Genomic DNA, 55743 nt, shown 5'->3' on the forward strand with positions numbered 1-55743 from the left:
CGGGTCGTCGCACGCGAGATCATCGACAGCCGGGGCAACCCCACGGTCGAGGTCGACGTGGAACTCAGGGACGGCTCACTGGGCCGCGCCGCCGTCCCCTCCGGCGCCTCCACCGGCGCCCGCGAAGCGGTCGAACTGCGCGACGGCGACCCGACCCGCTTCCACGGCAAGGGAGTCCGGCGTGCCGTCGACGCCGTGAACGAGAGCATCGCGGACGCCGTGACCGGACTGGACGCCGAGGACCAGGCGACCGTCGACCGCACGATGATCGAGCTGGACGGCACGGAGACCAAGTCGCGGCTCGGCGCCAACGCCCTGCTCGGCGTCTCCCTGGCCACCGCCAAGGCCGCCGCGGCCGCCCACCGGCAGCCGCTGTACCGCTACGTCGGCGGCGTCGACGCCCGTCTGCTGCCGGTGCCGATGATGAACATCGTCAACGGCGGCGCCCACGCCGACAATCCGCTCGACTTCCAGGAGTTCATGATCGCGCCCATCGGTGCGGCCACCTTCGCCGAGGCCGTCCGCATGGGCTCGGAGGTCTTCCACACCCTGCGCGGCAACCTGCTGGCCGCCGGCCACAGCGTCAACGTCGGCGACGAGGGCGGCTTCGCCCCCGACCTGCGCACCGCCGACGAGGCCCTGGACTTCGTCGTCCGCGCCATCGAGCAGACCGGCTACAAGCCCGGCACCGACATCACGCTCGTCATGGACCCGGCCAGCTCGGAGTTCTTCCACGACGGCGGCTACGACTACACGGGCGAGGGCGTCCGCCGTACCCCCGCCGAACACGCCGACTACCTCGCCGCCCTCGTCGACCGTTACCCCGTCGCCTCCGTCGAGGACCCGATGGCCGAGGACGACCACGCCGGCTGGCGTGACCTGACCGCCCGGCTCGGCGACCGCTGCCAGCTCACCGGCGACGACGTCTTCTGCACCAACGAGACGCTGCTGCGCGCCGGTATCCGCGACGGCATCGCCAACTCCATCCTGGTGAAGGTCAATCAGATCGGCACCCTCACCGAGACGCTGGCCACGGTCGCCACCGCCCACCGCGCCGGGTACACGGTCGTCATGTCCCATCGCTCCGGCGAGACCGAGGACACCACGATCGCCGACCTTGCCGTCGCCACGGGCTGCGGGCAGATCAAGACCGGCTCGCTGTCCCGCTCGGACCGCACCGCCAAGTACAACCAGCTCTTCCGCATCGAGGAGGAACTGGGCACCCAGGCCCGCTACGCGGGTCGAGAGGCACTCGGGCTGCGCCGCTGACCCGGCCGTGACAGGTGGGGGCGTGCCCGCGAGTACCGGTGAGCGAGGACGCCGACCGGTGGGCCACCCGGACGGGCCGTCGCCGTGTCCGAGTGACGAGCCGGGGTGCCGAGGTCAGGAGTGCGCGTCGGGCAGGTGCGGGAAGAGGGACTCCGGGGTGATCTCCCCCTCGCAGTGCCCGCACCCGGACTCCATCCGCAGGGGGTGCCCGCACTCGTGCCGGAAGGCGACGGCAGGGGTGTCCACCGCCCACCTGTCGCCCCACTGCAGCAGGCCGATCATGACGGGGAAGAGCTCCTGACCCGCCCGCGTCAGGTGGTACTCGTGACGGGGAGGGTGCTCGCTGTACAGGCGCCGCTCGATCACGCCCGCCGCTTCGAGCTTGCGCAGCCGGTCGGCGAGGATGTCGCGCGGTGCGCCCGTGAAGCCGGCGATCTTCGCGAAGCGGTGTACGCCGTAGGACATCTCCCGTAGCGCGAGCAGCGACCACCGCTCGCCGACGATCCCCAGTGCGGCGGCGATCGAGCAGGGGCGCACCCCCACCGGCATGCCCGCCATGACCGAGGCCAGCGGCTCGGCGACGGCCCCGGCGCTGCCCGTCTGCGACTCCCCGGCCTGTTGCGGTTGTACGTCCATGAGCCCACGTTACCCCTGGTTGGTTGTGTTTCACGACCCACTCGGGGTAGCGTCGCGACCCGTCGGTAGGAAAATCAAACTCACCTGTGAGGACAACATGGCCGTACCCGAGGGGGCCGCCGCGGCCGCACCTGCCGGGTCAGCGACGACGCAGGAGCCGGTACAGGACGCGGCCGCCCGCCGGCACGCGTTGCGGGTGCTGGCGCTGAGCAGCCTCGGCGCGTTCGTGGTGTTCCTCGACACCACGATCGTCAATGTGGCCTTCGAGACCATCGGCCGCAGCTTCCACGCCACGGCCGGCCATCTGGCGTGGGTGCTCAACGCCTACAGCCTGGTCTTCGCGGCCGTCCTCATCCCGGCCGGCCGGCTCGCCGACCGTTACGGGCGCAAGCGGGTCTTCCTCATCGGCATCACCGGCTTCGCGGCGATGAGCGCCCTGTGCGGGCTGGCGCCGAACGCCGGAATGCTCATCGCGGGACGTGCCCTGCAAGCGGCGTTCGCCGCCCTGGTCACCCCGACGTCGCTGTCCCTGATCCTCCCGGAGTTCCCGGCGGCCAAGCGGCCCGTCGCGATAGGCACCTGGGGCTCCATGGGCGCGGCGGCCGCCGCACTCGGCCCCACCCTGGGCGCCCTGCTGACCCAGTACGCCTCCTGGCGCTGGATCTTCCTGGTCAACGTACCGATCTGCGCGGTGATCGCCTTCTTCGGGCTGCGGCTGCTGCGCGAGGCCCGCGACCCGCACGCCCACGGCCTGCCCGACCCGCTCGGCGTCCTGCTGATCGCCGCGATGCCCGCCGCGCTGAGCCTCGCCATCATCGAGGGCCCGAACTGGGGCTGGTCGGACCCACGGGTGATCGGCGCCTTCGTGCTCGCCGCGCTGCTGCTCCCGGCCTTCGTCCTGCGCGACCGTGCCACCGCACAGCCCGTGATGGACTTCGCGCTCTTCCGGGTCCGGCAGTTCCGGCTGGTCAACGCGTCGACTCTGGTGTTCGCCGCCGCCTTCTACGGCATGCTGCTCAGCAACATCATCTTCCTGCAGACGGTGTGGCACTACTCGGTGCTGCGCGCCGCCCTCGCCACCGCGCCGACCCCGCTGGTGGTCACCGCCGTGGCCCGCACCGCCAGCCGCCTCTCCCACACCCACGGGGCACGCCGGGTGCTGACCTTCGGCGCCCTCTTCTGGACGGCCGGCCTCGCCCTCATCGCGGTCTTCGCGGGCGCCACCCCGCACTGGACCACCCACTGGCTGCCCGCGGCGCTGCTCACCGGGCTCGGTGTCGGGCTCACCCTGCCCGTCCAGTCCGGAGCCGCCGTCCAGGCGCTGCCGCCGGGGCGGTTCGCGCTCGGCTCGGCGATCAACGCGAGCCTCCGCCAGCTCGGCGCGGTCCTCGGCATCAGCCTCTTCGTCGCCGTCCTCGGCACGCCCACCGCGGCCACCGCCGTCGACTCCTTCCACCGGGTCTGGTGGCTCCTCGCCGCCCTCGGCCTGGCCTCCGGCGCCCTCCTGTGGACACCGGGCCGCCGGGCCGGCACGGACACCGGAACAGCCGAACAGAAGCCGGCGTCCGGGCGCCCGCCTCCGGTCGTGAGCGGCCTCCCCGCGACGCGCGGATCCGGACGGCGACCGGATCGAGGGGGCGGCACGGCTCGCCGCCGGGGGCGTGCCACCATCGGCTGACCCCGCATGTGACCACCGGCCGAGGAGAAAGCACGATGTCCGCCCGCCCGAGCCTGCTGTACGTGACCGACCTCGCCTACCCGGCCCGCGGGCGTCGGTACGGCGACGAGGACGTCTTCCTGACCGCCCGGCTCCGCGCGGACTTCGACATCGCCCTGTGCCATCCGCTCGACGCCGCGGCCCTGATGGACCGCTTCGACGCGGTCGTGGTCCGCAACAGCGGTCCGGTACTCCACTACCAGCGGGAGTACGACGCTTTCCGCGACCGGGCCAGGCAGGACGGCATCCGGGTCTACAACCCGCTGAACGGCCGGGCCGACATGGCCGGCAAGGGGTACCTGCCCGACCTGACCGCGGCCGGATACCCGGTCATCCCCACCATCGACCGGCCCCAGCATCTGGACCGCCTGCCCGAGAGCGACCAGTACGCGGTCAAGCCCAAGGCGGGAGCGGACTCCATAGGCCTGACCTTCGTGGCCCGGGACCGGCTGGCCGACCTCACCTACGGCGACATCCTGGTCCAGCCACGCGTCGACATCCGCTACGAGGTGTCCTTCTACTTCGTCGACGACGCCTTCCAGTACGCGCTGCACGCCCCCGACCCCGGCCGCCGCTGGGTCCTCGAACCGTACGAGCCCTCTGCGGACGATCTCGTCTTCGCCCGGCGTTTCATCGACTGGAACACGCTCGGCCACGGCATCCAGCGCGTGGACGCCTGCCGGACCTGGGAGGGCGGCCTTCTCCTGGTCGAGCTGGAGGACCTGAACCCGTATCTGTCCCTCGACCTCGTCACCGACCGGACCCGCGACGCCTTCGTCACCCGGATGACCGCCTCCCTCCACGACTTCCTGGCAGCCGGTTCGCGCATCTGAGTCACGGCGGCGGGGGCGGGGCTGTCATCTCCCGTCGGCCGGAAGCGCGTACAGACCAGGGAGGTTGACGACGATCGCCTCCTGGGTGCTGCGCGCGATGACGACCACCGCCTCGTCGGCGGGATCCGGGTGGCTCCGGTCGAGGGGCTGGCGCTGGACTTCACCGAATCGGCCGCCGCCGACCTGGACGCGCTGGCCGCCGTCGGCGGGCTGCCCGGCAAGCGCCTGGTCGCCGGTGTCGTCAACGGCCGCAACATCTGGGTCAACGACCTCGCCGGGTCCCTGTCCACGCTCGGCACCCTGCTGGGCCTGGCCGACCGGGTCGACGTCGCCGCCTCCTGCTCCCTCCTCCATGTGCCGCTCGACGCGGCGGCCGAGCGGGACCTCGAGCCGCAGATCCTGCGCTGGCTGGCCTTCGCGAAGCAGAAGACCGCCGAGATCGTCACCCTCGCCAAGGGTCTCGCCCAGGGCACCGACACCATCGCCGCCGAATTCTCGGCCAACCGGGCCGACCTCGCCTCCCGCGCGAACTCCCCCATCACCCGGGACCCGGCGGTCCGCGCCCGTACCGCCGCGATCACCGACGCCTACGGCCGCCGCTCCCAGCCGTACACCGCGCGGGCCACCGCCCAGCGCGCCCACCTCGGGCTGCCGCTGCTGCCGACCACGACCATCGGCTCCTTCCCGCAGACCGGCGAACTGCGCACCGCGCGCGCCGACCTGCGCACAGGCCGGATCGACACGGCCGGCTACGAGGAGCGGATCAGGGCCGAGATCCAGGAGGTCGTCTCCTTCCAGGAGAAGGCCGGGATCGACGTCCTGGTGCACGGCGAGCCCGAACGCAACGACATGGTCCAGTACTTCGCCGAACAGCTGACGGGGTATCTGGCCACGCAGCACGGCTGGGTGCAGTCGTACGGCACCCGGTACGTCCGGCCGCCGGTCCTGGCCGGCGACATCTCCCGCCCCGAGCCGATGACGGTGCGCTGGACGACGTACGCCCAGTCCCTGACCGGCCGCCCCGTCAAGGGCATGCTGACCGGTCCGGTCACCATGCTGGCCTGGTCGTTCGTCCGCGACGACCAGCCGCTCGGCGACACCGCCCGCCAGGTCGCCCTCGCCCTGCGCGACGAGGTCGACGACCTGGAGGCGGCCGGGACGTCCGTCATCCAGGTGGACGAGCCGGCCCTGCGCGAGACCCTGCCGCTGCGCGCCGCCGACCGCCCGGACTACCTGGCGTGGGCGACGGAGTCGTTCCGGCTGACCACCGCGGGGGTGCGCCCGGAGACCCAGATCCACACGCAGATGTGCTACGCCGAGTTCGGCGACATCGTCCAGGCCATCGACGACCTGGACGCGGACGTCATCAGCCTGGAGGCGGCCCGCTCGCACATGCAGGTCGCCCGTGAACTCGCCGCACACGGCTACCCGCGTGAGGCCGGACCCGGTGTGTACGACATCCATTCGCCGCGGGTGCCGAGCGCGGCGGAGGCCGCCGAGCTGCTCCGCACCGGTCTGAAGGCGATCCCCGCCGAACGGCTGTGGGTCAACCGTTCCTAGAGACTGAGCGGGAGTGAGTCCTGTTGCCAGGATTCGTGCTCAGCCGGACGCCCCGGACGGTGTTGGGCGTTCTGGTCGACCGCGTTCGCTCCGCGTCCGGGCGGCACGGATCGTGTCCGTGGTCCGGGGATGCGGGGGCGGTGTCCCTCATGTCCTGGGGCAACCGAACTGGCCTGGACGGTCCGATGCCCGCACCCATCGCTCTGGTGGGTGCGGGGCGGTGCCGTCCGACGCCGGATCGGGTGTCCCAGGGCGCGCCTTCCGATCGCCACGGCGGCTGCGTCGTGGCGGGTGGTGTTCCTGGTGTTGCTGGTGAGGGGTTTCTGCCAGTGCTGGGCGCCCCATTTGCTGGTGTAGGCGGGGTCGACGGCGATAACGGGGATGCCGAGTTCGGCCGCCATGGACACGAGCCGGGCCCGCAGCCGGGAGGTGGGCATGCCGGAGATGAGGTTGCGGAACCGCTTGCGCACCTGGCCTTCAGATCACGGGAGGCAAGCGATGCGAGGTGGTCACCGACCAGGCACAGAACCTTCTCGTCCTCGCCGGCCAGGCCCTTGAGCCGGGTACGGACCGCGACCCCCGAAGGACCGGGCACCACGAACGGCACCGCCACCTCCCGCAGTCCACCCACCGCCCGCACCCCCGACCCGGTCCCGTCAAAACCCGTCACCCCACCCAACGACCACCGCCAGTGAAGGTCACGCATTCGACACAGGAACTCCCGTTCCCCGCCCAGAGCGAGCCTGCCAGTGCCCGCAAGGCTCACTCATGCGCGCCAGAACGCGTCCAATCGACGCCGATCCCCACCTGTTCACAACCCCGACTGCGGCCTGAAGACCCGCGCCTGGCCCGAGACCCGAACCTCCCTGGAGAACCTGGTCAGCGCGGCCCGCACGGTCCGGGCGGAACTGTCTGCCTCCTGAGGCCGCGGCACCCGCCGGGCCGGGGCCCGTATACGGCTCCCGGCCCGGCGGGTTCTGCAACAGCGACTGCTGGATGCGCCGGTGGCACCCGTTGCCGTTACCCCTGGTGCGGCCTCGGCTGGTGGGCCTTCTTGCCGCACTTCTTCACGTCGATCCGGACGACCTGGGGGTCGTGGTCGCTCGCCTGGTCGGCGAACTCGGAGTTGATGTGGACGACGTCGTAGTCGTAGTGAGTGATGGAGGGGCTGGTCAGGATGTGGTCCAGGGTCTGGCTGTTGCCGTCGTAGACATAGCTGTAACGCTGGGACACCGGAAGGGTGTTGATGAGGTCCGTGAGGTCGTTGCCGTCGTCGGTGAGGGTCTTGACGGCGTCGGAGAACTCGAAGTCGTTCAGGTCGCCGGCGGCCACGATCTGGGCCCGGGGATCGGCGGCGAGCAGCGACTCGACGAAGGCGTTCTCCTCCTCGGCCTGGAGCCCCCGCTGGGTCTCCGAGGAACGGGTCGGCTCCTGGTAGCGGCCGTGGACCGGGTCGTCGCCGCCCTTGGAGATGAAGTGGTTGGCGATGACGAAGACCGTCTGCCCCTGGAACTCGAACTCGCCGACGAGCGGCTTGCGGCTGTCCGTCCAGGCGGCACTGGCCGGGTCGATACGGCCCGGGGAGGCGGACAGATGGGCCTGGCCCCTGCGGTCCTTGACCACGGACACGGCGGTGGTGGAGGCGTCGCCGGAGGCCGCGCGGTCCACGAAGGAGACCCGCTTGGTGTTGAAGAGGAAGACCTGGCGGATGTTGCCGCCGGGCTCGCCGCCGTCCTCGTCGTTGACCGGGTTGACGTACCGCCAGGCGTACTTCGGGCCGCCGGCCGCCACGATCGCGGCGGTGAACTTCTTCAGGGTCGCCTCGGCGGAGACGGTGCCGTCGTCGGTGGCGCCGTTGTCGTCCTGGATCTCCTCCAGGGTGACGATGTCGGGCGAGGAGAGGTTCTCGACGACGCCCTTGGCGAGCCGGGCGAACTTGTCGTCGCTGTCGGTCGGGTCGAGGTTCTCCACGTTGTAGGTGGCGAGCGCCAGCTCGTCGTGCTTCTGCTTGCGCGTCACCTCCTGCTGGAGACCGTTGTCGACGGCCGTGCCGGTGGTGGCGGAGGAGGGGGCGAGCAGGTAGCCGCCGAAGTCGGAGTAGTCGACCGGGCCGGTGGTGGAGCCGGCCAGCTTGTCGCCGACGTTGAGGACGGGGGTCGTACCGTCGGCCGAGACGATCTCGATACGGCCGGTGTTCTGCTGGTCGTAACCGCCGTAGAGGGTGCCGCCGCGCTTGGTGGGGTTCTCCTGCGGCTTGGCCGTCACGAACATCTCGCCGTAGGTGTTCGTCGCGCCGACCACGCGGGCGTCGGAGACCGAGGCGCGCATGCCCTCGATGGACTCGTAGAAGTCCTGGGAGTAGACGGTCGGCTGGAGGGTGAGGCCCTCGATGCTGCCGCCGTTGTCGGTCGGCGTGTACTCGTCCGGGATGGTGGAGGCGTTGAGGGCGACCGCGTCCGGGAGGGCGTTGCCGGTGGAGAGGGTGGTGGAGACCGGGCTGCCCAGCTCGGTGACCGACTGGGCGGCGGAGGCCGGGTAGTACTCCGAGACCTTGCCGCTGACCAGGACCGAGTCGCCGACCGAGACGGTGGGCGTGGCGGAGCCGGTGTAGACGAACAGGCCTTCGCTGGTGGCGGGGTCGGCGTCCGGGGTGGGGTCCTGGATCCAGTAGCCCTTGCTGCCGGTGGTGCGGACGGCGGTGACGATGCCCGGGACGCCCACCACGCTCTGGCCCTTGAGGGACGAGATGCGGGTGGTGCCCTGGATGTCGTGGATGCGGAAGGCGCCGGGCGCGGTCGGGCCGCCGGGGCCGCCGCCGGTGCCGCCGCTCGCGGTGTCGCCCGCGCTGTTGGTCGGGGTGGGCGTACCGGCCGTGAAGTCCGCCGAGTTGTCGTCGGTGTCGGCGAGCGAGGCGGCCCGGGACACGGAGGTGGTGTTGCTCGTCGCCGGCGCGGCGGTGCCCTCGCGGACGACGGCGGTGCCGTAGCCGAGGAGGTCCACGACGTTGGCGTCGCCGGTACAGTCGGCGGCCGTCTTGCAGGTCAGCGCGGTGGTGCCCTTGACCAGGGCCACGGTGCCGGCGGTGGCGGACATCGCGGTGCTGCCGGTCGCGTCGGCGGTCGGCAGGGCGGTCGTGCCGCCGGCGCCCGCGCCCTCGCCGACCAGGTAGGTGCCGCCGGCGGGGAGCGCGCCGGTGAGCGGGGTGACCTGCCACGGCGAGTTCGCGGAGGCGGAGGCCGGGAGGTACTGGACGCTGTAGCCGTCCAGGGAGTAGGCCGCCGTGGAACGGTTGGCCAGCTCCACGAAGTCGTTGGTGAGCGTCGCCCCGGAGTTGCCTCCGCCGCCGTACGCCTCCGAGATGACCGCGCTCGCCGACGGGGTGGCGAACGCGGCGGGCAGCGGCGCCACGATGACGGCCGCCGTGGCCGCCGCGGCCACGAACGCGGCGCCGGCTACCCGCGATGCGCTGGGTCTGTGAATCTGCACGAGGATGACTCCTTCAACGTCCGCCGGAGAAAGGGCACATGACGTGCTTTCGACCGGTGCGATCCATGCGACCGGCTGAGGTTACGCGCGTAGAACTGACGTAACAAGGGGTGTGCGGTTAAATCTGCGGGTCCAGTCGGACTGTGAACATCTGTCACGGGACCGGCCCGTCCGGCGTTCCGTCCTACCGTCCTACCGCAACAGCCCCGCCTCGCCGAACGACCGGGGCAGGAAGCGGTCCGCCATGCGGGCGTAGCCGGCCGGGTTCGGGTGGAGACCGTCGGGGAGGTCGGCGGTGTCCTCGGGGCCGAAGAGCGTGGTGCCGTCGATGAGGTGGAGCCGGTGGTCACCGGCGTTCCGGCGGCGCTCCACATGCTCGGCCAGCAGCTCGCGGACGCGGGTCAGCGTCAGTGAGCCCACCGTCAGTTCGGCGGGACGGTCGAGGGTGCGGACCCGGCCGTCGGCGCCCGGCAGGGTGGGGCCGGGCCGGGTTTCGGCGGCGGGGCAGACGATGGGGCTGATGACGAGGATCGGCGTGTCCGGGTGCCCGTCGCGGACGGTGTCGAGGAAGCCGTGGAACGCCGGGACGAAGGTGCGTTCCCGCATGGTGTCGCCGGCCACGATGTTGATGCCCAGTTCGAGGCTGATCGCGTCGGCGGGCAGGTCGCGGATGGCCCGGGCCATGAAGGGGTCGAGGTGGCACTCGCCGCCGAGGCCGAGGTTGACCAGGGAGCGGCCCGCGCGCCGGGCGACGATCGCCGGCCAGGTGCCGGTCGGGCGGTCCGCCTCCGAGCACTGGCTGATCGAGCTGCCGTGGTGCACCCACACCGGACCGCTCGCCGGAGCCGGTCGCACCGACGCGCCCTCCGGGATCCGTACGTCGACGAGCTGGGTCGCCAGCGCGTTGGACAGCCAGATCTCGACCCGGCGCTCGCGGGATTCGGCGCCCGGTGTGAACCGTACGGTGGCCGGTGGGGCCGGCTCGTCGTCCAGGGCCATGGTGGCCGGGTCGACATGGACGAGGGTCTGGTCGGAGCTGGTGACGGGGGCCCGCAGTTCGCCGTCGACGACCAGGTCGAAGACGGCGTCGGACGGCTCGGATCCCGCCATCACGACCTGGGTGAGCCGGGCGTCCACTTCGATCTCGGTGGCGTCCGTGAGCATCTCCAGCCGTACCCCGGAGGGCATCGTGCTGACGATCTCGTAGCCGGTGTCCGCCAGTTGGGCGCGTCCGGGGCCGGGAGCCCGGTGCAGGGCGACGCCGGCCGGTCCGGGGGTCTTCTCCAGTGCTCCGACGACACAGTCGAGCGCGAGGGCGAGGACGGAACGCACGTGGCGACTCTCCTTGGGGACGGCGTGGCAGGCTACTCCTTCCCCGGATACCGGCCGATGGTCATCATTCCGCCGCCGACCTGCTCCGGAGCACGATGATCATGCCCGTCCCGGGCATACACGGCCCGCTGCCGACGCCCGTACACCACCCTGCTGGCAGGATGACGGCATGGAACGTGTGCTTGGAATCGGTGGTTACTTCCTGCGGGCCGCGGACCCGGCGGCCCTGACCGCGTGGTACCGCGACTGCCTGGGCCTGGACATCGACAACCACGGGCTGTGGCACCAGCAGGCCGGGCCCACGGTCTTCGCGGCCTTCGAGTCCGGGACCGACTACTTCGGCTCCCGTACCCAGCAGACCATGCTCAACTTCCGGGTCCGTGACCTGGACGCCATGCTCGCGCAGCTCCGCGCCGCGGGAGCGGACGTGGCCGAGGAGACGCAGGACATGGAAGGTGTCGGCCGGTTCGGCTGGGTCATCGACCCCGAGGGCAACCGGATCGAACTGTGGCAGCCCGCCTGACCGTGCCGGCGCCGTGACGTGGACCCGGCCGGTGTCAGTGGTGGTGGCCGTGCCGGCCGAGGGTCTCCACGGGGGTCGCGCCGGGGCGGGTCCACTGCGGCACGGGCCGGCTGGTCGGGCCCCAGGTGGCGTTCCCGTCCGCGTCCGAGCGCCAGGACCAGCAGGCGCTGTCGCCCTTGGGCCAGCCCTCGGGGTTGTCCTCCCATGCCTCGCCGCGGCCGTAGGGCGTCATGTCGAGCAGGCCGAGGGAGCCGTTGACCCGCTCGTTGCCACGGCCCGTCGTGGAGTAGGTGAGGAACACGCGGTCGCCGTCGCGCAGATAACTGGTGAGGTAACCCATGGGCCCGCCGGCCGGTCCCGCCACGTCGCGCACCGAGTACCACGGCTGGGTGTAGCCCATGAACTCGACGTAGGGGGCCACCTCGTCCCACCGGCCGGTGGTCAGGACGGCGTACGACACTCCGCGGGCGTTGAGGTAGGAGGCGTCCTGGAGGTGCCAGGCCGTGGTGGTGCAGCCCTCGCACTGCCCCTGGTGCGGCGCGCCGTCGTGCCACATGTGCTTGTAGACCACGAGCTCGTCGCGGCCCTGGAACAGGTCCAGGAACGGGACCGGGCCGTCGGGTCCGACGACCTCGGCCGTCCCGTCGAACTCCACCATCGGCAGCCGGCGGCGGGCCGCGGCGATCGCGTCGCCCTCACGGGTGTGGGCCTTCTCGCGGACCAGCAGCTCGTCACGGGCGGCCTGCCAGGCGGCCAGGTCGACCACGGGCGGGCGGCCGGGCAGCGCGGTGGTCGGTTCGTCGGGCGTGGGCGTCATGGTGTCCTCCGTGGTGTCCGGTTCCGGGCAGCGTCGTACGACGTGTGACCGACGTCCTGAGACGGTCACCGGAACAGACTCCCGCCCCGGCCGGAACTCATCGCTGCGGGACACTCCGGCACACCGTGGACGGGGTCGTGGGAGCGGGTGGTCTGTCGGAGCGCGGACGGGGCATGCGTACGGTGAGCGCCGATCGGCGCGCTTCGGGCCGTGGACATCCTGGCACGGTGTTCCGGCGCGGGCGGCCGGACGGCGTCACGATCCCGTTGCCGGACGAGGAGGTCTGCCTATGGCCGAGTATTCCCACATCCCTGCCGCGCCGCCGGCCGACGAGCCCGAGGAACAGCGGGCCCTGGACGAGCGCAACAGGCGGCTGGCGCGTGCCGGTGTGGCCCGCGCCGAAACGCTGCTGCTGACGTACTACCAGCTCTCCTCGCGCGAGGAGTCGTTCGAGCTGCTGCGCGACGCGTCCCAGCGGTTCAACCTCAAACTGCACACCCTCGCCGCTGCCGTCGTCCGGCTTCCGGCCCCTGCGGCGACGGCCCCGCGATGGGTCGCGGGCCGTCCGAACGGGGGCCCTCCCCCGCTGCCCGCCCTGGACCTGGACGGAACCCCGCAGGGGCAGGGCGCGGTCCTCGATGCCGCGCTGCGGCGCACACTGCGCATCACGGGAACCCGTATGGGCAACGTGCAGCTGGTGGAGAACCGGCTGCTGCGCATGGTGCGGCACACCGGGCTGAACCGGCGGTTCACCGACTACTTCACCTTCGTCGACAGCGGAACCACCTCGTGCGCGCAGGCGGCCGAGGAGGCGCGGCAGGTCACCGTGAAGGACGTCGGCTCCTGCGACACCTTCGACGAGCGCTCCCGGCAGGTGATCCTGCAGGCCGGCAGCCGCGCCTGCCACAGCGTCCCCCTGGTCAGCCCGAGAGGGGCCGTGGTCGGCATGATCTCCACCCACCACGAACACCCGCTGCACGAGCTGGCGCCGGCCCAGCTGGCCGCGCTGGAGCAGCTCGGCGGCGAGGTGGGCCGCTGGCTGCTCTGGCATCACAACACCGTGGTGGTGGACGCCCTGAACCATCTCCATGTCCGGGCCACCCGCCGACACTGAGCCCAGCTGCTGCCCGCCCCGGCCACCGAGGAGTGAGAGCATCCGTCCCATGGATGATGCGGGCGGTCGTACGGCTCGGTGGTGGGGGGCGCTGCGCCGGACCCCGGTGGCCGTCTGGAACGACGACGTCACGGACTGGGCCGCCGCGCTGACGTACTACGCGGTCCTGGCCCTGTTCCCCGTACTGCTGGTCATCCTCTCGGTCCTGGGTCTGACCATCCCCACGGCCAAGCCGGAGGTCATCGACCGCATCACGCAGGCGGCCCCGCTCGAGTCCCGTGTCCTGCTGCGCGGCACCCTGCGGCAGATGGCCGGTCAGTCGTCGGCGGCCTGGGCGCTGATCTTCCTGGGCGGGGCGGCAGCGCTGTGGTCGGGATCCAGCTACCTGGGCGTCTTCCGTCGGGCGTTGCACGCCATGCACCGGACCAGCTCGCATCGGCCGGTCTGGCGGACCGCGCCCCGCATCATCACCACGGCCCTGGTCCTGATCCTGCTGCTTCTCACCTCCGTTCTGGCGTTGTTCCTCACCGGCAGCCTGGTCGCGTTCCTGGGCCGGGCGCTGGATCTCGGTACCGGGCCGCAGGCCGCCTGGCACGCGCTCCGGTGGCCCGTGGTGGTCGCGGTCACCGTCGTCACGGTGCTCGTCCTGTACCACTCGGGCCCCGAGTCCTCCCGCCCCGTCGGGAAGATGGCGCCGGGCGGTGTGCTGGCCGTGGTCCTCCTGCTGGCCGTCTCGCTGGGCTGTAGCCTCTACACCTCCCATGTCGGCAGCTACCACCGGCTGTACGGCTCGCTGGGCGGCGTCGTGATCTTCCTGGTCTGGCTGTGGCTGTCCAACCTGGCGCTGCTGACCGGCGCCCAGTTCAACGCGGAACTGGCGAAGACCCCTCAGGAGGAGTGAGCCGGGCCGCCGGACGCGCCCGTGTTCCAGTCCAGGCGCAGGACGGCGAGGTCGTCGGTGTGGCGGTCCGCGTTGAGGGCGCGGTGCGGGCGATGAGCCGGTCCAGGTGGGTGCCGGGATCGGGCGTGTGCAGCGTGTCGATGATGCGCAGCAGGCCGTCCACTCCGAGCCGGTCGCCGGAACCGTCCGCGAAGCCCTCGATGAGTCCGTCGGTGTAGGCGATGAGCGCTCCGTCGGCGGGCAGCGCCAGCGTGGTGGCGGGCCAGTCGCCCAGTCCTGGTGCGATGCCGAGCGCGATGCCGTGGGCGGCGGTGACCTGCCGGGTGCCGTCGGGGGGGGACGAACAGGGGTTCGTGATGGCCGGCCAGGTGCAGGGTGAGGGTGGCGGCCCGCGGGTCCAGGGTGATGAGGGAGCAGGTGGTGAACAGGTCACTGCCCGCGCGTTCGGCGATGTGTATCTGTTCCAGCAGGTGCAGCAGGTGCTGGGCGCGGTGGCCGCCGAGGGTGAGCGCGCGCCAGGCGATGCGCAGGCAGACCCCGAGCGCGGCGGCGTCCGGGCCGTGGCCGCTGACGTCTCCGATGATCGCGTGGACCTGCCCGTCGTCGGTCTGGACGACGTCGAGGAAGTCACCGCCCAGCAGGGCCTGGGCGCGTCCGGGGTAGTAGCGGCTGGAGGCGGTGACGGCGGTCGAGGACAGCAGTGGTTCGGGCAGCAGCCCGCGTTCCAGGCGGGCGTTCTCCTCGGCGCGCAGCCGCCCGAGCTGGAGGGCGGCGTTGGCGAGTTCGGCCTGCTTGCGCTGGACGGCGTAGCGGACGGCGCGCTGCATCAGGTCGGGTTCGACCTTGCCCTTGACGAGATAGTCCTGGGCGCCGGCGGCGAGGGACTCGACTCCGGCGCGGGGTTCGTCCAGGCCGGTCAGGACGATGGCTTCACTCGCCGTGGTGAAGGAGGACGCGGAGCTGCGGACCATCCCGGTCGTCGTACTGACCACGTCCGTCGCTCCCGACGACGTGACCGGCGCGTACCACCACCACGCCAACGCCTACGTCACCAAGCCCGTCAACCTGGCGGAGTTCGAGACGGCGGTGCGCAGCATCGACGCCTTCTTCCTCGACATCGCCGTCAAGCCCCCCAAGGCGTAGGGGCGCCCGACTTCGTCCGCGCCGGCTTCCACGCCTCCCAGGACGGCGAACGCGTCATCTCGTCGACTGCGCGCGGAGGAGGCGTGAGACGGCCGGCTCCGGTGCCACCTCTTACGGAGTCGTGACGTGCGGGCGCGGTCGCGTGGTCCGGTGCCGGGGCGGGCCTAGCGTGGCCGTATGCGTGTACTGGTCACCGGCGGTGCCGGGTTCATCGGGTCCCATGTCGTCGAGGCGCTGGCGGCGCGCGGGCACGAGGCGGTCGTGTTCGACGTGCGCGACGATCCGGGCGCCGACGTACGCAATCCGGCGGCGGTCGGGCGGGCGCTCGCGGGCATGGACGCGGTCTGCCATCAGGCCGCGATGGTCGGGCTGGGGGTGGGGTTCGGGGACGCGGCGGAGTACGTCTCCCGCAATGATCTCGGTACGGCCGTGCTGCTCGCCGCGATGGCCGAGGCGGGGGTACGGCACCTCGTGCTGGCCGGGTCGATGGTCGTGTACGGGGAGGGCCGGTACGAGTGTCCGCGCCACGGTGTCGTACGGCCGGGGCCGCGCGCGGTCGCCGATCTGGAGGCCGGGCGGTTCGAACCGCACTGCCCGGTGTGCGGTGCCCGGCTGGCGCCCGGGCTGGTCGCCGAGGACGCGCCGGTCGATCCGCGCAACGTGTACGCCACCACCAAGCTGGCCCAGGAGCATCTGGCCGCCGCCTGGGCCCGGTCGACGGGCGGCTCGGCGGTGTCGCTGCGCTACCACAACGTGTACGGGCCCCGGATGCCCCGTGACACCCCCTACGCGGGCGTGGCCTCCTTCTTCCGTTCGGCGCTCGCCCGGGGTGCGGCGCCCCGGGTGTTCGAGGACGGGCGGCAGCGCCGGGACTTCGTGCACGTCCGGGACGTGGCCGCCGCCAACGCGGTCGCCCTGGAGGCACGGCCGGAGCCGGGTGCGCTGACCGTCTACAACACCGGCAGCGGCGAGCCGCACACCGTCGGCGAGATGGCCCGCGCGCTGGCCGAGGCCCATGGCGGGCCGAGGCCGGTGGTCACCGGGGAGTTCCGGCTCGGGGACGTACGGCACATCACCGCCGACTCCTCGCGGCTGCGGGCCGAGCTGGGCTGGAAGGCCGAGGTCGGGTTCGCGGAGGGGATGCGGGAGTTCGCGAGGGGCGCATAGCCCCCGGACGGACCGGTGGTGCTGCCCACGATCACGAAGCGGCGGTGGGCAGCACCACCTCGAAGCGGCAGCCGCCCGGGATGTTGTGTACGGTGGCCCGTCCCTGGTGGGCCTCCACGATCCCGCGCACGATGGCGAGGCCGAGTCCCGCGCCGGCAGGCGGCGTCCGGGCGTGGCTGCCGCGCCAGCCGGTGTCGAAGACGCGCGGCAGATCCTCCTCGGGGATGCCGCCGCAGCCGTCCGTGACGGACAGGACGACACCCTCGGGACCGCGCTCGGCGGCGACCGCGACCGTGCCGTCGGGCGGCGTCCGGCGGATGGCGTTCACCAGCAGGTTGCCCAGCACCCGGCTCATCTCCTTGCCGTCCACCTCGACGGGCAACGGCTCCACCCGGTCGCCGACCAGCCGTACGCCCAGCTCGCGCGCCAGCGGGTCGGCGCCCGCGAGGGCGTCGCCGACGAGGTCGTACAGCGACATCCGGCTCGGGCTCAGCGCGAGCGTCCCGGCGTGGATGCGGGAGAGCTCGAAGAGGTCGCCGACCATGTCGTTGAGGCGTTCGACCTCGGTGCGGATCTGCTTCAGATAGCGGTCCGGGTCGGTGGCGACACCGTCCTCCAGCGCCTCCGACATGGCGCGCAGACCGGCCAGCGGGGTGCGCAGGTCGTGCGAGATCCAGGCGACCAGCTCCCGGCGCGAGGTCTCCAACGCGCGTTCCCGTTCCCGGGACTCGGCGAGCTTCGCGCTGGTGGCCGCCAACTCACGGCTCACCTCGGCGAGTTCGGCGGTGGCCGGGACCGCGGGCACGGCGAAGTCGCCCTCCTCGCCGAACGAGCGGGCCGCCAGGGCGAGTTCACGGCTGCGGGCGCCGACCCAGCGGCCCAGTATCAGCGCGCTGGCGAGCGAGACCGCGGCCGCCATCGCGACCACCGTCGTCACCACCGACAGGTCGTGCGAGGAGAGGAACATCGCCCAGGCGACGGCCAGAGTGCCGGCGAGCATCGCGACCACGCCGACGGCGGCGACCACGGCGATGGACAGGGTGAGCGAGCGGCGCCGGAGCAGGCGCAGCGCGGCCGCTCCGGCGAGCCCGGTGAGGGCGGCACCGGCCAGGGCGTACAGGGCGATCAGCAGGGTGTCGCGCATGTCAGTCCACCTCCTGCTCGTCGGCGTCGGGATCGAAGCGGTAGCCGACGCCCCACACCGTCTGGATCAGCCGCGGCCGGGCCGGGTCGTCCTCGACCTTGGCGCGCAGCCGGCGGACATGGACGGTGACGGTGGACAGGTCACCGAAGTCCCAGCCCCACACCTCGCGCATCAGGTCCTCCCTGCCGAACGCCCGCCCCGGGTGCCGCAGGAAGAAGGCGAGGAGGTCGAACTCGCGCAGCGTGAGGGCGAGTTCGGTGCCGTTCTTGGTGGCACGGCGGGCGTTCGGATCGAGGGTGACCCCGGCGGTGGAGAAGGAGTACGCGGCGGGCGCGGGGCGGGCGCGGCGCAGCACCGACTCCACCCGCAGGACCAGTTCGCGGGGGCTGAAGGGCTTGGTGACGTAGTCGTCGGCGCCGACCTCCAGGCCCAGGATCCGGTCGTCCTCGTCACCGCGCGCGGTGAGCATGATGACCGGGACGGGGGCGTGGCCGCGCAGTCGCCGGCAGACCTCCAGGCCGTCCATGCCGGGCAGCATCAGGTCGAGCACCACCAGGTCCGGCCAGTGGGCGGTGGCGCGGCGCAGTGCGGTGGGGCCGTCGCCGGCGTGGTCGACCAGGTAACCGGCGCGGTCGAGATACCCGGTGACGACCTCGGCGACGGTCGGATCGTCGTCGACGACCAGGACCCGGGCGGCGGCGGGGGCGGCCCGGTCCTCGGTGAGCTCGTACGGCTGATGCATGCACCCACCCTCGCACCGGGCCGTCGCGGGTGTCGCGCCCGAGGGTGGGCACCGGGTGCGACGTCCGCGTTTCGTAAGAAACCGGGGAGGTGGGCCGCCGGTCCCGACGTCCGCGTTTCGTAAGGAGCCGACGCCCGGTATGTCCGGTTCACGTTCGTAGGGTGACAACCGTGACCACCTCACCAACCTCTCCGACGACGGACGTGGACGTCGTCCTCCCCTGTCTGAACGAGGCCGAGGCCCTGCCCTGGGTACTCGGCCGGATCCCGGCGGGCTGGCGGGCCCTCGTGGTGGACAACGGCTCCACGGACGGCTCGGCGGACATCGCCCGGGCGCTCGGCGCGACCGTCGTCCACGAGGCGCGGCGCGGCTTCGGCGCGGCGTGCCATGCGGGGCTGACCGCCGCGACCGCCGACATCGTCTGCTTCTGCGACTGCGACGCCTCGCTGGATCCGGGGCTCCTCGTGCCGTTCGTGCGGGAAGTCCGCGACGGCGAGACGGACCTGGTGCTCGGCCGACGGCGACCGCAGGGCCGGGGTGCGTGGCCGGCGCATGCCCGGGCCGGGAACCTGGCGCTGGCGCGGATGCTGCGGCGCCGTACCGGGCTGCGGCTGCACGACCTCGGTCCGCTGCGGGCGGCGCGCCGTGAGCCGCTGCTCGCGCTGTCCCTCGACGACCGGCGCAGCGGCTATCCGCTCCAGATGGTGGTGCGGGCGGCGGACGCGGGGTGGCGGATCACCGAACGCGATGTGGCGTACCTGCCGCGCACCGGCACGTCCAAGGTGACGGGGACCTGGCGCGGCACGTGGCAGGCGGTGCGGGACATGAGCCGGGTGCTCAACGAGCCACCCCGGCTGCGGGCCGGTGGGGGCTGGTCGCGCAGTTCCCCGCGCCCCTGACGGGGCGCGCTGCCAGCGCCGGTAAGTGACATCCCCCCGCCCCCACCCACCCGCACCAGCCAAGGAACCCCCACATGACCACCCTTCTCGTCATCGCGAAAGAACCCCGCCCCGGCAGGGTCAAGACGCGGCTCACCCCGCCCTTCACACCCGAGCAGGCCGCCGCGCTCGCCGAGGCGTCCCTCGCCGACACCCTGCGCGCCGTGGCCGGGACCCCCGCCACCCGCCGCGTCCTGGTACTCGACGGAAACCCCGGCCCCTGGCTGCCGCCCGGCTTCGACGTCGTACCGCAGTGCGCGGGCGGCCTCGACGCGCGCCTCGCCGACGCCTTCGCCCACTGCTCCGGCCCGGCCCTGCTCATCGGCATGGACACCCCCCAGGTCACCCCGGCCCTGCTCACCGTGGACTTCGCGGACCGCGACGCGTACTTCGGTCCCGCCGAGGACGGCGGGTTCTGGGCGCTGGGGCTGGCCGACCCGGACCCCGCGCTGCTGCGCGGGGTGCCGATGTCCACGGCGGAGACCGGCGCGGTCCAGCGGCGGCGGCTCGTCGCCGCCGGGCTGCGGGTCGAGGACCTGCCGCGGCTGCGGGACGTGGACACCGCCGCGGACGCCGTCGCCGTCGCCGCCCTCGCCCCGCACGGCCGCTTCGCCGCCCGCCTGGCCCGGTGCACGGCGCACAGCGGGACGGGCCGCCGATGACCACCTCACCGCCGCTCGCCTGGACCGGCGCCGACCCTTACGCCGCCGCCCTGCGCACCGGCCGGGGCCCGCTGTTCCTGCGCCGCACCGACGGGTGGCTGCTGCCGCTGGAGGTCGAGCGCTGGTGTGCCCGGGCCGACCCGGTCGACCGGCAGGTCCTGGACCGCTGCGAGGGCGCCGTCCTCGACGTCGGCTGCGGCCCCGGGCGGCTCGTCGCCGAGCTCGCCGCCCGGGGCCGTACCGTACTCGGCATCGACGTCAGTGCGGCCGCCGTCGACCACACCGTGCGCCTCGGCGGCCAGGCGCTGCGCCGCTCGGTCTTCGAGCCGCTGCCCGGCGAGGGCCGCTGGGGCACCGTCCTGCTGATGGACGGCAACGTCGGGATCGGCGGCGACCCGCGCGACCTGCTGGACCGGGTGGCCGAACTCCTCACTCCCGGCGGCCTGTTGATCGCCGAGACCGCACCGGTGGACGTCGACGAACGCGCCCATGTCCACCTCACCGACGCCCACGAGGCGGTCGGCGCCCCCTTCCTCTGGGCGCGGCTCGGCACCGCGGCCCTGCTGGGGTACGCGTGGGGCTGGGAGCGGGCCGGTCAGTGGGCGGCCGGCGGGCGCCGCTTCGTCGCCCTGCGCAGCCGCCACACCAGCAGCAGCGCCGAACCGCCGAAGAGCACGGCGGTGATCAGCAGCCAGCGGGCCAGGTAACCGTCCGAGGACAGGCCGGTGGCCGTCCGGTAGTGCCCGGCCACCATCCCGCTGATCAGCGGGAACCACACCAGCAGGAGCAGCGCGGAGAGCGCGGCCGGGACGCGGACGTACATCGCCCTCCCCGACGGCCCCGAGGGCGCGGGCGGTACCCCCACCCGGCGCCCGGCGGCGCCCAGCCCGCGTACCGCGGCCCGGTCGGCCAGCGAGTACAGCGGCAGCAGGACGAGGTCGTGCAGCAGGGCCGCCCCCACCACCCACAGCGTCACCCCGAGCCAGTCGCCGGCCAGCAGCCGTACGCCGGCATAGGCGGCGAGCGCGAACGAGCAGGCCAGCAGCAGGATGTGGAGGGGGTTGCCGAGCGGGAGGCGCGGCCGCCGCAGCAGGGCGCCGACGGGCAGGGGCGAGCGCATCACAGGTCTCCGAAGGTCATCCGGGCCACCCACTTGGTGTTGAGCACACCGGGCGCGGCGGGCACGATCACGCGCGCCGGGTAGCCGTGGTCGGGGGACAGGTCCTCGCCGTTCACCTGGAGGGCGAGCAGGGAGCGCGGGTCGGCGACCTGGTTGGCGCGCAGGGCCGCGCGGCGGAAGGCGCCGTGCAGCTGGAGCGACTCGACGAGCACGTCCGGCGGGTCGCCGTCGTAGCCGACGAGTGCCGCGAGGTCGCGCAGCCGCACCCCGCGCCACCACTGGTCGGAGGTCGACCACCCCTCGACGCAGGCGATGGGCAACGCGGCGCTGTGCAGGGGCAGTCGGAGGAGTTCGGTACGGCTGAGCCGGACCGTCCGGCCGTCGCGTCCGGTGACGACCAGCCGCCAGGCCTCGCCGCCGGTCGCCCTGGCGTCGATCCCGGCGTAGGCGGCCGTCTTGTTGATCTGGAAGCCGTCCGGCCCGCTGCCGGGGTCGGCTCCGCCGTGCGGCGCGAGCAGGGCGGTGCGCCGCAGCGCGCCCCCGATGCTCTGCCCGGCCGTGGTGACGAGCAGCAGCAGGGACGCCCCGCCGACGAACCACAGCGCCCCGCGCCGGGAGACGGTGGCCGTGTCCGGCCTTGGTGCCGCCAACTCGGCCTCGTCCCGGCGCCGTTGGCGAACGGCCCGGAGCGCCGTCGGTGTCTTCAGCGCGGCATGCGCGACGAACGCGGCGAAGAACACCCAGGCGCCGTAGAAGTGCAGGGGGTAGAAGGAGCCGGGGAAGACGTAGTCGAGCTGGACGTTGAGGACACCGGTGGTGAACTCGAAGAGGCCGCCGCCGACCAGCAACAGCAGCGAGATCCGCTCCAGCGCGTGGGCGAGGGAGCGGGCCGGGGGCAGTGTGAACAGCTTCGGCACCACCGACCACAGCTTGGCGAGCAGCACGGGGATCAGGGTGACGCCGAGGGTGACGTGCAGGCCCTGGGTGAGCCGGTAGAGCCAGTACGGGTTCGTCGGCCACGAGAACAGGTAGAAGCCGAGGACGCCCTTGTCCGGGGTCTGGTCGTTCACCGGGGCCAGGTTCGGGTTGTAGGCGGCGTACGACACCAGTCCGGTCACGAACAGCACGGTGATGCCGGCGAGCAGCACGAGGCCGAGCACCGAGGTGAACCAGGTGCCGCGCAGCGGGCTGCGCCAGAAACCGGGTGAGGTGGGAAGCCGTGGGTCGTCGTGTCGCATGGTCCGACCGTAGGCCGGGAAAACCCCGGGAACGGGTGCGCGACCCATGACGAAAGTCTGACGTCAGCCGCCTGATCCACTCTTTCGCCCGGTCGCCGACCTAGCGTTCCGGTGTGACCCGCGCTCCCCGCCGTGATCGCCCCGCCGATCTGTACGCCGCCCTCGCCGCCGCCCTGCTCGTGCTCGTCGCCGTCCTGGTCGGCCGGCACCTCCAGAACACCTACCGCGTCCTGTTCGTGCACTGGCCGCCGCTGTTCGCCGACTGGGACCCGCACGTGGGCCCGGGCACTCCGGCCGCCGTACTGGTCGCGGCCGCCGTGGTGGCGTACGGGCCGAACCTGGCGGTGCGGCTGCCCTGGCGCGGGCTGCTCGCCGCCGCCTGGGGCACCTGTCTGGCCTGGACCTGGTCGCTGGCGCTGGTCGACGGCTGGCAGCGGGGGGTGGCCGGCCGGCTCACCAGCCCGAACGAGTACCTCACGGTCATCGGCCGCTTCCACGACATCCCGGCGACCCTGCGCGACTTCACCCACCACATCGTGAGCGGCACTCCCGCCCCCTGGCCGGCCCACATCGCCGGACACCCTCCGGCGGCCACCCTCACCTTCGTCCTCCTGGACCGGGCCGGGCTGCACGGCGGCGGCTGGGCGGGCGCCTGGTGCATCACCGTCGGGTCCACGGCCTGTGTCGCCGTGCTGGTCGCGGTGCGGGCGCTGGCCGGTGAGCGGCTCGCCCGGCGGGCCGCGCCGTTCCTGGCGCTGGCCCCGGCCGCCGTGTGGGTGGGCGCCTCGGCCGACGGGTACTTCGCGGCGGTCGCCGCCTGGGCGGTGGCCCTGCTCGCGCTGGCGGTGACCGGACGGTCCGTGGCGTGGGCGGCGGGCGCGGGACTGCTGTACGGCCTGACCTGCTACCTGTCGTACGGCCTGACGCTCTTCGCGCTCATCGGGGCGGCGGCGCTGGTGCTCGGCCGGCGCCGGGTCCGGGCGCGGCCGGTGATCCTCGCCCTGCTGGTGGCGGGGGCGGCGGTCGTCCCGGTCGTGTTCACGCTCGCCGGGTTCGACTGGTGGGAGGGGTACCGGCTGCTGGTCACCCGCTACTACCAGGGCATCGGCGGCACCCGCCCGTACGGCTACTGGGTGTGGGCCAACCTGGCCTGCACGGTGATCATCACCGGCCTGGCGACGGTGGCGGGGCTGCGACGGGCGGGCGCCACGCTCGTCCACCGCCGTACGGCGGGCTCCGCACCGGTCCGCCTCGCCTTCCTGGTGGCGGTCGCGCTGCTCGCGCTGCTGGTCGCCGACGTGTCCGGGATGAGCAAGGCGGAGACGGAGCGCATCTGGCTGCCGTTCGCGATGTGGCTGCTCCCGGCCTGCGCGTTCCTGCCTCGCCCGCGCGCCTGGCTGACGGCACAGGCGCTGCTCGCGCTGCTGCTGAACCACCTGCTGTTCACCGGCTGGTGACACCTCCGCCGGTGATTGCGCCGCTCGCCCGCTGAAGGCCGTCGTCCGGACATCGCCGTTCACGCCCGGCCGTCCGGGAGGCGGCGGCGCTGTGGCCCGCCGCGGCGATACACGTCCGCGAGGACCGAACAACCCGCGCGCGAGCGTCAGACGGGCCGGGCCGCGCTCGGTGCGTCGGCCGTCCGGGCGTCGGCCGCCGCCGTGAGCCGGGGCAGCAGCCGGGCGAGCGCTCCCCCGTCGGCTGTCTCGGCGAGCAGCCGGGCCTGGTCGGCGCGGACCCGGCGGGCGGCGCGCCGGTGCAGGTCCTCGCCGCGCGGGGTGAGGTGGAGCAGGACGCGGCGGCGGTCGTGCGGATCGGGGCGGCGGTACACCAGGGCGCCGGCGACCATGCGGTCGACGAGCTTGGTCAGGCTGGGCGCCGGCATCAGCGCGTGCTCGGCGATCTCGGACATCGGATGTCCCTGGCCGTCCCCGACGATCGACAGCACACGCCACTCCTCGACCGTGCAGTCCTCCTCGGCCAGTACCGCGGCCAGCCGTTGCACGACGCGTCGCTCGGCGTGGCTGAGGAGGTGGGCGAGGTCCGGCGAGGAGGGTACGGACGGCATTGCCGGTGTCCTTCCGGTAGGTCTACTCTGCGCGCAGAATACGAGCCTCCGCGAGGGCGCCGGGGCCCGGGACCGGAATCCGCTCCCCATGCCCCTCACGGAGGTGGCCTGATGCACAGGGCGCCGCCGAGCGACCCCTCGGGTACACCCCTGGTCGTCGCCCTGGTGGTGCCGTTGCAGGGACCGGCGGGGGTCTTCGGGCCGTCGTGCGAGTCGGCCGCGCGCCTCGCCGTGGAGGAACTCAACGCCACGGGCGGTGTGTTGGGCCGGGAGGTCCGGCTGGTCACGGTGGACGGCGGGGCACCGCCGCGGCGGGTGGCGGCCGAGGTCGGGTCCCTGGTCGCGCCGGGCGCCGTGGACGGGGTGGTGGGCTGGCACACCTCGGCGGTGCGGCAGGCGCTGCTGCCCCGGATCGCGGGCCGGGTGCCGTATGTCTACACCGCCCAGTACGAGGGCGGCGAGCGGACTCCCGGCGTCTTCCTGACCGGTGAGACCGATGCCGCCCAACTGCTGCCCGCGATGCGGCTGCTGGCGGAGGCGGCCGGGGTGCGGCGCTGGTGCACGGTGGGCAACGACTACGTCTGGCCCCGGGTGACCGCCCGTACGGTACGGGCGTATGCGCGGGAGTGCGGGGGCCGGGTGCGGGACGAGGTGTTCGTGCCGCTCGGGACGGAGGAGTTCGGGCCGGTGCTGCGCCGGGTGGAGCGGTGCGAGGCGGACGCGGTGCTGATGCTGCTGGTCGGGGCGGACGCGGCCCGCTTCAACCGGGCGTTCGCCGGCTACGGGCTGCACCAGCGGTGTCTCAGGCTGAGCACCCACATGGACGAGAACATCCTGCTGGCCACGGGTGCGGAGGCCACCGACGGGCTGTGGGCGACGGCCGGTTTCTTCGAGACCCTCGCCACCGCCGAGAGCCTCGACTTCAGCGCCCGCCACGCGGCCAGGTTCGGTGCCCACGCACCCGTGGTGGGCAGCCCGGGCGAGTCGTGCTTCGAAGGGGTACGGCTGCTGGCGGCGCTGGCCGAGCGGGCCCGGTCGCTGGACGTGCGGACGATGTGCGCGGTACGGGACTCGGTGTCGTACGAGGGCCCGCGCGGTGTCGTACGGCTGCACGGCAACCATCTCGCGCAACGGCTGTATCTGGCGCGGGCGGACGCCTTCGACTTCCACATCGTCGCCCAGCTCTGAGCCCAACTCCCCCATCACGTCCAATACTTCCCACGGGAAGTATCAAGCTTTGTCTTTTAAAGCAGGTGAAACGTTCGGGAAACAGCGCGCCGCGACTCTTCCGTGCAAACGACCGGGGACGAGAGAGGGCAGAGTCGTGACGGAGATCGTCGGGAAAGAGGCGCCGCCGGCCGTGGCGGACGGCGGGACGGACGGCAAACGGACCTACAACGACTGGGCGAAGAACGACACGCTGGAGGACTACTCGCTGCGCTACGCGCCGAAGTCCTTCCGCCGCTGGACCCCGTACGTGGTGGCCACCACGGCGCTCGGCGGTATCGCCTATCTCGCGGACTTCGCGATCGGCGGCTCGATCGCCATCTCCAACGGCTTCTCCAGCGCGCTGGTGGCGATCCTGACCGCGGCGGTGGTCATCTTCCTCACCGGCATCCCGATCTCGTACTACTCGGCCAAGTACTCCATCGACATGGACCTGTTGACCCGGGGCGCGGGCTTCGGCTACCTCGGCTCGACGCTCACCTCGGTCATCTACGCCAGCTTCACCTTCATCTTCTTCGCCCTCGAAGGCTCGATCATGGCGCAGGCCCTGGAGCTGGGCCTGCACATCCCGCTCGCCGTCGGCTATCTGATCTGCTCGGTCATCATCCTGCCGCTGGTCATCTACGGCATGACCGCGCTGTCGAAGATGCAGGTGTGGACGCAGCCGGTGTGGCTGGTGCTGATGGTCGCGCCGTTCGTGTCGATCGCGATCCAGGAACCGGGCAAGTTCTCGGAGTTCACGCACTTCGCGGGGAACTCGCCCACCGGGTCGAGCATCAGCATGCTCGGGGTGGGCGCGGGTGCCGGTGTGGCGCTGTCGCTGATCGCGCAGATCGGTGAGCAGGTGGACTACCTGCGGTTCATGCCGGACAAGACGCCGGAGAACGGCAGGAAGTGGTGGGCGGCCGTGCTCTCCGCCGGTCCGGGCTGGGTGGTGCTCGGCGCGGCCAAGCAGATCGGCGGCGCCTTCCTCGCCTTCTACATCGCCGGCAGCGTGGGCCTGGCGAAGGCCAACGAGCCGATCCAGCAGTACGTGTCCGGCTTCAAGACCTTCGCCGCGCCCATCGCGCTGGGCCTGGCCACGTTCTTCGTGATCCTCTCCCAGATAAAGATCAACTCGACGAACGCGTACTCCGGTTCACTGTCCTGGTCGAACTTCTTCTCCCGGCTGACCCACCGTCACCCCGGGCGCGTCGTCTACATCTTCCTCAACGTCGGTATCGCGCTGGCCCTGATGGAGGGCGGCGTCTTCGGCTTCCTGAACACCGTCCTCGGCTTCTACTCCAACGTGGCGATCGCCTGGATCGGCGCGGTCGTCGCCGACCTGGTCATCAACAAGCCGCTGAAGCTGAGCCCGTCGTACATCGAGTTCAAGCGCGCCCATCTGTACAACTTCAACCCGGTCGGCTTCGGTTCGATGCTGATCGCGTCGGCGGTCTCGATCGCCGCCTACTTCCACGCCTTCGGGGAGTACGGCAAGGCGTACTCGCCGTTCATCGCGCTGTTCCTGGCGATGGCGCTCTCGCCGCTGTTCGCGGTGCTGACCAAGGGGAAGTACTACATCGCCCGCGTCGACGACCTGGCGGAGCCGCTGCTGGGCGCGGACGGGCTGCCGTCGGCGGCCGTGCTGACCTGCACGGTGTGCACGACCGAGTTCGAGCGGCCGGACGTGGCCAACTGCCCGTTCCACTCGGGGGCGATCTGCTCGCTGTGCTGCAGTCTGGAGAAGGACTGCCACGACTCCTGCAAGAGCGGGCCGGTCGCGCTCGCCATGCCGGCGGTGCGCTCCGCGGACTGACCGGCCCCGTCTCCCCTCACCGCTCCGGTTCGCGCCCCTCGGCGCGGGCCGGAGCGCCTGCGTGCAGGCCGTCCATGAGGAGCCGGATCTGGCGCTCGGCCTGCCCCTTCCAGTCCCCGTCGACGTCCAGGCGCAGCAGGCCGCCCATGGCCCGCACCACGTCACCGGTCTCCATGTCGGACCGGAGCGTCCCGGCGGCGACGCCCGCCGTGAACAGGGTGCCGATCATGTCGTAGACCTTCGCGTACGACTCCCCGCCGTCGGGTCCGGCGCTGCGCAGCGCCTCGGACATGTGCTGCTTCGTCACCAGCAGGCTCGCCAGCCGGCCCATGAACTCGCACAGCGCCCGGTCCGGCGGCAGCGCCGCGAGCAGTTCGTCCCCCACGGCGCACAGCTGGTCCACCTCGTGCTCGTAGGCGGCGAGGACGAGGGACTCCCGGGTCGGGAAGTGCCGGTAGAGGGTGCCGATGCCGACGCCGGCCGCCCTGGCGATGCTGTCGAGCGGCACGTCCTTGCCGGTGCGCGTGAACTCCTCCAGGGCCGCCGCCACGAGCTTCTCCCGGTTGCGGCGGGCATGGGCGCGCACGGGCCGCGCGGGTCCTTGTCCGTTCATGCGGTACTCCCCTCCAGGCCGGTCACCGTACCCGGCATTCTTCCCACTTGCTTACCGGAGGATCCTCCGTTAGCGTCGTTGCTACCGGAGGATCCTCCGGTATCTGTCATCGTACGCACCGCCGACATCGAACGGAGACATGCCGTGGACACGGTTTCTCTCGGTGGCCTCACCACCTCCGCCCAGGGGCTCGGCTGCATGGGCATGAGCGAGGGGTACGGGCCGACCAGCTGGGACGACGCGATCACCACCGTCCACCGGGCCCTCGACCTGGGCGTCACCCTCATCGACACCGCCGACGCCTACGCCTTCGGACACAACGAGGTGCTGGTGGGCCGGGCCATCGCCGGACGGCGCGACCAGGTCCAGCTCGCCACGAAGACCGGCATCGACCGCACGGGCAGCGACACCTGGGTGCTGCGCGGCGAGGCGGGCTACATCAAGCGCGCCTGCGACGCCTCCCTGCTGCGGTTGGGCGTCGACCACATCGACCTCTACTACCTGCACCGGCCGCCGGGGACCGCCGAGATCGAGGAGTCCGTCGGCGCCATGGCGGAGCTGGTGAAGGAGGGCAAAATCGGGCACATCGGCCTCTCCGAGGTGAACGGCGAACTGCTGCGGCGCGCCAGCGCCGTCCACCCCGTCGCGGCCGTGCAGAGCGAGTACTCGATCTGGTCCCGTGACCTGGAGACCACCGTCGGGGACGCCTTGCGCGAGCTGGGCGTGGCGCTGGTGGCGTACTCGCCGCTCGGCCGGGGCTTCCTGACCGGCACGGTCGACGTCGGTGCCCTGCCGGCCGGTGACGCCCGCCGGCGGCTGCCGCGCTTCCAGACGGCGGACAACCAGGCGATCGCGGACGCCATCCGTGCCCTGGCCCAGGCGCGGGACGTCGCCCCGGCACAGCTGGCGCTGGCCTGGGTGCACGCGCGCGGTGCGCGGCTCGGTGTGCCGGTGGTGCCGATCCCGGGGACGAAGCGCGTGAAGTGGCTGGAGCAGAACGTGGCCGCCGCGGGCATCGAGCTGACCGCGGAGGAGGTCGCCACGCTGGACGGGCTCGCCGCGCAGACGGTGGGCGGCCGCTACTGAGCACCGCCGCGACCGCCCCTGACCGGCGCCCGCGCGCCGGTCAGGGGCCGGGCCACGGTCCATGGCCGGCCGAGGCGACGGGCCACGCACCCGCTCGCGCACGGCGGACGAGTCGGCCTGTGACCGCCCTCACACAACCCGGTTCGAACTTCTCCCGCGCCCCGGCGTCCTGCCGTCGTCACCACGAACCGCCGGACACGGAGAAGCCATGACCACGCCCCTGACCGATCCCCTCACCACCGGAACCCACACCGTCGAGGTCGACGGTCTCCTGCAGCGCTACCACGTGCACGGCGCCGGGCCGGTGTGCGTCGCGCACTCCGGGGGGCCGGGCATCGCCTGGGAGTACCTGCGGATGCCCGAGCTGGAGCGGCATCTCACGGTCGTCTACCCGGAGCCGGTCGGCAGCGGCGGCTCCGACCGCCTGCCCTCCCACCCGCACGGCTACAGCCGGGCCCGCTACAGCCGGTTCCTCGGCGCCCTGATCGAGCACCTCGGCGTCACCGGGGTGCACCTGCTGGGCCACTCGCACGGCGGCTTCGTCGCCCAGTACCACGCCCTGCACCACCCCGAGCGCGTCGCCGGGGTGATCCTCTACGACAGCCTGCCGGTGACCGGCCCCGAGCACGTCGCCGAGACCGTGCGCCAGGTGGAGGCGTTCGCCGCGCGGAACGCCGGCCACCCCGGGCTCCCCGAGGTGCTGGCGGCCTTCCAGGCCATTCCGGCCGTCAGCGGCGACAGCGAGCACACCGCGGTCGCCCGGGGGCTGTTCCCCGCGTACTTCGCCGACTACTGGGGCCGGGAGGCGGAGTTCGCCCCCCTCCGGGCGGCGGTGACGTCCACCCACATCTCCGGTCTGGACGAGGACCTCTCCCCGGTCGTCGTCGACGACCGCGCCGACCTCGGCCGGCTCACCGTGCCCGCCCTCGTGCTGGCCGGCCGCCACGACTTCATCTGCGGAGTGCGCTGGGCCGAGGAACTGCACGGGCTGATCCCCGGCTCGGAACTGCTGATCCTGGACAACAGCGGGCACTTCGGCCACATCGAGGAGCCGGCGGCCTTCGCCCGGGCGGTGACGGGCTTCGTGACCAGCACCCGCTAGGAAACCCGGTCCGTCAGACGATGCGTGCCGCCGCCTCGGCGGCGGCACGCTGCGCGCCCCCGCGGTCGACGCGGACCGTCTCCCCGTCCTCGACCACCGGCTCGCCCGCGACCCAGACGTCCCGGACCCCGCGGGAGCCCGCCGCCCACATGAGGTTGGCGAGCAGCCGGCCGTCCTCGACGTCCAGGCCGGTCGCGAAGTGCGGCCCGTCCACGGAGATGTGGACCATGTCCGCCCAGTTCCCGGGCCGCAGGGCGCCGATGTCCGTGCGGCCCAGGGCGGCGGCGCCCACCGAGGTGGCCATGAGAAAGGCGTCCGCGGCGGTGAGCGCCAGCGGGTCGCCGGTGGCGAGGCGGCTGAACATCATCGCGAGCCGCGCCTCCTCCCACAGGTCGAGGTCGTCGTTGCTCGCGGGCCCGTCGGTGCCCAGGCCCACGGTGACGGACGCGGCGCGCAGGGCGTGCACGGCGGCCGTCCCGGAGGCGAGCTTGGCGTTGGAGCCCGGGCAGTGGGCGACCCCGGCGCCCGATTCGGCGAGCAGCCGGATGTCGGTGCCGGACAGGTGCACGGCGTGGGCCGCGAGCAGCCGCCCGTCCAACAGGCCGGTCTCCCGGAGGAGTTGCGGGACGGAACCGTGCCGGGCGCGCTGTTCGACGTCCTCGGCGAGGGTCTCCGCGACATGGATGTGCACCAGGGCGCCGCGCCGGGCGGACTCCTCGGCCGTGACGTGCAGGGCCTCGGGCGGCAGGGTGTAGGCGGAGTGCGGGCCGTAGCAGAGCTCGATCCGTTCGCCCGGGCCGAAGCGCAGGCCGTCGGCGTCGATCCACTTGCCTGTCCCGTCGACGGCGCTGCGCCAGCCGTCACCGGGCCGGTCGAAGTAGGCGGGCGCGAGGAGCACCCGGCTCCCGGCCTCCAGTGCGGCCTCGGCCACCGCCTCGGCGTGCGCGTACATCTCGGCGCTGGTGGTCACGCCGTAGCGCTGCATCTCGACACAGCCGAGCAGCATGCCCGCGTGGGCGTCCTGCGCCCGCATGCGGGCCTCGGCCGGCCAGACGGCGTCCTGCAGCCAGGACAGCAGCGGCAGGTCGCCGCCGAGTCCCCGAAGCAGGGTCATCGGGGAGTGCGCGTGGGTGTTGACGAGTCCGGGGGCGAGGATGCCGGTCAGCAGGGTGCGCGGGTGGGCGTCCGGGACCGGGGGCGCGGCGGCGGCCGGACCGCAGTAGGTGATACGGCCGTCGGGGCCGACGTCCACCGCCGCGTCCCGGAGCACGGAACAGGACGGGTCGGCGGGCAGGACGACGGGGGCGAGGAAACGTCGTGAAACCGTCACGGGGGGGCTGTGTCCAATGCGTCGCGGGTCGTTCGGTCGGACTTCGGTGAACTCGGACTTCGGTGAACTCGGACTTCGGTGAACATGGACAAGACGCCGGACGGGCCCACGAGTTCGGCCGCCGCGGTGTGAGACCGGTCACGCGGCGGTGCCGGAGCACGCCCCAACGGCCCTCGCCCGGGGCAGCTTACGATGAGGCGTGTACTCCTGGAGCGAAGCCCTCACCCTGACCTCGGCCGGCGACTGGGACGAACTCTTCACCGGCCTGCACGGCGCCAGCCGGATCAGCGTGCCCGACCACGAGGCCCCGTGGAGCGCCCGCCTGGAGTGGCAGCAGTCGACGGCGTACGGCCTCGCCCTGTGTGCCGGCGGCCGGGAGGTGGTGCGGCGGGAGTCCCGGCACATCCGCTCCGACCCCAGGGGAACGTACGAACTCCTGGTCCGCTCGCCGGTACGGCCTGGGTGGAGCAGGGTCCGTCGGCCGCGGAGATCCGGCCCGGCAGCATGGTGCTGTGCGACATCGACCGCCCGATGCGGTTCGCGCACGACGCGGACTTCCTGTCGATCGCGTTCATCATGTCCGGCACGGACGTCGCCGCGCGCAGCCCGTTCGCGGCCGGCGAGCCGCGGATGCTGGGTGCGGACCGTGGACTGGGCCGGATCGTCCGGCAGTTGACCACCACGCTGCACGAGGAGCGCGAGCAGCTCTCCGAGCGCACCTTCGACATCGCCTGCGACCGGCTGCTGGACCTGATGTGCCTGGCCGCGGAGGGCGGCACCGACACGGCGCCCGCCGGGCAGCGGGCGACGGTCGAGGCCGCGATCCGCCGTCATGTCCGGCAGCACGCCTGCGAACCGGACCTGGACGTGATCGCCATCGCCCGGGCGCTCGGCTGGTCGGTTCACTACGTGCAGCAGGTGCTGCGGGAGTCCGGCACGACGGCCCGCGACCTCATCCGCCGGGAACGGCTGCACCTGGCCCGGGCCCGGCTGGCCGGCGGGAGTTGGGCGGCGCACTCGATCGCGCAGATCGCGTACTCCTGCGGCTTCGCCAGCCACGCGTCGTTCGCGACCGCGTTCCGCTCGGAGTTCGGCATGACACCGAGCGCGGCCCGGCGGGGCACCGTCTGAGACACCGGGGCGGGCGGCCGGGCTGCCCCTGAGACGCGGGCGGCCGCCCGTGCCGGTGCGGTGGTCAGCCGCCGGTGGCAGGGGCGACGCAGTTGGTCAGCCGCGGACGGCGGGGGCGGCGCAGTGGTCAACCGCGAGCGACGAAAGCAGCCCAGTGCCCAGCCGCCGGCAGCGAGGGCGGCGTGGTGGTCAGCCGTGTCCGGGGGCCGGGGCGACGTCGCCCTCCTTCACCTCTACGCACGGCTCTTCCGGTTCGGCGTTCAGCAGGCTGACAGGCAGCAGGGAGAGGTGGGCCATGTCGCCGGGCGGGGGCGTCCGCGTCGACCACAGGGGCGCGGGGGTGCCGTCGGCGACCGCGGCGGGGGCGTCGGTGAGGTTCATGCGCTCGCGCAGCCGGCCGTAGAAGTCCATCGGCGCGAGCCGGACCACCCGCAGCCGGGCCGGGGCGGCGTACACACCGATCCAGTCCCCCGGCCCCAGGACACCCCGCACCTGTCCGTCGACGCTGACCGCGGCCTGCCCCGAGCGCTCCAGGACGCGCAGGCCGACGGCCTCGTCCGGGGCGGTGACGACCGACCTGTTGAACATCATGTGCGGGGCGACCGGCGTGAAGACGAGCGCGTCCGCGCACGGCGAGACGACCGGACCGCCGGCCGCGAAGCTGTAGGCGGTCGAGCCGGTCGGCGTCGCCACCAGCAGCGCGTCGGCGGAGTAGGAGGCGAGCAGCCGCCCGGAGACGTACACGCCGACGGACACCTGGCGGTCCCGGGACAGCTTCTCCAGTACGACGTCGTTGACCGCGGTGATGTGCAGGGGCACCCCCCACTCGGTGTCCTCCTCGCAGTCGGTGCGTACCTCGGGCGGCGGCAGCAGCGGCCCGCGGCCGTAGCGCATCAGCTCCTCCATGTCGGACGGCACCTCCAGCCGGCGGGAGGCGCGCATGGTGAGCAGCATCCGGCTGTCGACGGTGAACCGGTCCTCGCGGATCGCGTCCAGCGCCTCCCGCACCGAGCAGGCCGCCACCTCGGTCAGGAAGCCGACCCGGCCCAGGTCGACGCCGAGGACCAGTGCGTCGTGGTGGGCGGCGAGCCGGGCGCCGCGCAGGAAGGTGCCGTCGCCGCCGAGGGTGACGATCAGGTCGGGATCGCCCGCGGCCGCGACCTCCTCCCCGGAGCTGTGCCGTCCGCCGTCGTGCCAGACGTCGATGTCCGTGCACCGCACGCCGTGCTCCGCCGCCCACGCCCGTACGGCACGGGCGGCGTCCACCGCCTCCGCCCGGCCCCCGTGCACCACCAGTCCGAGCCCGTTCACCGTCATCTCCGCCTCCAGGACACCGTGCCCAGCCGTTGTTCCCACGCTGTCACGGCCGGGCGGATCTCACAGGCCAAGAGAGATGGCCAGCCGGGTGAGCTCGGCCGTGGTGTTGATGTCGAGCTTGGCGCGGATCCGGCGGAGGTAGGCGTCGACGGTGTGCCGGGAGAGCCCCATCAGGCGTGCGGCCTGCAGGTATGTGCAGCCCGCGGCGATGTGCTTCAGCGTCTCGCGCTCACGCGGGGCCAGCGCGGCGGCGGTCTCGGTGTGCTGGGTGACAACGGCGAAGCTCATGAGGATTCCCTTGCCGGATTGACCGATAACGGCGATTTGTCCGTTTACAAAACCCTGACAAGCCGACGTCATGACGCTGTCCGCCGTCCGTCACAGGCGTGTCACAGGAACCCCGGACGAGCGTGACCACGGCGGCCGGGTGGTACCGGCGGCGGATTGGTGCTCCGTGTCGGCCGGGACCATCCTGGGAGAAGAGCCGGCCGTGCAGGTTCCGCGAAGGATGAGCGGCGATGGAACGACGTCCCACCCCTCCCAGCAACCGGGCGGGGACCCACGCCGTACCGCGGGGAACGTACACAGCCGCGGTCACGGTCGACGAGCGAGGTGCCGTGACCGGCTGGAGCGACGGGGCCAGGCTGCTGCTGGGCTACCCGCCCGCCGAGATCCTGGGGCAGCAGGCCGTCCGGCTGCTCGCCGAGCCGGACGGGGACACCTGGCGGGAGGCGACCGCCGGCCCGCGGTGGAGCGGGACCGCGGCCCTGCGCCACCGCGACGGGCACCGGCTGGACCGGGACGTACTCGTCCACCGCCGGCCCTCCGGCGATCGGGCGGGCGGCACGGAGTGGCGGGTGGTGTCCGCCGTCACCGGGCCGCCGGCGGCCGCCGTCGACCGGACCCTCGGGGAATGGGCCTTCGACCAGTCCCCGTGCGTCGCCGCCGTCTTCGACGACGGGCTGCGGCTGGCGCTGGCCAGCGTCGGGATGCAGCGCAGCCTGTCCCTCGCCGAGGGCATGATGCGCGGGCTGCGGCTGACCGACATCGCGCCGTACGAGGGCGGCACCGAGGCCGAGTCCGGTATGCGGCGGATCCTGGACGGCGGCGGTCCCGAGGACGTCCGCCTGCGCCTGGACCCGGCCGACCCCGAGCACGAGTGGCACGGACGGCTCGCCCCGCTGACGGACGCGGACGGGCGGGTGCGGGCGGTGACCCTGACCGCCCACTCCGATCCGTCCGAGCAGCTGGTATGGCGGCGGATGCTGCTGCTGAGCGACGCCGGGGTGCGGATCGGCACCAGCTCCGACGTGCAGCGCACCGCGCGGGAGCTGGCCGACGTCGTCGTCCCCGCCTTCGCCGACGCCTGCGCCGTGGACCTGCTGGACGCGGCCGGGCCCGGTGCACCCGACGCCGACGGCCGGGTGCTGCGACGAGCGGCCGTACGGGCGGCGCCCCAGGGCCCGCCGCTCCCCCATCCCTCCGGCGACGTGCTGCGCTGCCCGCCCTGGTCGCCGTCGGGCCGGTGTCTGGCGGAGGGGCGGGGCACGGTGTACGCGAGCGACGACGAGATCGTGACCCGCTGGACGCGGGAGGATCCGCTGGCGGCCGCGTGGATCCGGGACAGCGGGGCGCACTCGCTGATGGCGGTGCCGCTCCGGGCGGGCGGCACCACGTTCGGGGTGGCCCTGTTCGGACGGAGCCTGCGCAACGAGCCGTTCGACCCGGACGATCTGTGGGTGGCCGAGCAGCTGGCGGCCCGCACGGCCACCAGCATCCACGGCACCGAACGCGCCCAGCGCCAGCACACCACCACGATGACCCTCCAGCGCAGCCTGCTCCCGCAGACGCTGCCCCAGCAGGCGGCGCTGGACATCGCCACCCGCTATCTGCCCTCGGTCAGCCAGGCCGGGGTGGGCGGCGACTGGTTCGACGTGATCCCGCTGTCCGGGACCCGGGTCGCGCTCGTCGTGGGCGACGTGGTCGGCCACGGCATGCGGGCCGCCGCCACCATGGGCCGGGTCCGCACCGCCGTCCGCACCCTGGCCGACGTCGATCTGCCGCCCGACGAGCTCCTCAGCCACCTGGACGACCTGGTCGTCCATCTCTCCGCCGAGGAGGCCGGCGCCGACAACGCCGAGGAGACCGCCGGCGGGGTCGGCACGACCTGCCTGTACGGCGTGTACGACCCGGTCACCCGCCGGTTCACCGTCGCCCGGGCCGGACATCCGCCGCCCGCCGTGGTCACCTCGGGCGCCGTCCACTTCCTCGACGTGCCGGCCGGGCCCCCGCTGGGCCTGGGCGGGCTGCCCTTCGAGTCCTTCGAGACGGAACTGCCCGAGGGCAGCCTGATCGCCCTCTACACCAACGGCCTGCTAGAACCCCGCGACCACGACATCGACGAGGCCCTGGACAAGATGTTCACCGCGCTCGCCCGCCCCGCGCAGAACCTGGACACCGTCTGCGACCGGGTCCTGACGACCATGCTCACCCACCGCCCCGACGACGACATCGCCCTGCTCGTGGCCCGCACCCGGGCCCTGCACTCCGACCGGGTGGCCACCTGGGAACTGCCCTTCGACCTCGCCGCCGTCGCCGACGCCCGCAAACAGGCCACCGGCCAGCTGATCGCCTGGCAGCTGGAGGAGGCCGCGTTCATCACCGAGCTGATCGTCAGCGAGATGGTCACCAACGCGTTCCGGTACGGCCGGCCGCCCGTCCGGCTCCGGCTCATCCACGACGAACACACCCTCACCTGCGAGGTCTTCGACTCCAGCAACACGGCCCCGCACATGCGACGGGCCCACACCTACGACGAGGGCGGCCGCGGCCTGCTCCTCGTCGGCCAGCTCACCCAACGCTGGGGCACCCGCCACGCCACCACCGGCAAGACCGTCTGGGCGGAACAGTTCCTCACGGAGGACTGAGGGTCCGGCGGACCTCGGGGCCTGGGGCCGGCCTAGGGACCGAACATCGGGCGGGCCCAGGTGGGCGGGCCGGGGGTGGGCGGGCCGGGGGTGGGTCCGGTGTCCCGGCGGACGGTGGGGGTCCGGTCCGTGGGACGGTCCGACGACGCCGGTTCTCCCGGTACGACTCCGTACGCGGCGAGCCGCAGCGCGCCCACGAACTCCAGGCAGGAGCCGAAACGGTCCTCGGGGGCCTTGGCCAGCGCCTTGTCGAACACCTCGTCCAGCCCCGGCGGCAGCCCGGACCGTACCTCGCTCAGCGCGGGCGGCCGGTCGTACTGGTGCGCCCACAGCAGCGCGATGTCCTCGTCCCGGACGAACGGCGGTCCGCCGGCGAGCATCTCGAAGACCACGCAGGCCAGACTGTAGAGGTCGCACCGGCCGTCCACCGGGCGGCCCGAGATCTGCTCCGGCGCCACGTAGTCGAGCGTGCCGACGAACTCGCCGACCGTCGTGAACCCCGTCAACGACAGCGACTTCTTGGTGAGCCCGAAGTCCGTGAGGTAGACGTGCTCCGGGTGGTCGCTGTCCGTGCCCCGCGCCACCAGCACGTTGCCGGGCTTCACATCCCGGTGCACCAGGTCGTGCTCATGGGCCGCGTCGAGCGCCGAGGCGATCTGGGCGGCGATCCGCAGCGCCGTGGCCACCGGCAGCACGCCCTCCTTGTCCAGGAGTGCGCGCAGATCCGGGCCGGACACGTAGCGCATCGCGATGTACAGCACGCCGTCCGTCTCGCCGGCCTCGAAGATCGGCACGATGTGGGGGTGGTCGAGGGCGGCCGCCACCCGTGACTCGTGGGTGAAGCGGCGGCGGAAGGTGTCGTTGCGGGCCATCTCGGGGGCGAGCAGCTTCAGGGCGACGGTGCGGTCCAGGCGCAGGTCCGTCGCACGGTAGACGACGGCCATGCCGCCCCGCCCGATCTCGCCCTCGACCTCGTAACCCGCGATGCGCGTCGCCATGGCATGTCCACCCCGTAGCGTGTCAAACCTTCCCAAATAGTATCCAGCGTGGCGGTGTCCCGCCTGGGCGGCCGGCGCACACACAAAGGAGCGGTGGGCGAAGGCCGGAAGACCTTCACCCACCGCTCAGACACACACCTCAGCCGACGAGAGCCGCCGGGTCACCACCGGCACCCTGGTCCGTGCCGGCAGGAACACCACCCTGGTCTGCCCCGCCACCCTGATCCGTGCCACCACCCTGGTCGGCACCGCCCTGATCGGCGGGCTGGTCGGCTCCGCCTTGGTCGGCGGGCTGGTCGGCACCACCGTCATCGGCAGGAGCGCCACCCTGATCCGTACCGCCACCCTGGTCAGCACCGCCCTGATCGGCAGGCTGGTCAGCAGCGCCACCCTGGTCGGCACCACCGTCATCGGCGGGAGCACCACCGTCGTCAGCCGGAGCACCACCCTGATCCGTACCGCCCTGCTGGTCAGCGCCACCCTGCTGGTCGGTCCCGCCCTGGTCGGTCCCGCCCTGGTCGGTCCCGCCCTGGTCGGTGCCGTGATCGGTACCCTGATCGGTGCCGTGGTCCGTGCCGTGGTCCGTGCCCTGATCGGTGCCTTGATCCGTACCGTGATCGGTGCCGTGGTCCTTGCCCTGGCCCGTCCCGTGGTCCGTGCCCTGATCGGTGCTGTGGTCCTTGCCCTGATCGGTGCCGTGGTCCTTGCCCTGGTCCGTACCGTGATCCGTACCGTGATCGGTCCCCTGATCGGTGCCCTGATCCTTGCCCTGATCCGTCCCGTGATCCGTGCCCTGATCGGTGCCGTGGTCCTTGCCCTGGTCCGTCCCGTGGTCCGTCCCGTGATCGGTCCCCTGGTCCGTGCCGTGATCCGTCCCGTGGTCCGTGTCGTTCTCGTGGGTCCCCGTCGTCTCCGTGCCGTCCGGGCCCTTGGCCGGGGGCTGGCCGTGTTCGTTGTGCTTGCCCTTGTCGTCCGGGTGTTCCTTGTCGTGCTTCTCCACCCACTCGGGCTTCTTCCAGCTGTCGCTGCCCCAGTGGTCCCAGTGCTTCTCGTGCTTGTTGTGCTCCCAGTAGTTGTACTGGCGATACGAGTCCCAGTAGTAGTACTTGTGGTGCTTGTGCACGACGTAGTAGCAGTCGTGGTGGTGGTCCCAGTAGTACTTGTGGTGGTTCTTGACCACGTAATAGCAGTCGCGGTCCCAGTCCCAGTAATACCGGTGCGAGTCGACGAGGTAGTAGTAGCAGTGGTACTTCTCGTCCCAGTGGTACTGCTTGCCGTTGGACCAGCACGAGTACACGCGACCCTGCATATGGCGCGCCGGCGGCTTCTTGCCGCAGTTCTTCTTCAGCTCCTTGGACAGGTGGGCGCCGGCCACCGGTGCCTTCGGCATCGGCGCCGCCGTGGCCACCGCGGCCGGAAGGACCACGCCACCGGCGACCGCCACCGCGGAGGCCAGGACGGCCGCCGCACCCAGGCGGCGCTTCGGACGGGCATTCCCGCTGCCGGCGTTGCGCATTTCGCGGATCATTTCCTTCTCCTCCTGAAAGCGAATCGGGCTCGTGCTTCCAGTAGGCCCGCGGCGCGCGGCAGGGTCATGTTCCGACAGCTCGGGACTTGACACGCGGAAATTCAGCGTCTAAAAGTCGGTCGCCTGCCAGCCGGTCCAGTGTGAGACGGTCACGAATACGACCGGACCGCTCGGCGGGCGTTCCCGGTACTGCGGGTATTTCTCGCGCAGTGGCTCGATGAGTGCCGCGTCGGCGGGAATCACCCGCGCTTCTCCGTCCGCCCGGACCCACCACAAGTGGTCCCAGTTCTCGTCGTATTCGTCCACGAGCAGGCTCACGGACGGCTGTGCGGCGATGTTGCGCAGCCGTTTGAGCCGGGGCGTGGTCTTGGGCTTGTGGTCCACGGCGGTGACGATCCCGTCGCCGCCGTGCCGCGCGAAGACGACCGGCACCAGATGCGGGCGGCCGGACTCGTCGACGGTGGCGAGCCGCGCCACCCGTGCCGCGGCGAACCGCCGACGCGCCTCACCCTCGCCCAGTTCCGGCACGGCATCCCCTCCCCGTCAGGCTCCGCGCAGCGCGTCCAGCACGTCGGCGTCCGTCAGTTGTGCGAAGTCGTCGTACCACTGGCCGACCGCGCTGAACACGGCCGGCCGGTACGGGCAGACGACGAGGTCGGCCTCGGCGGCGAGCGCGTCGAGGGAGTCGGGCGCCCCGACGGGGACGGCCAGCACGGTCCTGGCAGGGCCTCGGCCCCGCACGTGGCGCAGGGCGGCGCGTGCGGTGGAGCCGGTGGCCAGGCCGTCGTCGACGACGATCACGGTACGGCCGCGCAGCTCGGGTGCCGGCCGGCCCTGCCGGTAGCGGCGCTCGCGGCGGCGCAGTTCCCTCCGCTCCCGTTCCACCACGGGGGCCAGGGAGTCCTCGTTCATGCCCAGGTGGGCCAGGGTCGCCCGGTCGAGGAGCGGCGGGTCGTCCCCGGCGATCGCGCCGAGGCCGAACTCCTCGTGGTGCGGGGCTCCGATCTTGCGTACGACGAGCACGTCGAGCGGGGCCGACAGCTCGCGCGCGACCTCTGCGGCGACGGCCGCACCGCCCCGCGGCAGCGCCAGCACGATCGGGTCCGGCAGGCCGCCCTCGTCGCTCAACTTCCCCAGTACGGCGGCGAGTTCGCGACCGGCGTGGGTGCGGTCCCGGTAGCGCACGGCTCGTCCTCTCCGGTCGGGGTCGGCCCCCTTCTTCCATGCTCACACCCGAAGGTGTCGAGGGCCGAGTCCACCCGGAGATATTCGAACACACATTCTATAAACTGTGTGTATAGTCCCGGCATGCCACTTTGGAGCAAGCTTCCGACCAAGAAGAGGGAAAGACGCGCTCACAGGTTCCGGTCGTCCCCCGGATTCCGGGTACCGGCACTCACCGCCGCCGCCGCCTCACTCGCCCTGGCCCTGTCGGGCTGCGCGCAGGTCGACACGACCTCGCCCGCCGACGCCCGCGGTCACGCCGTGAAGACGAGCCAGGCCCGGTTCGGGACCGTCGACTGCCGTGAGGCCAAGTGCGTCGCGCTCACCTTCGACGCGGGGCCCAGCGAGAACTCGGCCCGGCTGCTCGACATCCTCAAGGAGAAGCACGTCCCGGCGACCTTCTTCCTGCTGGGCAAGCGGCACATCGAGAAGTACCCGGAGCTGGTCCGGCGGATGGCCGCGGAGGGCCACGAGATCGCCAGCCACACCTGGGACCACAAGATCCTCACGGAGATCTCCGACCGGCAGATACGCGAGGAGCTCACCCGGACCGACGACGCGATCGAGCGGATCACCGGGCGCAAGCCCACGCTGATGCGCCCGCCCCAGGGCCGCACCGACGCGGACGTGCACCGGATCTGCCGTGAGCTGGGGCTGTCCGAGGTGCTGTGGAGCGTGACCGCCAAGGACTACCTGACCACCGATTCGGCGCTGATCGAGAAGCGGGTGCTGGACCAGGTGTCCCGGGACGGGATCATCCTGCTGCACGACATCTACCGGGGCACCGTGCCCGCCGTACCCGGGATCATCGACGCGCTCAAGGAACGCGGGTACGTCTTCGTGACCGTCCCGCAACTGCTGGCACCCGGAAAGGCCGAACCCGGAAAGGTGTACCGGCCCTAGGCCGCCACCGGACCAGGTGCGGTCGCCCGGCCCTCGCGGATCAACTCCGGGCTCCTGAGTCGGAGTTGAGCACTGGCCGGACGGGCGCCGACGCGGGCGTTGATCGCTGTTGCCCCGGTTCATATGGATCTGGTGGTGCGGGCTGTCGCCGGCGCCCTCGCGCCGGACGTCGACGGCCCGGGTGATCAGTACGCCATAGGTCTTCAACGGCATGTCGGCCAACTCGCCGTGAAGGCAGGCGGTTTGCCCGCCCATGGCGGGAATCGTACGGGCCCGGGGCCGGTTCCGGCCCGTCTTGGACGTTTCTGTCGGTCCTGTGAACAGACGGTGCCCGACCCGCGGAGCCTGGCCGATTCCCTACGATCGTTCCGTGGTCACCTTTCTTCTCCAACGCACGGCCCCGCTGCCGATCGACGAGGCGTGGCGCCGGCTCACGGAGTGGTCCGCGCACGCCGATGCGGTCCCGCTGACCCGGATCACCGTGCTCACCGAACCCCCGACCCACGAGGGCACGGCCTTCGTGGCCCGTTCCGGGCTCGGGCCGCTGTCCTTCGAGGACCCCATGGAGGTGACCGTCTGGGAGCCCCCGGAAGACGGCGGCTCCGGCCGGTGCCGCCTGGTCAAGCACGGCCGGGTGGTGCTCGGCTGGGCCGAACTGGAGGTGCGCCCCGGGCCCGGCGGCCGTACCCGGGTGATCTGGCACGAGGAGCTGCGGGTACGGGGTCTGCCGTCGGCCTTCGACCCGCTGCTGGACCGGGCGGCCCGGGCGATGTTCGGGCGGGCGGTCAACGCGCTGCTCAGGAAAGCGTAGGCGCCGCCCAGGCGGCTCCCCTTGGCAGATCCCGGCCGCACGATGGACAGTGGCCCTCCGGTGCCGATCGGTCACCGTGGGTCGATGCGGCCGGGAGGCTCGGAGGTGGCGTTCTTCTCGCCCGGGGAAACAAAGCTGTTGCGGGAGGCCGGGCACCCGCGCGGATGGGTCCGCGGCGAGGTGCTGATGCGGGAGGGCGAGGAGGCCGACTCCGTCGTCCTGCTGACGGCCGGCCTGGTGAAGGCGACGGTCGACTCGGCCAACGGCTACACCAGCCTGCTCGCCCTGCGCGGCCCCGGTGAACTCCTCGGCGAACTCGCCTGCGTCGACGGCGGCCCGCGGGGCGCGACCGTCACCGCGATGCGCCGCTCGGAGGGCGTGGTGGTCGCCGCGGACGCCTTCCTGAGACTCCTGGAGCGGGACCCGGGACTGTGTCTGTCCGTACTGCGCAGTGTCGTGGGCCGATTACGGGACTCCGACGGGCTGCGCGCCGAACAGGGCGCCCGCACCACCCGGGCCCGGGTCGCCGGGCTGCTGGTGAAGCTCGCCGTGCAGTACGGGTCGGCCGCGCCGGAGACCCTGCCGGGTGCCGTCTCCGTCCAGGTCAACCAGCGTGAGCTGGCCGCCGCCACCGGGGCGTCCAGGGAGTCGGTGGTGCGCTGTCTGCGGGCGATGCAGCAGGAGGGCCTGGTGGCCACCCGGCGGGGCCGCACCGTCGTCCTCGATCTGGCGGGGTTACGGCGCTGGGCGGAGGAGTGAGCCGCCCCGCAGCCGTGCACCGCGAACGCATCAGAACGGAACTCCCCGCGCCGAATGCGTCATTTGACGCTGTACGGCACCCATGAAGGCGCTTCCATCATCCCCTGGCGCCCGGACCGGTACGGCGATCGGGGGAACGGACCGGGCGCTCCGCTCCCTGCGGGGTGGCCTGGCCCCGGGGGGAGTCAGGCCACCGACCCGATCCGCCGCGTCGGCGTCGATGCCGTGTCGTGGTGGATCGGGGTGTGGGCGCCGGTCAGGGGGAGTCCGCTGCCGCCGCGGCGGTTGGCGACGATCTCGGCCGCGATCGACAGGGCGGTCTCCTCGGGCGTGCGGGCGCCGAGGTCCAGGCCGATCGGGGACCTGAGGCGGGCCAGCTCCAGTTCGGTGACGCCGACCTCGCGCAGCCGCTGGTTGCGGTCCAGGTGGGTGCGGCGGGAGCCCATCGCGCCGACGTACGCCACCGGCAGGCGCAGCGCGAGCCGGAGCAGCGGGATGTCGAACTTGGCGTCGTGGGTGAGGACGCACAGGACGGTACGGCCGTCCACCCGGGTCCGCTCCAGGTACTGGTGCGGCCATTCGACGACGATCTCGTCGGCCTCCGGGAAGCGGGCTCTCGTGGCGAACACGGGCCGCGCGTCGCAGACCGTCACGTGGTAGCCGAGGAACTTGCCGACGCGGACCAGCGCCGACGCGAAGTCGATCGCCCCGAAGACGATCATCCGGGGTGCCGGCGCCGAGGACTCGACCAGCACCGTGAGCGGCGCCCCGCAGCGAGAGCCCTGCTCTCCGATCTCCAGGGTGCCGGTGCGGCCCGCGTCCAGGAAGGCACCCGCCTCGGCGGCCACCGAGCGGTCCAGCTCGGGGTGGGCGCCGAAGCCGCCCCGGTAGCCGCCGTCGGCGTCCACAAGGAGGGCGCGGCCCAACAGCTCCGGTGGCCCGGTGACGATCCGCGCGACGGCCGCCGCCTCCCCCCGCGCGGCGGCGGCCAGCACGGCCTCGACCACCGGCCGGGCGGGGTCGTCCGCCCGTACCGGGGTGACGAGGACGTCGATGACGCCGCCACAGGTCAGGCCGACGGCGAAGGCGTCCTCGTCGCTGTAGCCGAAGCGCTCCAGGACGGTGTCGCCGTCCTCCAGCGCCTGCCGGCACAGCTCGTACACGGCACCCTCCACACACCCGCCGGAGACCGAGCCCACGGCGGTGCCGTCGGCGTCCACCGCGAGGGCGGCGCCGGGCTGGCGCGGGGCGCTGCCGCCGACCGCCACCACCGTGGCCACGGCGAAGTCACGGCCGTCCGCGACCCACCGGTTCAGCTCCTCGGCGATGTCCAGCATCTCTCGGTCTCCTTACACAACGGCGGTTGGTGCAGAGGGTCTGGGCGAGCGGCGGGCTAGTGCACGCCGAGCCAGCTCTCTATGGGATTGAGGGCGAAATAGACCAGGAAGATCAGTGTCAGGCCCCACATGAATGCGCCGACTTCCCGTGCCTTGCCCTGAGCTGCCTTGATGGCGGCGTAGGAGATGACGCCGGCGGCCACACCGGTGGTGATGGTGTAGGTGAAGGGCATCAGCACGACCGTCAGGAACACCGGGATGGCGGTGGCCCGGTCGGCCCAGTCCACGTGCCGGGCGTTCATCAGCATCATCGCACCGATGACCACCAGGGCGGCCGAGGCGACCTCCTGCGGGACGATCGCGGTGAGCGGGGTGAAGAAGAGACAGGCCGCGAAGAACAGGCCGGTGACGACGGAGGCCAGACCCGTACGGGCGCCCTCGCCGACGCCGGTCGCCGACTCGATGAACACGGTCTGCCCGGAGCCGCCCGCCACGCCTCCGATCGCGCCGCCCGCTCCGTCGATGAACAGCGCCTTGGACAGGCCCGGCATCCGGCCCTTGTCGTCGGCGAGCCCGGCCTCCGTGCCGACGCCGATGATGGTGGCCATCGCGTCGAAGAACCCGGCGAGCACCAGGGTGAAGACGATCATCGCGACCGTCATCGCGCCGACCTTGCCCCAGCCGCCGAACTCGACGTGCCCGAAGAGCGAGAAGTCCGGCATGGAGACGGCGGAGCCGTGCAGTGCGGGGGCGGCGCCGCCCGCCCACTGCCCGGGGTCGATGACCCCGAGGCCGTTGAGCACGGCCGCCACCACCGTGCCGCTGACGATGCCGATCAGGATGGCGCCGGAGACGTTCCGGGCCTGGAGCATGAAGATCAGCAGCAGGGTGCCGGCGAAGAGCAGCACCGGCCAGCCGGTGAGTTCGCCCGCGGGGCCGAGGGTGAGCGGGGTGGCCTTGCCCTGGTGCACGAAGCCGGACTTGTAGAGACCGATGAGGGCGATGAACAGGCCGATGCCCATGGTGATGCCGTGCTTGAGCGCCAGCGGGATCGCGTTCATGATCATCTCGCGGAGGCCGGTGACGACCAGGAGCATGATGACCACGCCGTACAGCACGCACATGCCCATCGCCTGCGGCCAGGTCATCTGTGGGGCGACCTGCGAGGACAGCACGCCGGAGACGGAGAGGCCGGCGGCGAGCGCGAGCGGCACCTTGCCGGCGAAGCCCATCAGCAGCGTGGTGAAGGCGGCGGCGAAGGCGGTCGCGGTGATCAGCGCCTGCTGTCCGAGGGTGTCCCCGGCCGCGTCCTTGCCGGACAGGATCAGGGGGTTGAGCAGGAGGATGTACGCCATCGCCATGAAGGTGGTGACGCCGCCGCGGACCTCACGCCCGACGGTGGATCCCCGCAGGGAGATGTGGAAGTACCGGTCGAGCCAGGACCGTCCGGCCGGGACGCGGGTTCCCCCGCCCGCGTCTTCGGCGACGGTCTTCGGCTCGAGTGACTGCTGGGTCATATGGGCCTACTCCCAAGGTTCAAAGGGGCACCCGCTGCTTGCCTTCGGCGAAGGGCGGGATTTGGGGAGGTGCCCGACCCGGGGGACGGCCCGAGGCGAACATTCAGGGGTGGTCCCGGGGGACGAGGTCCCCCGGGAGAACTCACCGGTTCAGCCCCCGGAGGGTCCCGTTCCGGTGAGGTGTTCCGGTCGGACCGGCGTGCGGTTCAGCTCCAGGCCCGTCGCGTTCCGGATCGCCGCGAGGACGGCCGGGGTCGACGACAGGGTCGGGGCTTCGCCGATGCCACGGAGCCCGTACGGGGCGTGGTCGTCGGCGAGTTCGAGGACGTCGACCGGGATGGTCGGCGTGTCGAGGATGGTCGGGATCAGGTAGTCGGTGAAGGACGGGTTCCTGACCTTCGCCGTCTTCGGGTCGACGATGATCTCCTCCATCACCGCCACGCCCAGGCCCTGGGTCGTACCGCCCTGGATCTGGCCGACGACGGAGAGCGGGTTGAGCGCCTTGCCGACGTCCTGGGCGCAGGCCAGCTCGATCACCTTGACCAGGCCCAGCTCGGTGTCGACCTCGACGACCGCGCGGTGGGCGGCGAAGCTGTACTGGACGTGGCCGTTGCCCTGGCCGGTGTGCAGGTCGAAGGGCTCGGTCGCCCGGTGCCGCCACTCCGCCTCGACCTCGACCGCGTCGTCGCCGAGCACGTCCACCAGGGCGGCGAGCACCTCGCCGCCGTCGGTGACGACCTTGCCGGTCTCCAGCAGCAGCTCGGCGGTGGCCCAGGCCGGGTGATAGGTACCGAACCTGCGGCGGCCGAGCTCCAGCACCTTCTCGCGGACGAGCTCGCAGGAGTTCCTGACGGCGCCACCGGTGACGTACGTCTGGCGCGAGGCCGAGGTCGAACCGGCGCTGCCCACCTGGGTGTCGGCCGGATGGATGGTGACCTGGGCGACACCCAGCTCGGTGCGGGCGATCTGCGCGTGGACGGTGACACCGCCCTGGCCGACCTCCGCCATCGCGGTGTGCACGGTGGCGACCGGCTCGCCGCCGATGACCTCCATGCGCACCTTGGCGGTGGAGTAGTCGTCGAAGCCCTCGGAGAAACCGACGTTCTTGATGCCGACCGCGTAGCCGACACCGCGGACGACGCCTTCGCCGTGGGTGGTGTTGGACAGGCCGCCGGGCAGCTGCCGTACGTCCGCCTCCTCGCCCGCCGAGAGCCACTGCTGCTCGGGCGGCAGGGGCATCGCCTTGACCCGGCGCAGGAGTTCGGCGACCGGGGCCGGGGAGTCGACCGGCTGGCCGGTGGGCAGCAGGGTGCCCTGTTCCATGGCGTTCAGCTTCCTGAACTCCACCGGGTCCATGCCGAGTTGCCCCGCGACCTTGTCCATCTGCGCCTCGTAGGCGAAGCACGCCTGGACCGCGCCGAAGCCGCGCATCGCGCCGCAGGGCGGGTTGTTGGTGTAGAGGGCGATGGCCTCGACGTCGACGTCGTCGACGACGTACGGGCCGATGCCGAGCGAGGAGGCGTTGCCGACGACGGCCGGGGAGGCGGAGGCGTAGGCACCGCCGTCGAGCACGATCCGGCACTTGACGTGCGTCAGCTTGCCCTCGCGGGTGGCCCCGTGCTCGTAGTAGAGGCGGGCCGGGTGGCGGTGGACATGGCCGAAGAAGGACTCGAAGCGGTTGTAGACGATCTTGACGGGCTTGCCGGTGCGCAGGGCCAGCAGACAGGCGTGGATCTGCATCGACAGGTCCTCGCGGCCGCCGAACGCGCCGCCGACGCCGGCCAGCGTCATCCGCACCTTGTCCTCGGGCAGGCCGAGCACCGGCGCGATCTGGCGCAGGTCGGAGTGGAGCCACTGGGTGGCGATGTAGAGGTGGACGCCGCCGTCCTCCTCGGGCACCGCGAGGCCGGACTCGGGGCCGAGGAAGGCCTGGTCCTGCATGCCGAAGTAGTACTCGCCCTTGACGATGACAGCGGCCCTCTTGGCGGCCTCGTCGGCGTCGCCGCGGACGATCGGCTGGCGGTGCACGATGTTGGGGTGCGGGACGTGGCCGATGTGGTGGTCGTCGCGGTTCTCGTGGATGTGGATCGCGTCCGGCGCGGTCGCGGCGGCCTCGTCGGTGATGACGGGCAGCTCGCGGTACTCGACCTTGATCTTGGCGGCGGCGCGGCGGGCGGTCTCCGGGTGGTCGGCGGCGACGATCGCGACCGGCTCGCCGTGGTGGCGCACCTTGCCGTGCGCGAGGACCGGGGTGTCCTGGATCTCCAGGCCGTAGTTCTTGACCTCGGTCGGCAGGTCGTCGTAGGTCATGACCGCGTAGACGCCCGGCTGGGCCAGGGCCTCGCTGGTGTCGATCGACACGATCTCGGCGTGCGCGACCGTGGAGCGCAGGATCTGGCCCCAGAGCATGTCCTCGTGCCACATGTCGGACGAGTACGCGAACTCTCCGGTGACCTTGAGGGTGCCGTCCGGCCGGAGCGTGGACTCGCCGATACCGCCCCTGGTCTGGGAGCCCTGGGTGATCTTCGTGGGAGTGCCGATGGTGGGCATGTCGCTCAGACCGCCTCTCCCTGCCGGGCGGCCGCGAGACGGACCGCGTCCATGATCTTCTCGTAACCGGTGCAGCGGCACAGGTTGCCGGAGAGCGCCTCGCGGATGTCCGCGTCGGTCGGGTTCGGGTTGTGCTCCAGCATCTCGTCGGCGGCGACCAGCAGACCCGGGGTGCAGAAGCCGCACTGCACGGCGCCGGCGTCGATGAACGCCTGCTGGATCGGGGAGAGCGGGGTGCCTTCGCCGGTGTGGGAGTCGGCGGCGGGCCTGGCCTGCCACCGCTTCGCCTCGTCGAGCGTCGTACCGCAGGAGCGGTCGTTGGCATAGTCCGCCAGGCCCTCCACGGTGACGACCTCGCGGCCCTCCGCCTGACCGGCCGCGACCAGGCAGGAACAGACGGGCACGCCGTCCAGCCGGACGGTGCAGGATCCGCACTCGCCCTGCTCGCAGGCGTTCTTGGAGCCGGGGAGACCGAGCCGCTCGCGCAGCACGTAGAGCAGGCTCTCGCCCTCCCAGACGTCGTCGGCTTCCTGCGGGCGCCCGTTGACAGTGAAGTTGACGCGCATCAGGCCACTCCCTCCGTGATGCGGCGGGCGCCGCGGTACGACTCCCAGGTCCAGGTGAGCGTCCGGCGGGCCATCACGCCGACCGCGTGGCGGCGGTAGCTCGCGGTGCCCCGGACGTCGTCGATCGGGTTGCAGGCGGCGGCGCACAGGTCCGCGAACTGCTTGGCCACCGACGGCGTGATGATCTTTCCGTTGTCCCAGAAGCCGCCCTCGTCGAGCGCCGCGTTCAGGAAGTCCTCGGCGGTCTTGGCGCGCACCGGCGTGGGGGCGGCCGAACCGATGCCCGTACGGACCGTGCGCGTCTCGGGGTGCAGGGCCAGCCCGAAGGCGCACACGGCGATCACCATCGCGTTGCGCGTACCGACCTTCGAGTACTGCTGCGGGCCGTCGGCCTTCTTCACGTGCACCGCGCGGATCAGCTCGTCCGGCGCGAGGGCGTTGCGCTTGACGCCGGTGTAGAAGTCGTCGATGGGGATGAGCCGGGTGCCGCGCACCGACTCGGCCTCGACCTCGGCGCCGGCCGCGAGCAGCGCCGGGTGGGCGTCGCCGGCCGGGGAGGCGGTGCCGAGGTTGCCGCCGACACCGCCGCGGTTGCGGATCTGCGGGGAGGCGACGGTGTGCGAGGCGAGGGCCAGGCCCGGCAGCTCGGTGCGCAGGTTCTCCATGATCCGGGTGTACGGCACGGAGGCGCCGAGCCGTACGCTCTCCTCGCCGACCTCCCATTCGTAGAGATCGCCGACGCGGTTGAGATCAAGGAGGTACTCGGGCCGGCGGTGGTCGAAGTTGATCTCGACCATCACATCGGTGCCACCCGCGATCGGCACTGCGGTGGGGTGCTCGGCCTTCGCGGCGAGCGCCTCCTCCCAGCTGGCGGGGCGAAGGAAGTCCATGACCGGCTCTCTTCTCCGTCTCGTTAAGTCTCGTGAGTCGTGCGGATTGAGCCAATCCGTGTGCGGCGGGCCCGGCTCGTTCATGTCCTGTTAACGCGGAATGACGCCAGTACACCGCCCCGTACTCCAGTGGGGTCAGTCACCGAAACCATGAAGGAGTTGGCTGGCCAGCACGGGCATCTTGTAGATTCGTATGAACGGAAGTCATCAGTAACCTCCTGGTTTTCCTGTGGAAACGCAGGAAACGCCCAGGCACCCCGCGATCGCGGCCCGTGCCCCCGCACGCCGGGCGCCTCATCCATGACACTGCAAGATTCATCGTAGATTTCGAGACACAGAACGGCGGCGACGAGATGCGGCTGCGCGCACTGCTGGACACCGATGCGCTGGGCCTGCGGCTGCTCGGCGGCGAGGACGAGCTGGACCGCACCGTGCGCGGGGTGATGACCACGGACCTGCGTGACCCCAGCCGCTACCTCTCGGGCGGTGAGCTGGTGCTGACGGGCCTGGCCTGGCGTCGGGACGCCGCGGACTCCGAGCCGTTCGTACGACTCCTCGCGCAGGCCGGGGTGGCCGCGCTGGCGGCCGGTGAGGCCGAGCTGGGGGACATCCCGGACGACCTGGTCGTGGCCTGCGCCCGGCACCGGCTCCCGCTCTTCGCGGTGCACGAGTCGGTGGCGTTCGCGACGATCACCGAGCATGTCGTGCGGCAGGTCAGCGGCGAGCGGGCCGGGGACCTCGCGGCCGTCGTCGACCGGCACCGCCGGATGATGACCTCGGGCCCGGCGGGCGGCGGCCCGGACGTGGTCCTGGACCTGCTCGGCTCGGACCTGGACCTGCGCGCCTGGGTGCTCTCCCCGACCGGCCGTCTGATCGCCGGCTCCAAGGTGTCGGGGCCCGCGCTGCCGGCCGACGCCTGCGCCCGGCTGGCCGCCGAGCACCTGGCCGCGACCCGCACCGGCCGTCGGGGCCCGCACCGGGTCCTCCTCGACGGCACCACGTACTCGCTCTTCCCGATCCGCTCCTGGGGGCACCGCCCGGCGGCGGCCGGGGGAGGGCGCTCCCCGCAGGGCGCCCGGGACGTGCGGGAGACCGTGCTCTCGGACTGGCTGCTGGCCGTCGAGGCGGACGCGAGCGACTGGCAGGACGAGCGCCTCGACCTGCTCCAGGGCGTCACCCAGCTGATCGCCGTCGAGCGCGACCGCCGCGACGCGGCCCGTACGGTACGGCGCCGGCTCGCCCAGGAGGTGCTGGAGCTGGTCCAGACGGGCGCGGCCCCGGCGGAGATCGCCGCGCGCCTGCGGGTGGCCGCGCCCGTCCTGCTGCCCGGTCTCGGCGCGGCCCCGCACTGGCAGGTGGTGGTCGCCCGCGTCGAGTGGGAGGGCGGCGAGGTCGAGGGCGGCCCGGTCGCGCAGTCGCTGCTCGAGGAGATCCTGGTCGACCCGCTGGCCACCGGCCCGGAGCCGTCCGACCGGATAGCGGTGGCCCACACCGGCGACGAGGCGATCGCCCTGGTCCCGCTCCCCGCGGTCTCCGCCGAGCACGACGGCTCCGAGTCCGGTATCCACGCCGACGCCCTGCTGAAGTCGGTGCGGGACCCGCTGTCCGCGGGCCTGGACGACGACGGCCGGGTCACCCTCGGCGTCAGTGCGGCCGTGCACTCGGCGGAGGGGCTGCGCGGGGCCCTGGAGGAGGCCCGGCACGCCCGCCGGGTGGCCGCCGCCCGGCCGGGCCGGGTCTGCGCGGCCGGCCACCAGGAGCTGGCCTCGCACGTCCTGCTGCTCCCGTTCGTCCCCGACGACGTCCGCCGCGCCTTCACCGCCCGGCTGCTGGACCCCCTCCGGGACTACGACCGCCGGCACCGCGCCGAGCTGATCCCGACCCTCGAGGCGTTCCTCGACTGCGACGGCTCCTGGACCCGCTGCGCCACCCGTCTCCACCTGCACGTCAACACACTGCGCTATCGCGTGGGCAGGATCGAGCAGTTGACGGGCCGGGACCTCTCCCGGCTGGAGGACAAGCTCGATTTCTTCTTGGCATTGCGGATGAGCTGAGGGCACGCGGGCGTGCGACCGGCTCGCGCCAAGTGCCCTCACCGTCCCACGACTTTGTGAAATTATTCACCCACCCTCTTGGCCCCGCGTGGCGATCGATGCTGGAATGCGGCCACCACTCAACTGCTCGACGGCGTGCAAGGGGAGGGCAACGTGGCGTACTCCGCCATGTCTGGGAACGGAACGAACGCCGGTGACGATCCGCTCCAGACCGCGGTGTGGCGGCTGCGCTCGCGGGCCTGCTGGGCCGACGCGGCGGCACTGCTGCCGACGGACACGCCGACGTCCTCCCTGCAACGGGCGGGGCTGATGGTCGAACGGTGTCTGTACACCGAGGGCGGCTGGGGAGAGGCGGAGGACGCGCTGCGGACGGCGGAGGCGGTGGCCCGCACCGACGAGGAACGGGGCGCCGCCGCGTGCGAGCGCGGCCAACTCGCCTACGCGGCCACACTGCACGGGGTGCGGGACCGGGCCGACGAGGCGCGGGCCGCGCTCGGCAGAGCGGCCGCGCTGATCCCTCCGGGGGCGCCGGGGCGGGCCCTTCTCGACTTCCGCCGGGGCCTGCTGGCGGAGAACCTGACCCGCTCCCCGCAGGCGGCGCGGGCGGCCTACCGCCGGGCCCACGCGGCGGCCACCGCCCACACCGACCCGCTGCTGCTCTCCTTCACCTGGCGGCATCTGGCCGGACTGGCGCTGCGGGAGGGGGAGTTGGCGGAGGCCCGGCACGGTTTCGCGGAGTCCCTGCGGATCAGGGAGGAGCTGGGCTACCTGGTGGGCACGGCACCGGCGCTCGCGTCCCTGGCCGACACGGAGCCGGAACCGGAGGCGTCGCGGCTACGCGAGGAGGCGGGCCGGCTGTTCCGCCTGCTGGGCGGCGTCCCGACCTGGCTGGCGGCGCAGTTGACCCCACCCGCTCCGGGCGCGGCAACGGCGTAGCACGCATCTGCGGCCCGGTGGGGGCCGATCGCGCAGTTCCCCGCGCCCCTGAAGGGGCGCTGACGGCAGCGTCTTTCAGGGGCGCGGGGCTGTATCGATATGCGGCTACCGCCGCGTGGGCGCGGCAAGCCACGACGCACCCGCACCCGGGCGACGGCCGCCACCCCCACGGCGGGCTGCCGCGAAAACGCCCCCTCCGCCACTCAACCCGCGGTGGCGAAATGCCCGGCCACCAGCCGCCGCACCGCGTCCAACTCCCCCGCGATCAACGCCTCCAGCAACGCCGCATGCTCACCCGCGTCCGCCATCAGGTCGGCCCGGCCCCCGCGCAGCGGAACCGCCCGCCGGTGCAGATCCTCCGCGATCTGCACCAGCTGCTCGTTGCCCGCAAGGGCCAGCACCGCCCGGTGGAAAGCCCGGTCGGCCTCCGCGTAGGTCGCCCTGCACTCCTTCGCCGCCGCCCGCACCGACTCCTCGGCCAGCGGCCGCAACGCGGCCCACCGCTCGGCCGGCACGCTGCGCGCCAGCCGCATCATCACCGGCACCTCGATCAGCGCCCGCACCTCGGCCAGTTCGGCGAGTTCGCGTGCCCCCCGCTCCACCACCCGGAACCCCCGGTTGGGCACGACCTCGACCGCGCCCTCGAGCGCCAGCTGCTGCATCGCCTCGCGCACGGGCGTCGCGGAGACCCCGAACCGCTCCCCCAGCGCCGGCGCCGAGTACACCTCACCGGGCGTCAGCTCCCCGCTCGCCAGTGCCGTACGCAACGCGTCCAGGATCTGCCCCCGCACGGACGCCCGCTGGACGGCGGGCCTGGGCTGCGGGATCGGACTCTCGCAGTGCGTGTGCTCGCCGCGCGCGGCCGGCGTGCCGGCGGGGTGTCCGGTCGCCTCCCGGGCCGTCTCCCCGGACCGCGTCTGCGCCGGCACCCTGGCCGTCTCGGCCGGAGCCGGGTGCGCGCGATGGTTCACGGGTCCTCCTCCGACTCGTCGGGACTTGGGTCATTAACGGCGGGTTGTTACTCGTCCGTCAAGCACCTTAGGCGCCCCGGGCGATAGTTCAAATTTCCGAATGGATGGGTAAGGTAAGGCTTACTTATCCGGCAGTCGGCCCGCACCCGATCGGTGGTACCCCATGACCTCCCCCGTCTCCGCCGCCTACGCGCGCCTGACCGAGGTCTGTCCGGACCTGGTGGTCACGGAACTGGGCCCGGGCGAGCCGGCACCCCGGGGCGGCGACTGGGTCGGCGCCGCCGAGCTGGCGGCGGGCGGGCCCGGCCTGGACACCTTCCTCGCCTGGGACGAGGACCAGATCCTGCGGGACTACGGACAGCCGGGCCGCCCGGACGTGGTGGCGAGCTTCGGCCTGCACCGCTACGGCTGGGCCGCCTGCCTCCTGATCACCCTCCCGTGGTTCCTGGACAGCCGGGTCCCGCGGCTGCCCGTGACGCATGTCTCGTACGACCGCGTGGCCGGCCGCATGGCAGTGCGCGTCGCCTCGTTCGCGTGCCTCCCCGACGACCCGGCGGCGACGCTGCCCGGCGCGGTCGTCGTCGCCGACGGGGAGACGCTGCGGGCCGAGGTGCGGGCGGCCGTCGCCGAGCACCTGGAACCGGTCCTCGGCGCCTTCGGGCCGCGGATGCGGCGGCGCGGGCGCGCGCTGTGGGGCATGGCGACCGACGAGATCGTCGAGGGGCTCTGGTACGTCGCCGAGATGCTCGGGGACGAGGAGCGGGCCGTGCGCGAACTCGACCGGCTGCTGCCGGGCGCCACCAAGCCGTACGTCGGCTCGGCCGCCTTCCGGGTGCTGACCGGCCCGGCGGGCGAGCCGCTGCCGACCCGGGACCGGGCGAGCTGCTGCATGTACTACACGCTCCGCCCCGAGGACACCTGCGTCACCTGCCCGCGGACCTGCGATGACGAGCGGATCGCCAAACTCACGGCGGTCGCGGCCGCCTGAGGCACCCTCAGGCGTCCCCTCGGCATCGAGCACCCCACCGGATCCACTAAGATCACCGAGTGTGGGATCACCCTCGCGTCGACAGGGAATTCACAACTTCCTCACTTGCCGCAGGAACTTTCCGAGGAACCACCCGTATGGGTAGTCTTACTCGAACTCAACTCCCGCCCCTCACGCGGCAGTTCGAGCAGAACGCTGCCCTGGGCATCCCCTTGCACTTCCTTGGCGGCCTCTTGCCCCGAAACCCCCTGAGGGCCAGTGGGATTGGGCCACTATGGCGGGCGATACGCCCTATCCCAATGCAAGGGACCCCTAGATGAGACTGACCGACATATCGCTGAACTGGCTGCTTCCCGGCGCCGTACTGCTCCTGGGCATGCTGGTCGCGGTGGCGGTGCTTGCGCGCTCCAAGCGGTCCGGCGGGGAGCACGCGAAGGACGACTCGTGGGAGCGCAGCGAGGAGCGCCGCAGGCGCAAGGAAGCCATATACGGCACCGTCTCCTACGCACTCCTGTTCTGCTCCGCGGCGGTCGCCGCGGCCCTCTCGTTCCGCGGCCTGGTCGGCTTCGGCCAGCAGAACCTCGGCCTCTCCGACGGCTGGGAGTACCTGGTGCCGTTCGGTCTGGACGGCGCGGCGATGTTCTCCTCCGTCCTCGCGGTGCGCGAGGCGAGCCACGGTGACGCGGCCCTCGGCTCCCGGATACTCGTGTGGACGTTCGCGGGCGCCGCGGCCTGGTTCAACTGGGTGCACGCGCCCAGGGGTGTCGACCACG

Annotated in this window: 48 protein-coding genes and 5 pseudogenes (2 of these 53 running past the window's edge); 27 read left to right on the forward strand and 26 right to left on the reverse strand. The window is 72.5% G+C overall.

What is annotated here, in order from left to right:
- Positions 1-1269: the 3' portion of a phosphopyruvate hydratase gene (gene eno, locus ACGFZQ_RS15910; RefSeq protein WP_351729615.1), read on the forward strand. It extends 15 nt beyond the left edge of the window; the window shows 1269 of its 1284 coding nt (coding positions 16-1284); its start codon lies beyond the left edge, outside the window; the stop codon is at positions 1267-1269.
- Positions 1270-1383: 114 nt separating this feature from the next.
- Here eno and ACGFZQ_RS15915 read toward each other — a convergent pair whose 3' ends face one another.
- Positions 1384-1905: a winged helix-turn-helix transcriptional regulator gene (locus tag ACGFZQ_RS15915; RefSeq protein ID WP_393840872.1), complete on the reverse strand. Its 522-nt coding sequence runs from the start codon at positions 1903-1905 to the stop codon at positions 1384-1386.
- A gap of 97 nt (positions 1906-2002) precedes the next feature.
- On the opposite strand from ACGFZQ_RS15915, the gene ACGFZQ_RS15920 reads away from it, so the two are divergent.
- Together ACGFZQ_RS15920 and ACGFZQ_RS15925 are read left to right on the forward strand one after the other, a co-directional pair.
- The gene (locus tag ACGFZQ_RS15920) at positions 2003-3583 is read left to right on the forward strand and encodes an MFS transporter (protein WP_393840873.1); all 1581 of its coding nucleotides are present in this window, start codon (positions 2003-2005) and stop codon (positions 3581-3583) included.
- Between the two features lie 35 nt (positions 3584-3618).
- Positions 3619-4455: a hypothetical protein gene (locus tag ACGFZQ_RS15925; RefSeq protein WP_393840874.1), complete on the forward strand. Its 837-nt coding sequence runs from the start codon at positions 3619-3621 to the stop codon at positions 4453-4455.
- A gap of 24 nt (positions 4456-4479) precedes the next feature.
- On the opposite strand, the pseudogene ACGFZQ_RS15930 reads toward ACGFZQ_RS15925, so the two are convergent.
- Positions 4480-4587: pseudogene (locus ACGFZQ_RS15930) on the reverse strand (cupin); the annotation flags it as partial.
- On the opposite strand from ACGFZQ_RS15930, the pseudogene metE reads away from it, so the two are divergent.
- Positions 4588-6006: pseudogene (gene metE / locus ACGFZQ_RS15935) on the forward strand (5-methyltetrahydropteroyltriglutamate--homocysteine S-methyltransferase); the annotation flags it as partial.
- A 5-nt stretch (positions 6007-6011) separates the two neighbouring features.
- On the opposite strand, the pseudogene ACGFZQ_RS15940 reads toward metE, so the two are convergent.
- Positions 6012-6482 (reverse strand): annotated as a pseudogene (locus ACGFZQ_RS15940) (transposase); the annotation flags it as partial.
- Between the two features lie 282 nt (positions 6483-6764).
- Between ACGFZQ_RS15940 and ACGFZQ_RS15945 the strand changes: the two are divergent.
- On the forward strand, positions 6765-6938 hold the full coding sequence (locus tag ACGFZQ_RS15945) for a hypothetical protein (protein ID WP_393840875.1): 174 nt from the start codon (positions 6765-6767) through the stop codon (positions 6936-6938).
- 97 nt (positions 6939-7035) lie between these two features.
- Here the strand turns inward: ACGFZQ_RS15945 and ACGFZQ_RS15950 are convergent, their stop codons facing one another.
- Positions 7036-9501 (reverse strand): endonuclease/exonuclease/phosphatase family protein, encoded by a 2466-nt coding sequence (locus ACGFZQ_RS15950; protein WP_393840876.1) that lies wholly within the window; start codon positions 9499-9501, stop codon positions 7036-7038.
- A 192-nt stretch (positions 9502-9693) separates the two neighbouring features.
- Entirely contained in the window at positions 9694-10833 is a 1140-nt protein-coding gene (locus ACGFZQ_RS15955; RefSeq protein WP_393840877.1) for an SGNH/GDSL hydrolase family protein, read from the reverse strand.
- Positions 10834-11002: 169 nt separating this feature from the next.
- Between ACGFZQ_RS15955 and ACGFZQ_RS15960 the strand changes: the two genes are divergently transcribed.
- Positions 11003-11356, forward strand: a complete 354-nt coding sequence (locus tag ACGFZQ_RS15960; protein ID WP_393840878.1) for a VOC family protein — start codon at positions 11003-11005, stop codon at positions 11354-11356.
- Between the two features lie 34 nt (positions 11357-11390).
- Here ACGFZQ_RS15960 and ACGFZQ_RS15965 read toward each other — a convergent pair whose 3' ends face one another.
- Entirely contained in the window at positions 11391-12173 is a 783-nt protein-coding gene (locus tag ACGFZQ_RS15965) for a DUF899 family protein (RefSeq protein ID WP_393840879.1), read from the reverse strand.
- A 289-nt stretch (positions 12174-12462) separates the two neighbouring features.
- Between ACGFZQ_RS15965 and ACGFZQ_RS15970 the strand changes: the two genes are divergently transcribed.
- Positions 12463-13287 (forward strand): ANTAR domain-containing protein, encoded by an 825-nt coding sequence (locus ACGFZQ_RS15970; protein WP_393840880.1) that lies wholly within the window; start codon positions 12463-12465, stop codon positions 13285-13287.
- Positions 13288-13336: 49 nt separating this feature from the next.
- On the forward strand, positions 13337-14188 hold the full coding sequence (locus ACGFZQ_RS15975; RefSeq protein WP_393840881.1) for a YihY/virulence factor BrkB family protein: 852 nt from the start codon (positions 13337-13339) through the stop codon (positions 14186-14188).
- Here ACGFZQ_RS15975 and ACGFZQ_RS15980 read toward each other — a convergent pair.
- Positions 14176-15120 (reverse strand): annotated as a pseudogene (locus ACGFZQ_RS15980) (PP2C family protein-serine/threonine phosphatase); the annotation flags it as partial. The gene ACGFZQ_RS15975 and the pseudogene ACGFZQ_RS15980 sit on opposite strands and share 13 nt — an antisense overlap.
- A 1-nt stretch (position 15121) precedes the next feature.
- Here ACGFZQ_RS15980 and ACGFZQ_RS15985 point away from each other — a divergent pair.
- Positions 15122-15331, forward strand: a pseudogene (locus ACGFZQ_RS15985) (response regulator); the annotation flags it as partial.
- Positions 15332-15508: 177 nt separating this feature from the next.
- On the forward strand, positions 15509-16498 hold the full coding sequence (locus ACGFZQ_RS15990) for an NAD-dependent epimerase/dehydratase family protein (RefSeq protein ID WP_393840882.1): 990 nt from the start codon (positions 15509-15511) through the stop codon (positions 16496-16498).
- 31 nt (positions 16499-16529) lie between these two features.
- Here the strand turns inward: ACGFZQ_RS15990 and ACGFZQ_RS15995 are convergent, their stop codons facing one another.
- Together ACGFZQ_RS15995 and ACGFZQ_RS16000 are read right to left on the reverse strand one after the other, a co-directional pair.
- Positions 16530-17642: a sensor histidine kinase gene (locus ACGFZQ_RS15995; protein WP_393840883.1), complete on the reverse strand. Its 1113-nt coding sequence runs from the start codon at positions 17640-17642 to the stop codon at positions 16530-16532.
- 1 nt (position 17643) lies between these two features.
- The gene (locus tag ACGFZQ_RS16000; RefSeq protein WP_393840884.1) at positions 17644-18384 is read right to left on the reverse strand and encodes a response regulator transcription factor; all 741 of its coding nucleotides are present in this window, start codon (positions 18382-18384) and stop codon (positions 17644-17646) included.
- A 161-nt stretch (positions 18385-18545) separates the two neighbouring features.
- Here ACGFZQ_RS16000 and ACGFZQ_RS16005 point away from each other — a divergent pair, with 161 nt between their 5' ends.
- From ACGFZQ_RS16005 to ACGFZQ_RS16015, 3 genes are all read left to right on the forward strand, one after another.
- Positions 18546-19283, forward strand: coding sequence for a glycosyltransferase family 2 protein (locus ACGFZQ_RS16005; RefSeq protein ID WP_393840885.1), 738 nt, complete (start codon positions 18546-18548; stop codon positions 19281-19283).
- Positions 19284-19357: 74 nt separating this feature from the next.
- Complete coding sequence (locus ACGFZQ_RS16010; protein WP_351729544.1) at positions 19358-19984, forward strand: DUF2064 domain-containing protein; 627 nt, start codon at positions 19358-19360, stop codon at positions 19982-19984.
- Positions 19981-20691, forward strand: a complete 711-nt coding sequence (locus ACGFZQ_RS16015) for a class I SAM-dependent methyltransferase (protein ID WP_393840886.1) — start codon at positions 19981-19983, stop codon at positions 20689-20691. Before ACGFZQ_RS16010 ends, ACGFZQ_RS16015 begins: the two co-directional genes overlap by 4 nt.
- Here the strand turns inward: ACGFZQ_RS16015 and ACGFZQ_RS16020 are convergent.
- Together ACGFZQ_RS16020 and ACGFZQ_RS16025 are read right to left on the reverse strand one after the other, a co-directional pair.
- A complete protein-coding gene (locus ACGFZQ_RS16020; RefSeq protein ID WP_393840887.1) occupies positions 20580-21104 on the reverse strand; it encodes a hypothetical protein in 525 nt (174 codons plus the stop codon). The two genes, ACGFZQ_RS16015 and ACGFZQ_RS16020, sit on opposite strands and share 112 nt — an antisense overlap.
- Positions 21104-22342 (reverse strand): molybdopterin-dependent oxidoreductase, encoded by a 1239-nt coding sequence (locus ACGFZQ_RS16025; RefSeq protein ID WP_393840888.1) that lies wholly within the window; start codon positions 22340-22342, stop codon positions 21104-21106. Before ACGFZQ_RS16025 ends, ACGFZQ_RS16020 begins: the two co-directional genes overlap by 1 nt.
- Positions 22343-22455: 113 nt before the next feature.
- Here ACGFZQ_RS16025 and ACGFZQ_RS16030 point away from each other — a divergent pair, with 113 nt between their 5' ends.
- Entirely contained in the window at positions 22456-23799 is a 1344-nt protein-coding gene (locus ACGFZQ_RS16030; protein ID WP_393840889.1) for a hypothetical protein, read from the forward strand.
- 146 nt (positions 23800-23945) lie between these two features.
- Here ACGFZQ_RS16030 and ACGFZQ_RS16035 read toward each other — a convergent pair whose 3' ends face one another.
- The gene (locus tag ACGFZQ_RS16035) at positions 23946-24407 is read right to left on the reverse strand and encodes a MarR family winged helix-turn-helix transcriptional regulator (RefSeq protein WP_393840890.1); all 462 of its coding nucleotides are present in this window, start codon (positions 24405-24407) and stop codon (positions 23946-23948) included.
- Between the two features lie 111 nt (positions 24408-24518).
- On the opposite strand from ACGFZQ_RS16035, the gene ACGFZQ_RS16040 reads away from it, so the two are divergent.
- The gene (locus tag ACGFZQ_RS16040) at positions 24519-25595 is read left to right on the forward strand and encodes a substrate-binding domain-containing protein (protein WP_351729528.1); all 1077 of its coding nucleotides are present in this window, start codon (positions 24519-24521) and stop codon (positions 25593-25595) included.
- A 136-nt stretch (positions 25596-25731) separates the two neighbouring features.
- A complete protein-coding gene (locus ACGFZQ_RS16045) occupies positions 25732-27432 on the forward strand; it encodes a purine-cytosine permease family protein (RefSeq protein WP_393840891.1) in 1701 nt (566 codons plus the stop codon).
- Positions 27433-27448: 16 nt separating this feature from the next.
- On the opposite strand, the gene ACGFZQ_RS16050 is transcribed toward ACGFZQ_RS16045, so the two are convergent.
- The gene (locus ACGFZQ_RS16050) at positions 27449-28045 is read right to left on the reverse strand and encodes a TetR/AcrR family transcriptional regulator (RefSeq protein ID WP_393840892.1); all 597 of its coding nucleotides are present in this window, start codon (positions 28043-28045) and stop codon (positions 27449-27451) included.
- 198 nt (positions 28046-28243) lie between these two features.
- Here ACGFZQ_RS16050 and ACGFZQ_RS16055 point away from each other — a divergent pair, with 198 nt between their 5' ends.
- Together ACGFZQ_RS16055 and ACGFZQ_RS16060 are read left to right on the forward strand one after the other, a co-directional pair.
- On the forward strand, positions 28244-29131 hold the full coding sequence (locus tag ACGFZQ_RS16055) for an aldo/keto reductase (protein ID WP_393841194.1): 888 nt from the start codon (positions 28244-28246) through the stop codon (positions 29129-29131).
- Positions 29132-29339: 208 nt separating this feature from the next.
- Positions 29340-30233 (forward strand): alpha/beta fold hydrolase, encoded by an 894-nt coding sequence (locus ACGFZQ_RS16060; RefSeq protein WP_393840893.1) that lies wholly within the window; start codon positions 29340-29342, stop codon positions 30231-30233.
- A 13-nt stretch (positions 30234-30246) separates the two neighbouring features.
- Here ACGFZQ_RS16060 and ACGFZQ_RS16065 read toward each other — a convergent pair whose 3' ends face one another.
- A complete protein-coding gene (locus tag ACGFZQ_RS16065) occupies positions 30247-31563 on the reverse strand; it encodes an amidohydrolase family protein (RefSeq protein WP_393840894.1) in 1317 nt (438 codons plus the stop codon).
- A 462-nt stretch (positions 31564-32025) separates the two neighbouring features.
- On the opposite strand from ACGFZQ_RS16065, the gene ACGFZQ_RS16070 reads away from it, so the two are divergent.
- A complete protein-coding gene (locus ACGFZQ_RS16070) occupies positions 32026-32694 on the forward strand; it encodes an AraC family transcriptional regulator (RefSeq protein WP_393840895.1) in 669 nt (222 codons plus the stop codon).
- Positions 32695-32883: 189 nt separating this feature from the next.
- Here ACGFZQ_RS16070 and ACGFZQ_RS16075 read toward each other — a convergent pair whose 3' ends face one another.
- Both ACGFZQ_RS16075 and ACGFZQ_RS16080 read right to left on the reverse strand, forming a co-directional pair.
- Positions 32884-34011 (reverse strand): NAD(+)/NADH kinase, encoded by a 1128-nt coding sequence (locus tag ACGFZQ_RS16075; RefSeq protein ID WP_393840896.1) that lies wholly within the window; start codon positions 34009-34011, stop codon positions 32884-32886.
- Positions 34012-34071: 60 nt separating this feature from the next.
- Complete coding sequence (locus ACGFZQ_RS16080; RefSeq protein WP_393840897.1) at positions 34072-34299, reverse strand: response regulator transcription factor; 228 nt, start codon at positions 34297-34299, stop codon at positions 34072-34074.
- A 230-nt stretch (positions 34300-34529) separates the two neighbouring features.
- On the opposite strand from ACGFZQ_RS16080, the gene ACGFZQ_RS16085 reads away from it, so the two are divergent.
- Positions 34530-36938, forward strand: coding sequence for a SpoIIE family protein phosphatase (locus tag ACGFZQ_RS16085; RefSeq protein WP_393840898.1), 2409 nt, complete (start codon positions 34530-34532; stop codon positions 36936-36938).
- Positions 36939-36970: 32 nt separating this feature from the next.
- On the opposite strand, the gene ACGFZQ_RS16090 is transcribed toward ACGFZQ_RS16085, so the two are convergent.
- From ACGFZQ_RS16090 to ACGFZQ_RS16105, 4 genes are all read right to left on the reverse strand, one after another.
- Positions 36971-37936, reverse strand: coding sequence for a serine/threonine-protein kinase (locus tag ACGFZQ_RS16090; RefSeq protein WP_393840899.1), 966 nt, complete (start codon positions 37934-37936; stop codon positions 36971-36973).
- A 139-nt stretch (positions 37937-38075) separates the two neighbouring features.
- Entirely contained in the window at positions 38076-39464 is a 1389-nt protein-coding gene (locus ACGFZQ_RS16095; RefSeq protein ID WP_393840900.1) for a hypothetical protein, read from the reverse strand.
- A 108-nt stretch (positions 39465-39572) separates the two neighbouring features.
- Entirely contained in the window at positions 39573-39992 is a 420-nt protein-coding gene (locus tag ACGFZQ_RS16100; RefSeq protein ID WP_393840901.1) for a TIGR03668 family PPOX class F420-dependent oxidoreductase, read from the reverse strand.
- Between the two features lie 15 nt (positions 39993-40007).
- Positions 40008-40649 carry a phosphoribosyltransferase gene (locus ACGFZQ_RS16105; RefSeq protein WP_393840902.1) on the reverse strand — a complete coding sequence of 214 codons (642 nt, stop codon included), beginning with the start codon at positions 40647-40649 and terminating at the stop codon, positions 40008-40010.
- A gap of 123 nt (positions 40650-40772) precedes the next feature.
- On the opposite strand from ACGFZQ_RS16105, the gene ACGFZQ_RS16110 reads away from it, so the two are divergent.
- The 3 genes from ACGFZQ_RS16110 to ACGFZQ_RS16120 all read left to right on the forward strand — a co-directional run bounded on the left by ACGFZQ_RS16110 (position 40773) and on the right by ACGFZQ_RS16120 (position 43161).
- Complete coding sequence (locus ACGFZQ_RS16110) at positions 40773-41591, forward strand: polysaccharide deacetylase family protein (protein ID WP_393840903.1); 819 nt, start codon at positions 40773-40775, stop codon at positions 41589-41591.
- A gap of 370 nt (positions 41592-41961) precedes the next feature.
- Positions 41962-42402, forward strand: coding sequence for an SRPBCC family protein (locus tag ACGFZQ_RS16115; protein WP_393840904.1), 441 nt, complete (start codon positions 41962-41964; stop codon positions 42400-42402).
- A gap of 84 nt (positions 42403-42486) precedes the next feature.
- Positions 42487-43161 (forward strand): Crp/Fnr family transcriptional regulator, encoded by a 675-nt coding sequence (locus ACGFZQ_RS16120; RefSeq protein ID WP_351729469.1) that lies wholly within the window; start codon positions 42487-42489, stop codon positions 43159-43161.
- 185 nt (positions 43162-43346) lie between these two features.
- On the opposite strand, the gene ACGFZQ_RS16125 is transcribed toward ACGFZQ_RS16120, so the two are convergent.
- The 5 genes from ACGFZQ_RS16125 to ACGFZQ_RS16145 form a co-directional block, all read right to left on the reverse strand.
- Entirely contained in the window at positions 43347-44498 is a 1152-nt protein-coding gene (locus ACGFZQ_RS16125; protein WP_393840905.1) for an XdhC family protein, read from the reverse strand.
- Between the two features lie 56 nt (positions 44499-44554).
- Positions 44555-46015 carry an NCS2 family permease gene (locus tag ACGFZQ_RS16130; protein WP_393840906.1) on the reverse strand — a complete coding sequence of 487 codons (1461 nt, stop codon included), beginning with the start codon at positions 46013-46015 and terminating at the stop codon, positions 44555-44557.
- 150 nt (positions 46016-46165) lie between these two features.
- Positions 46166-48565: a xanthine dehydrogenase family protein molybdopterin-binding subunit gene (locus ACGFZQ_RS16135; RefSeq protein ID WP_393840907.1), complete on the reverse strand. Its 2400-nt coding sequence runs from the start codon at positions 48563-48565 to the stop codon at positions 46166-46168.
- 5 nt (positions 48566-48570) lie between these two features.
- Positions 48571-49131 (reverse strand): (2Fe-2S)-binding protein, encoded by a 561-nt coding sequence (locus ACGFZQ_RS16140; RefSeq protein WP_393840908.1) that lies wholly within the window; start codon positions 49129-49131, stop codon positions 48571-48573.
- Complete coding sequence (locus ACGFZQ_RS16145) at positions 49131-50021, reverse strand: FAD binding domain-containing protein (protein ID WP_393840909.1); 891 nt, start codon at positions 50019-50021, stop codon at positions 49131-49133. The genes ACGFZQ_RS16140 and ACGFZQ_RS16145 overlap by 1 nt, the downstream gene beginning before the upstream one ends.
- A 353-nt stretch (positions 50022-50374) precedes the next feature.
- Between ACGFZQ_RS16145 and ACGFZQ_RS16150 the strand changes: the two genes are divergently transcribed.
- Entirely contained in the window at positions 50375-52075 is a 1701-nt protein-coding gene (locus ACGFZQ_RS16150) for a PucR family transcriptional regulator (protein WP_393840910.1), read from the forward strand.
- Positions 52076-52243: 168 nt separating this feature from the next.
- Entirely contained in the window at positions 52244-53011 is a 768-nt protein-coding gene (locus ACGFZQ_RS16155) for a hypothetical protein (protein WP_351729449.1), read from the forward strand.
- A gap of 203 nt (positions 53012-53214) precedes the next feature.
- On the opposite strand, the gene ACGFZQ_RS16160 is transcribed toward ACGFZQ_RS16155, so the two are convergent.
- Positions 53215-53982 carry a GntR family transcriptional regulator gene (locus tag ACGFZQ_RS16160; RefSeq protein WP_351729446.1) on the reverse strand — a complete coding sequence of 256 codons (768 nt, stop codon included), beginning with the start codon at positions 53980-53982 and terminating at the stop codon, positions 53215-53217.
- A 163-nt stretch (positions 53983-54145) separates the two neighbouring features.
- Here ACGFZQ_RS16160 and ACGFZQ_RS16165 point away from each other — a divergent pair, with 163 nt between their 5' ends.
- On the forward strand, positions 54146-54970 hold the full coding sequence (locus ACGFZQ_RS16165; RefSeq protein ID WP_393840911.1) for a (2Fe-2S)-binding protein: 825 nt from the start codon (positions 54146-54148) through the stop codon (positions 54968-54970).
- A gap of 316 nt (positions 54971-55286) precedes the next feature.
- A protein-coding gene (locus tag ACGFZQ_RS16170; protein ID WP_382530997.1) for a DUF2637 domain-containing protein crosses the window boundary here: on the forward strand, positions 55287-55743 show its beginning. The gene runs 575 nt beyond the window's last position; only the first 457 of its 1032 coding nucleotides appear in the window; its start codon is at positions 55287-55289; its stop codon lies off the right edge, out of view.

The sequence above is a fragment of the Streptomyces sp. NPDC048254 genome (genome assembly GCF_043201895.1).
Taxonomy (GTDB): Bacteria; Actinomycetota; Actinomycetes; order Streptomycetales; family Streptomycetaceae; genus Streptomyces.

Excerpts from the sequence above, each read along its gene's own strand:
- ACGFZQ_RS15915 (WP_393840872.1), bottom strand. The coding sequence starts at position 1,905 with ATGGACGTACAACCGCAACAGGCCGGGGAGTCGCAGACGGGCAGCGCC.
- ACGFZQ_RS15920 (WP_393840873.1), top strand. The coding sequence starts at position 2,003 with ATGGCCGTACCCGAGGGGGCCGCCGCGGCCGCACCTGCCGGGTCAGCG.
- ACGFZQ_RS15925 (WP_393840874.1), top strand. The coding sequence starts at position 3,619 with ATGTCCGCCCGCCCGAGCCTGCTGTACGTGACCGACCTCGCCTACCCG.
- ACGFZQ_RS15960 (WP_393840878.1), top strand. The coding sequence starts at position 11,003 with ATGGAACGTGTGCTTGGAATCGGTGGTTACTTCCTGCGGGCCGCGGAC.
- ACGFZQ_RS15965 (WP_393840879.1), bottom strand. The coding sequence starts at position 12,173 with ATGACGCCCACGCCCGACGAACCGACCACCGCGCTGCCCGGCCGCCCG.
- ACGFZQ_RS15970 (WP_393840880.1), top strand. The coding sequence starts at position 12,463 with ATGGCCGAGTATTCCCACATCCCTGCCGCGCCGCCGGCCGACGAGCCC.
- ACGFZQ_RS15975 (WP_393840881.1), top strand. The coding sequence starts at position 13,337 with ATGGATGATGCGGGCGGTCGTACGGCTCGGTGGTGGGGGGCGCTGCGC.
- ACGFZQ_RS15990 (WP_393840882.1), top strand. The coding sequence starts at position 15,509 with ATGCGTGTACTGGTCACCGGCGGTGCCGGGTTCATCGGGTCCCATGTC.
- ACGFZQ_RS15995 (WP_393840883.1), bottom strand. The coding sequence starts at position 17,642 with ATGCGCGACACCCTGCTGATCGCCCTGTACGCCCTGGCCGGTGCCGCC.
- ACGFZQ_RS16000 (WP_393840884.1), bottom strand. The coding sequence starts at position 18,384 with ATGCATCAGCCGTACGAGCTCACCGAGGACCGGGCCGCCCCCGCCGCC.
- ACGFZQ_RS16010 (WP_351729544.1), top strand. The coding sequence starts at position 19,358 with ATGACCACCCTTCTCGTCATCGCGAAAGAACCCCGCCCCGGCAGGGTC.
- ACGFZQ_RS16015 (WP_393840886.1), top strand. The coding sequence starts at position 19,981 with ATGACCACCTCACCGCCGCTCGCCTGGACCGGCGCCGACCCTTACGCC.
- ACGFZQ_RS16020 (WP_393840887.1), bottom strand. The coding sequence starts at position 21,104 with ATGCGCTCGCCCCTGCCCGTCGGCGCCCTGCTGCGGCGGCCGCGCCTC.
- ACGFZQ_RS16025 (WP_393840888.1), bottom strand. The coding sequence starts at position 22,342 with ATGCGACACGACGACCCACGGCTTCCCACCTCACCCGGTTTCTGGCGC.
- ACGFZQ_RS16035 (WP_393840890.1), bottom strand. The coding sequence starts at position 24,407 with ATGCCGTCCGTACCCTCCTCGCCGGACCTCGCCCACCTCCTCAGCCAC.
- ACGFZQ_RS16040 (WP_351729528.1), top strand. The coding sequence starts at position 24,519 with ATGCACAGGGCGCCGCCGAGCGACCCCTCGGGTACACCCCTGGTCGTC.
- ACGFZQ_RS16050 (WP_393840892.1), bottom strand. The coding sequence starts at position 28,045 with ATGAACGGACAAGGACCCGCGCGGCCCGTGCGCGCCCATGCCCGCCGC.
- ACGFZQ_RS16055 (WP_393841194.1), top strand. The coding sequence starts at position 28,244 with ATGGGCATGAGCGAGGGGTACGGGCCGACCAGCTGGGACGACGCGATC.
- ACGFZQ_RS16060 (WP_393840893.1), top strand. The coding sequence starts at position 29,340 with ATGACCACGCCCCTGACCGATCCCCTCACCACCGGAACCCACACCGTC.
- ACGFZQ_RS16075 (WP_393840896.1), bottom strand. The coding sequence starts at position 34,011 with ATGACGGTGAACGGGCTCGGACTGGTGGTGCACGGGGGCCGGGCGGAG.
- ACGFZQ_RS16080 (WP_393840897.1), bottom strand. The coding sequence starts at position 34,299 with ATGAGCTTCGCCGTTGTCACCCAGCACACCGAGACCGCCGCCGCGCTG.
- ACGFZQ_RS16085 (WP_393840898.1), top strand. The coding sequence starts at position 34,530 with ATGGAACGACGTCCCACCCCTCCCAGCAACCGGGCGGGGACCCACGCC.
- ACGFZQ_RS16090 (WP_393840899.1), bottom strand. The coding sequence starts at position 37,936 with ATGGCGACGCGCATCGCGGGTTACGAGGTCGAGGGCGAGATCGGGCGG.
- ACGFZQ_RS16095 (WP_393840900.1), bottom strand. The coding sequence starts at position 39,464 with ATGATCCGCGAAATGCGCAACGCCGGCAGCGGGAATGCCCGTCCGAAG.
- ACGFZQ_RS16110 (WP_393840903.1), top strand. The coding sequence starts at position 40,773 with ATGCCACTTTGGAGCAAGCTTCCGACCAAGAAGAGGGAAAGACGCGCT.
- ACGFZQ_RS16120 (WP_351729469.1), top strand. The coding sequence starts at position 42,487 with ATGCGGCCGGGAGGCTCGGAGGTGGCGTTCTTCTCGCCCGGGGAAACA.
- ACGFZQ_RS16125 (WP_393840905.1), bottom strand. The coding sequence starts at position 44,498 with ATGCTGGACATCGCCGAGGAGCTGAACCGGTGGGTCGCGGACGGCCGT.
- ACGFZQ_RS16130 (WP_393840906.1), bottom strand. The coding sequence starts at position 46,015 with ATGACCCAGCAGTCACTCGAGCCGAAGACCGTCGCCGAAGACGCGGGC.
- ACGFZQ_RS16135 (WP_393840907.1), bottom strand. The coding sequence starts at position 48,565 with ATGCCCACCATCGGCACTCCCACGAAGATCACCCAGGGCTCCCAGACC.
- ACGFZQ_RS16140 (WP_393840908.1), bottom strand. The coding sequence starts at position 49,131 with ATGCGCGTCAACTTCACTGTCAACGGGCGCCCGCAGGAAGCCGACGAC.
- ACGFZQ_RS16145 (WP_393840909.1), bottom strand. The coding sequence starts at position 50,021 with ATGGACTTCCTTCGCCCCGCCAGCTGGGAGGAGGCGCTCGCCGCGAAG.
- ACGFZQ_RS16150 (WP_393840910.1), top strand. The coding sequence starts at position 50,375 with ATGCGGCTGCGCGCACTGCTGGACACCGATGCGCTGGGCCTGCGGCTG.
- ACGFZQ_RS16155 (WP_351729449.1), top strand. The coding sequence starts at position 52,244 with ATGTCTGGGAACGGAACGAACGCCGGTGACGATCCGCTCCAGACCGCG.
- ACGFZQ_RS16165 (WP_393840911.1), top strand. The coding sequence starts at position 54,146 with ATGACCTCCCCCGTCTCCGCCGCCTACGCGCGCCTGACCGAGGTCTGT.